At 69.8% G+C, this 55,585-nt stretch carries 54 protein-coding genes, 1 tRNA gene and 2 pseudogenes; 18 read left to right on the top strand and 39 right to left on the bottom strand.

From position 1 onward, the window contains the following. Positions 1 to 52: 52 nt before the first annotated feature. The 4 genes from Z052_RS07465 to Z052_RS07455 all read right to left on the bottom strand — a co-directional run bounded on the left by Z052_RS07465 (position 53) and on the right by Z052_RS07455 (position 2,670). Positions 53 to 646 carry a class I SAM-dependent methyltransferase gene (locus Z052_RS07465; RefSeq protein ID WP_094520551.1) on the bottom strand — a complete coding sequence of 198 codons (594 nt, stop codon included), beginning with the start codon at positions 644 to 646 and terminating at the stop codon, positions 53 to 55. Between the two features lie 2 nt (positions 647 to 648). Continuing rightward, positions 649 to 798: a hypothetical protein gene (locus Z052_RS20175; RefSeq protein ID WP_158093825.1), complete on the bottom strand. Its 150-nt coding sequence runs from the start codon at positions 796 to 798 to the stop codon at positions 649 to 651. A gap of 87 nt (positions 799 to 885) precedes the next feature. Further along, positions 886 to 2,169, bottom strand: coding sequence for a M20 family metallopeptidase (locus Z052_RS07460; RefSeq protein WP_089308653.1), 1,284 nt, complete (start codon positions 2,167 to 2,169; stop codon positions 886 to 888). Between the two features lie 84 nt (positions 2,170 to 2,253). After that, positions 2,254 to 2,670, bottom strand: a complete 417-nt coding sequence (locus Z052_RS07455) for a helix-turn-helix domain-containing protein (protein WP_049932308.1) — start codon at positions 2,668 to 2,670, stop codon at positions 2,254 to 2,256. A gap of 162 nt (positions 2,671 to 2,832) precedes the next feature. Here Z052_RS07455 and Z052_RS07450 point away from each other — a divergent pair, with 162 nt between their 5' ends. From Z052_RS07450 to prf1, 4 genes are all read left to right on the top strand, one after another. Then, positions 2,833 to 3,273 carry a DUF302 domain-containing protein gene (locus Z052_RS07450; protein ID WP_049932310.1) on the top strand — a complete coding sequence of 147 codons (441 nt, stop codon included), beginning with the start codon at positions 2,833 to 2,835 and terminating at the stop codon, positions 3,271 to 3,273. A gap of 217 nt (positions 3,274 to 3,490) precedes the next feature. Beyond that, positions 3,491 to 4,426 (top strand): NAD-dependent epimerase/dehydratase family protein, encoded by a 936-nt coding sequence (locus Z052_RS07445; RefSeq protein ID WP_094520550.1) that lies wholly within the window; start codon positions 3,491 to 3,493, stop codon positions 4,424 to 4,426. Between the two features lie 285 nt (positions 4,427 to 4,711). Further along, the gene (gene argS / locus Z052_RS07440; protein WP_094520549.1) at positions 4,712 to 6,520 is read left to right on the top strand and encodes an arginine--tRNA ligase; all 1,809 of its coding nucleotides are present in this window, start codon (positions 4,712 to 4,714) and stop codon (positions 6,518 to 6,520) included. Between the two features lie 135 nt (positions 6,521 to 6,655). Further along, positions 6,656 to 7,906: a peptide chain release factor aRF-1 gene (gene prf1 / locus Z052_RS07435; protein WP_094579932.1), complete on the top strand. Its 1,251-nt coding sequence runs from the start codon at positions 6,656 to 6,658 to the stop codon at positions 7,904 to 7,906. 29 nt (positions 7,907 to 7,935) lie between these two features. Here prf1 and Z052_RS07430 read toward each other — a convergent pair whose 3' ends face one another. From Z052_RS07430 to Z052_RS07405, 6 genes and pseudogenes are all read right to left on the bottom strand, one after another. Next, positions 7,936 to 8,379, bottom strand: a complete 444-nt coding sequence (locus tag Z052_RS07430) for a metal-dependent transcriptional regulator (RefSeq protein WP_049932320.1) — start codon at positions 8,377 to 8,379, stop codon at positions 7,936 to 7,938. Between the two features lie 43 nt (positions 8,380 to 8,422). Further along, on the bottom strand, positions 8,423 to 8,908 hold the full coding sequence (locus tag Z052_RS07425) for a rubrerythrin (RefSeq protein ID WP_049932324.1): 486 nt from the start codon (positions 8,906 to 8,908) through the stop codon (positions 8,423 to 8,425). A gap of 139 nt (positions 8,909 to 9,047) precedes the next feature. Continuing rightward, positions 9,048 to 10,262, bottom strand: coding sequence for a Fe-S cluster assembly protein SufD (gene sufD, locus Z052_RS07420; protein ID WP_094495581.1), 1,215 nt, complete (start codon positions 10,260 to 10,262; stop codon positions 9,048 to 9,050). A gap of 1 nt (position 10,263) precedes the next feature. Further along, positions 10,264 to 11,542 (bottom strand): annotated as a pseudogene (gene sufB / locus Z052_RS07415) (Fe-S cluster assembly protein SufB). A 52-nt stretch (positions 11,543 to 11,594) separates the two neighbouring features. Continuing rightward, positions 11,595 to 12,521 carry an ABC transporter ATP-binding protein gene (locus tag Z052_RS07410; protein ID WP_049931712.1) on the bottom strand — a complete coding sequence of 309 codons (927 nt, stop codon included), beginning with the start codon at positions 12,519 to 12,521 and terminating at the stop codon, positions 11,595 to 11,597. 146 nt (positions 12,522 to 12,667) lie between these two features. After that, entirely contained in the window at positions 12,668 to 15,466 is a 2,799-nt protein-coding gene (locus tag Z052_RS07405) for a DNA-directed DNA polymerase (RefSeq protein WP_094580723.1), read from the bottom strand. A 102-nt stretch (positions 15,467 to 15,568) separates the two neighbouring features. Here Z052_RS07405 and Z052_RS20460 point away from each other — a divergent pair, with 102 nt between their 5' ends. The 3 genes from Z052_RS20460 (at position 15,569) to Z052_RS07395 (ending at position 16,755) form a co-directional block, all read left to right on the top strand. Continuing rightward, on the top strand, positions 15,569 to 15,742 hold the full coding sequence (locus tag Z052_RS20460; protein WP_167373101.1) for a hypothetical protein: 174 nt from the start codon (positions 15,569 to 15,571) through the stop codon (positions 15,740 to 15,742). 97 nt (positions 15,743 to 15,839) lie between these two features. After that, positions 15,840 to 16,262 (top strand): hypothetical protein, encoded by a 423-nt coding sequence (locus tag Z052_RS07400; RefSeq protein ID WP_086216173.1) that lies wholly within the window; start codon positions 15,840 to 15,842, stop codon positions 16,260 to 16,262. 25 nt (positions 16,263 to 16,287) lie between these two features. Continuing rightward, positions 16,288 to 16,755: a hypothetical protein gene (locus Z052_RS07395; protein ID WP_086216174.1), complete on the top strand. Its 468-nt coding sequence runs from the start codon at positions 16,288 to 16,290 to the stop codon at positions 16,753 to 16,755. Between the two features lie 381 nt (positions 16,756 to 17,136). On the opposite strand, the gene rad50 is transcribed toward Z052_RS07395, so the two are convergent. The 4 genes from rad50 to Z052_RS07375 form a co-directional block, all read right to left on the bottom strand. Then, the gene (rad50, locus tag Z052_RS07390; protein WP_094580724.1) at positions 17,137 to 19,824 is read right to left on the bottom strand and encodes a DNA double-strand break repair ATPase Rad50; all 2,688 of its coding nucleotides are present in this window, start codon (positions 19,822 to 19,824) and stop codon (positions 17,137 to 17,139) included. Beyond that, entirely contained in the window at positions 19,821 to 21,140 is a 1,320-nt protein-coding gene (gene mre11 / locus Z052_RS07385; RefSeq protein WP_099288939.1) for a DNA double-strand break repair protein Mre11, read from the bottom strand. Before mre11 ends, rad50 begins: the two co-directional genes overlap by 4 nt. After that, positions 21,137 to 21,553 (bottom strand): hypothetical protein, encoded by a 417-nt coding sequence (locus tag Z052_RS07380; RefSeq protein ID WP_094580726.1) that lies wholly within the window; start codon positions 21,551 to 21,553, stop codon positions 21,137 to 21,139. Before Z052_RS07380 ends, mre11 begins: the two co-directional genes overlap by 4 nt. A gap of 86 nt (positions 21,554 to 21,639) precedes the next feature. Beyond that, on the bottom strand, positions 21,640 to 21,903 hold the full coding sequence (locus Z052_RS07375) for a helix-turn-helix domain-containing protein (protein ID WP_049931722.1): 264 nt from the start codon (positions 21,901 to 21,903) through the stop codon (positions 21,640 to 21,642). A 193-nt stretch (positions 21,904 to 22,096) separates the two neighbouring features. Between Z052_RS07375 and Z052_RS07370 the strand changes: the two genes are divergently transcribed. Then, the gene (locus Z052_RS07370) at positions 22,097 to 23,311 is read left to right on the top strand and encodes a proteasome-activating nucleotidase (RefSeq protein WP_094580727.1); all 1,215 of its coding nucleotides are present in this window, start codon (positions 22,097 to 22,099) and stop codon (positions 23,309 to 23,311) included. Positions 23,312 to 23,383: 72 nt separating this feature from the next. Here the strand turns inward: Z052_RS07370 and Z052_RS21220 are convergent, their stop codons facing one another. The 12 genes from Z052_RS21220 to Z052_RS07315 form a co-directional block, all read right to left on the bottom strand. Further along, a complete protein-coding gene (locus Z052_RS21220; protein WP_254921855.1) occupies positions 23,384 to 23,515 on the bottom strand; it encodes a hypothetical protein in 132 nt (43 codons plus the stop codon). A gap of 89 nt (positions 23,516 to 23,604) precedes the next feature. Next, positions 23,605 to 24,777: a bifunctional oligoribonuclease/PAP phosphatase NrnA gene (locus tag Z052_RS07365; RefSeq protein ID WP_049931724.1), complete on the bottom strand. Its 1,173-nt coding sequence runs from the start codon at positions 24,775 to 24,777 to the stop codon at positions 23,605 to 23,607. Positions 24,778 to 24,900: 123 nt separating this feature from the next. Next, on the bottom strand, positions 24,901 to 25,803 hold the full coding sequence (locus Z052_RS07360) for an NAD-dependent epimerase/dehydratase family protein (RefSeq protein WP_049931726.1): 903 nt from the start codon (positions 25,801 to 25,803) through the stop codon (positions 24,901 to 24,903). Then, a complete protein-coding gene (locus Z052_RS07355; RefSeq protein WP_086216871.1) occupies positions 25,800 to 26,252 on the bottom strand; it encodes a DUF5791 family protein in 453 nt (150 codons plus the stop codon). Before Z052_RS07355 ends, Z052_RS07360 begins: the two co-directional genes overlap by 4 nt. An 83-nt stretch (positions 26,253 to 26,335) precedes the next feature. Then, complete coding sequence (locus tag Z052_RS07350) at positions 26,336 to 29,557, bottom strand: hypothetical protein (protein WP_094580729.1); 3,222 nt, start codon at positions 29,555 to 29,557, stop codon at positions 26,336 to 26,338. Further along, positions 29,551 to 30,159 carry a hypothetical protein gene (locus Z052_RS07345; protein WP_049931731.1) on the bottom strand — a complete coding sequence of 203 codons (609 nt, stop codon included), beginning with the start codon at positions 30,157 to 30,159 and terminating at the stop codon, positions 29,551 to 29,553. The genes Z052_RS07350 and Z052_RS07345 overlap by 7 nt, the downstream gene beginning before the upstream one ends. After that, on the bottom strand, positions 30,150 to 30,614 hold the full coding sequence (locus tag Z052_RS07340; protein WP_049931732.1) for a hypothetical protein: 465 nt from the start codon (positions 30,612 to 30,614) through the stop codon (positions 30,150 to 30,152). The genes Z052_RS07345 and Z052_RS07340 overlap by 10 nt, the downstream gene beginning before the upstream one ends. A gap of 6 nt (positions 30,615 to 30,620) precedes the next feature. Beyond that, the gene (locus Z052_RS07335; protein ID WP_049931733.1) at positions 30,621 to 31,121 is read right to left on the bottom strand and encodes a hypothetical protein; all 501 of its coding nucleotides are present in this window, start codon (positions 31,119 to 31,121) and stop codon (positions 30,621 to 30,623) included. A gap of 85 nt (positions 31,122 to 31,206) precedes the next feature. Continuing rightward, on the bottom strand, positions 31,207 to 33,030 hold the full coding sequence (locus tag Z052_RS07330; protein WP_099288938.1) for a type II secretion system protein: 1,824 nt from the start codon (positions 33,028 to 33,030) through the stop codon (positions 31,207 to 31,209). After that, positions 33,027 to 35,045 carry an ATPase, T2SS/T4P/T4SS family gene (locus Z052_RS07325; protein ID WP_094580731.1) on the bottom strand — a complete coding sequence of 673 codons (2,019 nt, stop codon included), beginning with the start codon at positions 35,043 to 35,045 and terminating at the stop codon, positions 33,027 to 33,029. The genes Z052_RS07330 and Z052_RS07325 overlap by 4 nt, the downstream gene beginning before the upstream one ends. A 143-nt stretch (positions 35,046 to 35,188) precedes the next feature. Then, a complete protein-coding gene (locus Z052_RS07320) occupies positions 35,189 to 35,653 on the bottom strand; it encodes a hypothetical protein (RefSeq protein WP_086216921.1) in 465 nt (154 codons plus the stop codon). A 7-nt stretch (positions 35,654 to 35,660) separates the two neighbouring features. Next, positions 35,661 to 36,230: a hypothetical protein gene (locus tag Z052_RS07315; RefSeq protein ID WP_086216920.1), complete on the bottom strand. Its 570-nt coding sequence runs from the start codon at positions 36,228 to 36,230 to the stop codon at positions 35,661 to 35,663. Positions 36,231 to 36,304: 74 nt separating this feature from the next. Here Z052_RS07315 and Z052_RS07310 point away from each other — a divergent pair, with 74 nt between their 5' ends. Together Z052_RS07310 and Z052_RS07305 are read left to right on the top strand one after the other, a co-directional pair. Next, complete coding sequence (locus Z052_RS07310; protein ID WP_049931740.1) at positions 36,305 to 37,384, top strand: tubulin/FtsZ family protein; 1,080 nt, start codon at positions 36,305 to 36,307, stop codon at positions 37,382 to 37,384. A gap of 90 nt (positions 37,385 to 37,474) precedes the next feature. After that, complete coding sequence (locus Z052_RS07305) at positions 37,475 to 38,179, top strand: phosphoglycerol geranylgeranyltransferase (protein ID WP_049931741.1); 705 nt, start codon at positions 37,475 to 37,477, stop codon at positions 38,177 to 38,179. Positions 38,180 to 38,204: 25 nt separating this feature from the next. Here the strand turns inward: Z052_RS07305 and Z052_RS07300 are convergent, their stop codons facing one another. Further along, positions 38,205 to 38,828: a riboflavin synthase gene (locus tag Z052_RS07300; RefSeq protein WP_099288937.1), complete on the bottom strand. Its 624-nt coding sequence runs from the start codon at positions 38,826 to 38,828 to the stop codon at positions 38,205 to 38,207. 117 nt (positions 38,829 to 38,945) lie between these two features. On the opposite strand from Z052_RS07300, the gene Z052_RS07295 reads away from it, so the two are divergent. Beyond that, complete coding sequence (locus tag Z052_RS07295; protein ID WP_049931745.1) at positions 38,946 to 39,215, top strand: hypothetical protein; 270 nt, start codon at positions 38,946 to 38,948, stop codon at positions 39,213 to 39,215. 13 nt (positions 39,216 to 39,228) lie between these two features. Here the strand turns inward: Z052_RS07295 and Z052_RS07290 are convergent, their stop codons facing one another. The 6 genes from Z052_RS07290 to Z052_RS07270 all read right to left on the bottom strand — a co-directional run bounded on the left by Z052_RS07290 (position 39,229) and on the right by Z052_RS07270 (position 44,712). After that, entirely contained in the window at positions 39,229 to 40,137 is a 909-nt protein-coding gene (locus tag Z052_RS07290) for a BGTF surface domain-containing protein (RefSeq protein WP_241897916.1), read from the bottom strand. A gap of 158 nt (positions 40,138 to 40,295) precedes the next feature. Then, positions 40,296 to 41,651, bottom strand: coding sequence for a Xaa-Pro peptidase family protein (locus tag Z052_RS07285; RefSeq protein WP_099288935.1), 1,356 nt, complete (start codon positions 41,649 to 41,651; stop codon positions 40,296 to 40,298). Then, positions 41,648 to 43,492, bottom strand: coding sequence for a UvrD-helicase domain-containing protein (locus Z052_RS07280; protein WP_049931748.1), 1,845 nt, complete (start codon positions 43,490 to 43,492; stop codon positions 41,648 to 41,650). The genes Z052_RS07285 and Z052_RS07280 overlap by 4 nt, the downstream gene beginning before the upstream one ends. A 106-nt stretch (positions 43,493 to 43,598) precedes the next feature. Further along, positions 43,599 to 43,757, bottom strand: coding sequence for a hypothetical protein (locus tag Z052_RS20455; RefSeq protein WP_006111597.1), 159 nt, complete (start codon positions 43,755 to 43,757; stop codon positions 43,599 to 43,601). 78 nt (positions 43,758 to 43,835) lie between these two features. Further along, positions 43,836 to 44,018 (bottom strand): HVO_0416 family zinc finger protein, encoded by a 183-nt coding sequence (locus Z052_RS07275; RefSeq protein ID WP_049931749.1) that lies wholly within the window; start codon positions 44,016 to 44,018, stop codon positions 43,836 to 43,838. Between the two features lie 151 nt (positions 44,019 to 44,169). Further along, the gene (locus tag Z052_RS07270) at positions 44,170 to 44,712 is read right to left on the bottom strand and encodes a CDP-2,3-bis-(O-geranylgeranyl)-sn-glycerol synthase (RefSeq protein ID WP_049931752.1); all 543 of its coding nucleotides are present in this window, start codon (positions 44,710 to 44,712) and stop codon (positions 44,170 to 44,172) included. A gap of 132 nt (positions 44,713 to 44,844) precedes the next feature. Between Z052_RS07270 and Z052_RS07265 the strand changes: the two genes are divergently transcribed. Both Z052_RS07265 and Z052_RS07260 read left to right on the top strand, forming a co-directional pair. After that, on the top strand, positions 44,845 to 45,684 hold the full coding sequence (locus Z052_RS07265; protein WP_099288934.1) for a proline dehydrogenase family protein: 840 nt from the start codon (positions 44,845 to 44,847) through the stop codon (positions 45,682 to 45,684). Between the two features lie 84 nt (positions 45,685 to 45,768). After that, positions 45,769 to 46,482, top strand: a complete 714-nt coding sequence (locus tag Z052_RS07260; RefSeq protein ID WP_049931755.1) for a DUF502 domain-containing protein — start codon at positions 45,769 to 45,771, stop codon at positions 46,480 to 46,482. 87 nt (positions 46,483 to 46,569) lie between these two features. Here the strand turns inward: Z052_RS07260 and Z052_RS07255 are convergent, their stop codons facing one another. From Z052_RS07255 to Z052_RS07245, 3 genes are all read right to left on the bottom strand, one after another. Next, entirely contained in the window at positions 46,570 to 47,499 is a 930-nt protein-coding gene (locus tag Z052_RS07255; RefSeq protein ID WP_049931757.1) for a branched-chain amino acid transaminase, read from the bottom strand. A gap of 430 nt (positions 47,500 to 47,929) precedes the next feature. Beyond that, entirely contained in the window at positions 47,930 to 48,682 is a 753-nt protein-coding gene (gene ribB, locus Z052_RS07250; protein WP_099288933.1) for a 3,4-dihydroxy-2-butanone-4-phosphate synthase, read from the bottom strand. Next, the gene (locus Z052_RS07245; protein WP_049931759.1) at positions 48,682 to 49,440 is read right to left on the bottom strand and encodes a DUF120 domain-containing protein; all 759 of its coding nucleotides are present in this window, start codon (positions 49,438 to 49,440) and stop codon (positions 48,682 to 48,684) included. Before Z052_RS07245 ends, ribB begins: the two co-directional genes overlap by 1 nt. Before the next feature lie 258 nt (positions 49,441 to 49,698). Between Z052_RS07245 and Z052_RS07240 the strand changes: the two genes are divergently transcribed. From Z052_RS07240 to Z052_RS07235, 3 genes are all read left to right on the top strand, one after another. Next, positions 49,699 to 49,770 (top strand) — tRNA-Ala (locus Z052_RS07240). A 184-nt stretch (positions 49,771 to 49,954) separates the two neighbouring features. Next, the gene (locus Z052_RS21215) at positions 49,955 to 50,083 is read left to right on the top strand and encodes a hypothetical protein (protein WP_255375966.1); all 129 of its coding nucleotides are present in this window, start codon (positions 49,955 to 49,957) and stop codon (positions 50,081 to 50,083) included. A 185-nt stretch (positions 50,084 to 50,268) separates the two neighbouring features. Further along, on the top strand, positions 50,269 to 51,552 hold the full coding sequence (locus tag Z052_RS07235) for an MFS transporter (protein ID WP_099288932.1): 1,284 nt from the start codon (positions 50,269 to 50,271) through the stop codon (positions 51,550 to 51,552). A gap of 16 nt (positions 51,553 to 51,568) precedes the next feature. Here Z052_RS07235 and Z052_RS07230 read toward each other — a convergent pair whose 3' ends face one another. From Z052_RS07230 to Z052_RS07220, 3 genes are all read right to left on the bottom strand, one after another. Then, the gene (locus Z052_RS07230; RefSeq protein WP_094592901.1) at positions 51,569 to 52,126 is read right to left on the bottom strand and encodes a hypothetical protein; all 558 of its coding nucleotides are present in this window, start codon (positions 52,124 to 52,126) and stop codon (positions 51,569 to 51,571) included. 40 nt (positions 52,127 to 52,166) lie between these two features. Next, complete coding sequence (locus Z052_RS07225) at positions 52,167 to 53,468, bottom strand: ribonuclease R family protein (protein WP_094495453.1); 1,302 nt, start codon at positions 53,466 to 53,468, stop codon at positions 52,167 to 52,169. A 71-nt stretch (positions 53,469 to 53,539) separates the two neighbouring features. Beyond that, positions 53,540 to 53,911, bottom strand: coding sequence for a hypothetical protein (locus Z052_RS07220; RefSeq protein ID WP_099288931.1), 372 nt, complete (start codon positions 53,909 to 53,911; stop codon positions 53,540 to 53,542). Positions 53,912 to 53,962: 51 nt separating this feature from the next. Here Z052_RS07220 and Z052_RS07215 point away from each other — a divergent pair. Next, positions 53,963 to 54,220, top strand: a pseudogene (locus tag Z052_RS07215) (cation:proton antiporter); the annotation flags it as partial. A 258-nt stretch (positions 54,221 to 54,478) separates the two neighbouring features. Continuing rightward, complete coding sequence (locus Z052_RS07210) at positions 54,479 to 55,486, top strand: IS110 family transposase (protein WP_099288930.1); 1,008 nt, start codon at positions 54,479 to 54,481, stop codon at positions 55,484 to 55,486. Positions 55,487 to 55,585: the final 99 nt, after the last annotated feature.

Genomic DNA, 55,585 nt, shown 5'->3' with positions numbered 1-55,585 from the left:
GTCAGCGTCGGCGGCAGTCGGGGTGTCGCTGACGGTTGGGGCGTCGGCGGCGCTACCGGTCGAACACGACCGCGTAGTGGTACGGCGGCAGATCGACCCGCCGGTCGAGTTCGAACGGCGCCGCCCCCCGGACGGCCTCCGCCGTTTCCTCGGGGTCCATCCGGAGCCCCGTCGGCGGTCCCCGGGGCTCCCCCCCGACGGTCGTCGCTTCGCGCGGCCGGTCGTGCCAGTTGACGACGACCAGGCTGCCGCCGGGCGCGACCGCTCGGAACGTCTCCTCGACGAACTCGGTGCGGTCGTCGACGCCGTGGAAGGTGTTCGCCACGACGAGCACGTCGACCGGCTCCGGGAGGACACCGGTCAGGTCCCGGGCGTCGCCGTGGACCGGGACGACGTTCCCGATCGCCTGTTGCCCGGCGAGCGCGTCGAGCTCGTCGAGCAGCGCCTCGTCCAAGTCGACGGCGTACACGGGCGCGGGCTCGGTGATGCGGGCGGCCGGGAGCGCGAAGTAGCCGCTCCCGCAGCCGACCTCGGCCACCGACAGGCCGGGCTCGACCCCGAGCTGCCGGAGCGTCGCGCCCGGCGTCGGCCAGAGCTTCCCCCACCAGTCCCAGTCGGGCTGGCCGGTGTTCTGGAACCGCTCCATCGTCAGCGGGGGCCCGACGCGCCGGCTCCCGTTCCGTCCGCCGGAAGGCGGCGTCCGTCACTCCCGCCGCCCGCGAACCCGTGTCCGCCGCTCACGGACCCGTCGTCGGCCCCCCGAGGCGGCTCGCTCGTCGCATCGGTCTTGTCCTTCATACCCATATGTGAACCAGTCCGCTATCTAAGTCTTTCTCGACCGTCGCCGACCGGCGTGCCCGAGTCGCCCCGCTCGTCCGCGGGCAGCTAGTCGACCCGAGAGCGCCACGCGGCGGGGAGCCGGGCGTAGACCACCGCGTTGTCGACGAGCGCGTCGACCGGGACGTACTCGTCGGGGGCGTGGAGCGTGTCGGTCCCGAGGGCGAACTCGACGGTCGATATCCCGGCGTTCCGGAGCTTCTTGGCGTCGCCGCCGCCCGTGGCGCTCCGACGGAAGACGCGGTCCCCGGTGACCGCCGCCGCCGTCGACGCGACGGCGTCGACCAGCGGGCTGGCGGGGTCCTCTGTGGTGCCGACGCTCCAGGAAACGTCGGCGACCGTGATCCCCTCGCAGTCGGCGACGCAGTCGCGGATGGCCGCGAGCACGTCGGGCGTGTGGACGCCCGCCGTCAGCCGCACGTCGACCTCGGCGCGGGCGGACCCCGGGACGGCGTTCACCGCGTCGCCGCCCTCGAGGACGCCGAGGTTGATCGACGGGTACCGGAATAGGTCCCGAGCGGTCGCCTCGCCCATCGACGGGGCGTAGTACTCGACCGACTCCTCGACGATCGGCTCCATCTCGGCGTCGATCTCCAGCCGCTCGGCGCCGAACCGCTCGCGTATCGTCTCGACGGCGCCGTAGAGCCGGTCGACCGCGTTGACCCCGAGCATCGGTCGAGAGCCGTGCGCCGCCTCGCCGGCGGCTTCGAGCGTCAGCCAGATGCTCCCCCGGTCCGCGACCGTGACGGAGCGGCGACCCTCCTCGCAGGTCGGCTCGCCGATCACGCACGCGTTCGCGTCGAGCGCTCTGGCATCGAGCAGCGCCGGGAGCCCCGCGTCGCCGCCGACCTCCTCGTCGCTCACGAAGGCGAACAGGAGGTCGACGGGCGGCTCCGCGTCGGTCGCGACGACGGCCCGGAGCGCGAACAGCAGCGACGCCACGGCGCCCTTCATGTCGGTCGCGCCCCGGCCGTAGACGCGGCCGTCGGCGCGTTCGCCGAGCGGGTCGCGCGTCCACGCGTCGGCGTCGAACGGGACGGTGTCGAGGTGTCCGTTGTACAGCAGCGTTCGGTCGGACGCGCCGTCGACCCGGACGAGCAGGTTCGGCTTCGCCGGGTCGACGGCGAACCGCTCGACCTCGACCGGAAGCGGGTCGAGGAACCGCTCGATCGCCGCGACGATCTCGCGCGTGTCGCCGGGCGGGTTCGACGTGTCGACCGCGAGCAGATCGAGGGCCAGCGAGACCAGCTCCTCCCGGTGTGCTCGCACGTACTCGGCGGGAGCGTCGTCCGGGTCCGTCGGCGGCCGGGTCGCTCCCGTGTCTTCGGCCATGCCGTCCCCTTCGATCCCCAACGATTTATTTATTTTGTATATTTCGCACAATACTAATCGGTGAGCGTCGCGGTCGCCCGCGCGTCACGGTCCGGGCTGGAGCGACCGATCCCCGCGCTCGTCCGCCTCGCCGCCGTACCGGTCCTCGAACTCTTGGATGAGCTGACCGACGGTCGCGTACCAGCTGTTGAGCAGCTGCTGCATCTCGCGAGCGGCCTCCTCGGGCGTTCGCGGCCGGTAGACGTAGTAGTACCCGCCCTGATCGTAGTTCTCCTGTCGCTGGACGACGACGCCGGCGTCCACGAGCCGCGAGATCGACCGGTACGCCGTCGACCGCTCACACTCCAGCCGGTCCGCCACGTCGTCGACGGTGAGCCCTTCGTTCACTCCTTGGAGCGCCTGAAACACCGCCTGATCCCGCTCGTTGAGCCCGTGAATACACTCGAGGAGGTCGATACACCCCAAGTCCCGTTCGAGGTCGTCACGCACTGACGCGGTCATCGTATCGGACAATAGGGCGACAGAGTGGGTTAAAGTTGTTCCTAATTAGTACAATACTACTATAGTCGAGTCGGCGACAGTCCGGTTCAGTTCACGGCTGCTCCGCTCTCTCGGTAGGACATCCGAAGAGCCTTTGTTACGTAGGCCCAAGACGATACACGAATGACGCTTCCGATCGACCCGACGCAGATCGACCCGGACGACATCGGCGAAGAGCAGGCCACCCTTGAGATGGGCCACGAGGAGGCGATCGAACATGTCCGCGAGGTGTTCACCGACGCCGGATTCGGCGTCCCGGTCGAGTTCTCGCCGTCCGAGATGCTCAACGAGAAGGTCGACGCGGGTCGCGACCCCTACTACGTGCTCGGCGCGTGTAACCCGGCTGTCGCCGACCGGGCGCTCGACGCGACCGACAACAAGCTCGGCGCGCTCATGCCGTGTAACGTCGTCGTCTGGGAGGAAGCGCCCGGGACGCAGCGCGTCTATCACGTCTCTATCATGCGCCTCGCTCGCCTCGCGGGCATGGCGCCCGACGACGACGAGATGGCCGGCATCATCGCCGACACCGGCGAGATGGTCGACGAGGCGTTCGAGAACCTCTGACCACGCTCTGACACAGCCGCCCCTACGGCGTCGCCGGCGCTCTGCTCGGCGGCACTCGCCGTCGGCGACGATCGGATCGGCGCGGTCTGCGCTCGGATCGGTGCGGCCGGCGCTTCGACCGACACGGACGTGACCCGGTTCCGTTCGCCTCGCCTCCGTGTCGACCCCGCTCGTCGCGATTCCACACCTACTTATCCGCGACCGCCGACGGGCCGATATGGACCTCGCCGATTCGCGCGTCCTCGTCACCGGCGGCGCCGGTCTCGTCGGAAGCCACCTCGCGGCCGACCTGCTCGACCGCGGCGCGACCGTCCGCGTCGCCGACGACCTCTCGAAGGGGACCCGCGACCGCGTCCCCGAGGGCGCGGCGTTCGTCGAAGCGGACATGACCGACCCCGACGACGTGGCGCGCGTCGTCACCAACGACCTCGATGTCGTCTTCCACTTCGCGGCGTACACCGACACGAACTACGACGACGACCGCGCGCTGTTCGAGGAGAACACGGAGATGACGTACAACGTCTTGGAGCGCATGCGCGAGGTCGGCGTCGACCGCTTCGCGTTCACCTCCTCCTCGACGGTGTACGGCGAGGCGCCGCGACCGACCCCCGAGGACTACGCCCCCCTCGAACCGATCTCGATGTACGGCTCCGCGAAGCTCGCGGACGAGGCGCTGATATCGACGTTCGCGCACTCCTACGGCGTCCGGTCGTGGGTGTTCCGGTTCGCGAACATCGTCGGCCCGCGCCAGCGCGGCAACGTGATCCCCGACTTCATCGAGAAGTTAGCCGAGGATCCGACCGAACTGGAGATCCTCGGCGACGGCCGGCAGGAGAAGTCGTACATGCACGTCTCGGAGTGTGTCGACGCCATCCGGCACGTGGTCGAGAACGCAGACGCCGCGTACAACGTCTACAACCTCGGGACGCGGACGACGACCTCCGTCACCGACATCGCCGACATCGTGAGCGAGGAGCTCGGCGTCGACCCGGAGTACGCCTACACCGGCGGCGACCGCGGCTGGACCGGCGACGTACCGAAGATGCGGCTGTCGATCGAGAAGCTCGCCGCCCTCGGGTGGGAGCCGTCGGTCGAGAGCGACGCGGCGGTTCGGCGCAGTGCGCGCGAGCTGATCGACGAGATCGTGGAGTAGCGCGATCCCCTCCGACGAACTCCGCCGGTCGGGTGCGGACCGCGGAGGCGCTTCAGTCCCGCCGCAGGCGAACCGAAGGGGGTCCCGAACGCCGACCGGATCGCTCGACTGCCGAAGCTGTCCCGATAACCGACCGGAGGCGGCGGCGTCAACGGAGCGATACGGACGGCTGTTGCGCACAACCCGGTGGGTTTCCCGTGGCGGTGTCGCTCGCGGTTCGATCCGCGTCTCCGCCCGCCGCGCCGCTTCGGAAGGGCCTTTTAACCCGCCCGTCGAACGGACGGTATGTTCCGGCAGTTCCGGTCGGAAGTCGAGGCGGCGCTCGCGGACGCGCTCGACTCGCTCGACCTCCCGACCGACGACCTCGGCATCGAACGCCCGCCCGACGACATGGACGCGACGCTCGCCTCCAGCGTCGCCTTCCGACTCGCGGGCGAGGTCGGCGACGCGCCGCCGAACGTCGCGGCGACTGTCGCCGAGGCGGTGTCGGTCGGGAACGCGGACTACGTCGCGAGCGTCGACACCGCGGGGCCGTACGTCAACTTCCACGCGAACGAGCGCTACCTCGCCGACACGCTCGACGCGGCCGCGGTCGACGCCGACTACGGCGCGCTCCCCGACCGCGACACGAGCGTCGTGGTCGAACACACCAGCGCGAACCCGACCGGCCCCGTCCACGTCGGCCGCGCGCGCAACCCCATCGTCGGCGACGCGGTCGCGAACCTCCTCGCGTACGCCGGCTACGACGTGGACCGCCACTACTACGTCAACGACGCGGGCCGGCAGATGGCGGTGTTCACCTGGGCGTACGAGCGGTTCGACGAGCCGGACCTCGACGCGGAGCCCGCCCGCGACCGCGCCGAGTACGACCTCGTGCGCTACTACCGGAAGGGGAACGCCTTCTTAGAGGAGGCGGACGACGACGCGGTCGAGGCCGCGGAGGCGGAGATCCAGTCGATCCTCCAGGGGCTCGAGGCGGGCGACGAGGAGACGTACGAGCGCGTCGGCGAGGTCGTCGACGCCGTCCTCGGTGGAATGAAGGCGTGCCTCGGCCGCCTCCCCGCGGAGTTCGACGAGTTCGTCAAGGAGACGCGGTTCATGCGCGACGGATCCACCGACGACATCGCGGGCCGGCTGAAAGAGACCGACCACGCCGTCTACGAGGAGGACGCCTGGCAGCTGGAGCTCGACGAGTGGGGGATCGACAAGAACCTCGTCTTCCTCCGCTCGGACGACACGAGCCTCTACACAACCCGCGACCTGGCGCACCACGAGTGGAAGTTCGCGAACTACGACCGCGCCGTCACCGTCCTCGGCGAGGACCACAAGCTCCAGGCCGACCAGCTCGACGCGACCCTCGAACTGCTCGGCAACGACACCGACCGCCTCGGCCACGTCATCTACTCGTACGTCAACCTGCCCGAGGGGAAGATGTCGACCCGGCGGGGGACCGGCGTGATGCTCGACGACCTGCTGGACGAGGCGATCGACCGCGCTCGCGACGCCGTCGAGTCGCGCATGGACGACCGCATCCGCGACGACGACCTCACCGACGAGGATGTCGAGCGCATCGCCCACCAGGTCGGGATCGGCGCGGTCCGGTACGACATCGTCTCCAAACAGCCCGCGAAGGCGATCACCTTCGAGTGGGAGGACGCGCTCGACTTCGAGGCGCAGTCGGCGCCGTTCGTCCAGTACGTCCACGCGCGCTGCGCCGGCATCCTCGGCGAGGCGGCCGCCGCCGGGATCGACGTGCCGGGCGTGACGGCGGACGCCGACGGCGAGGTCGACCCCGACGCCTTGGACGTCGACGCGGGCGCGCTCGAAACCGACGCGGCCCGCGAGCTCCTCCGCGAGGTCGCGCGCTTCCCCGCCGCAATCGAGGCCGCCGCGGACGACTTGGAGCCGCACACGATCGCGACGTTCACCCGCGAGTTCGCGGACGCGTACAACGCCTTCTACCGCGAGTGCCCCGTCGTGACCGCCGAGACCGAGGCCCTGCGGGACGCCCGGCTCGCGCTCGTCGCGGCCGCGAAGCACACGATGGCGAACGCGCTCGACGTGCTGGGCGTCGAGGCGCCGGAGTCGATGTAAATCGAGGGTATCCCGCCCTCCGTCGCCCGGAGCGGGGCTCCGAGCGATCCACCGCCAAACGCGGCCGAGACGGACGCTTCCGCCCGTATCGACAGGTCAAAGATTACTTACACGCACGCGACCGTATTCGGAGTAATGAGTAGCGACGCACAGGAGGCGAACGCGGACCGCCGGAAGTACGAGTTCCGCAAGGTCATCGAGGAACTCAAGGAGTACGATGGCTCCGGCACCCAGCTCGTCACCATCTACATCCCCGAGGACAGGCAGATCTCCGACGTGGTGGCGCACGTCACCCAAGAGCACAGCGAGGCGTCCAACATCAAGTCCAAGCAGACGCGGACGGCCGTTCAGGACGCGTTGACGTCGATCAAGGACCGGCTGCGCTACTACGACACCTTCCCGCCGGACAACGGGATCGTGATATTCTCGGGCGCCATCGACAGCGGCGGCGGCCAGACCGACATGGTCACCCGGACGCTGGAGTCGCCCCCGCAGCCCGTCGAGTCGTTCCGCTACCACTGCGACTCGGAGTTCCTCACCGAGCCGCTCGAACACATGCTCGAGGACTCCGGGCTGTTCGGGCTCATCGTCTTGGACCGCCGCGAGGCGAACGTCGGCTGGCTGAAGGGGAAACGCGTCGAGGCGGTCAAGTCCGCCTCCTCGCTCGTCCCCGGCAAACAGCGGAAGGGGGGTCAGTCCGCACAGCGATTCGCCCGCCTGCGCCTCGAAGCGATCGACAACTTCTATCAGGAGGTCGCTGGGATGGCCAACGACCTGTTCGTCGACAAGCGCCACGAGCTCGACGGCATCCTCGTCGGCGGTCCCTCGCCGACCAAAGACGAGTTCCTCGACGGCGACTACCTCCACCACGAGCTTCAGGACAAGGTGCTCGGCAAGTTCGACGTGGCCTACACCGATGAGTCCGGCCTGAAAGACCTCGTCGACAACGCCAGCGAGGCGCTCGCCGACCAGGAGATCGTCGAGGACAAACGCAACATGGAAGAGTTCTTCGAGAAGCTCAACACCGGGCAGGAGGCGACCTACGGGTTCGAGCAGACCCGCCGCAACCTGATCATGGGATCGGTGGACCGCCTGCTCATCTCCGAGGACCTTCGCTCCGACGTCGTCGTCTACGAGTGCCCCGACGGCCACGAGGAGTACGAGGTTGTCGACGCCCGCCACTCGACGCCGGACCACGAATGTAGCGAGTGCGGCGAGGCGGCCGAGGTCGAGGAGCGAGAGGACATCATCGAACACCTGATGGCCATCGCCGAACAGCGCGGGACGGACACGAAGTTCATCTCCACGGACTTCGAGAAGGGCGAACAGCTGCTCGACGCGTTCGGCGGCATCGCCGGTATCCTGCGGTACTCGACCGGAGTCTAAGGACCTCTGAAGAAGTTTCTGCGGCCGTTTTACTGCTGTTCCGGCTCGACCGGCCCCGGCGCGATCTCCAAACACGCGCAGGCGTCGGACTCCGGGTCGAAGCAGTCCGGACACTCCGGCTGCCGGTCGATGATCGTGTCGAGCCGCTCGGCGACCGTGTCGTCGATGACGGCCTCGAGCTCCCGGGCCTCGGCCTGATAGTCCTCGACCGCGAGGACGTTCGCGAGGAACCGCTCGATGATACAGTAGGTCTGGAGGGCGTCCCTGGCCCGGACGATGCCGTCGTCGGTCAGCTTGACGCCCTTGTACTTCTCGTGTTCGGCGAGCCCGCGCTCTTCGAGCTTGCCGATCATCTCGTTGGCGCTGGCCGGGCTGACGCCGAGCGCATCGGCGATCGACCCGGTCGAGGCGGGTCCGTCTTCGCTGTCCTGTACGACGTATATCGTCTTGAGGTACTGATCTGCGGTGTTCACGGCTGTCCTCCGTCGGCGCTCGTCGGCGACTCGTCTGTCCGGTTCATCGGCGCTCCATGACCTCCGTGACCTCGCGTACGCCCTCGGCCTCCTCGTCGCGGATCGCCGCCAGGGTCGCGATCAGCTCCTCACGGTCGACCGAGAACGACCCGTCGGACCCCTCGATCGCCTCGATGAGGTCGTCGTAGAACTTGTACGCCGTCTCCTCGTTGCACAGCTGGTCGTACAGCACGTCGTCGAAGTCCTCCGGCCGCGTCCGCCCGTAGCGGGCGTCGACGAGCGACTCGATCTCGTCGAACGGGACGCTGTCGACACCGAGCCCGTCGATGAGCGACTCCAGCCGCTCGCGGTGGTCCGCCGACTCCTCGGCCGCGTCCGCGAGGAGCGTCTCCACCTCCGCGTCGAGTTCGGCGTCCAACTGCTGGTAGTGGCGATGCGCTCGCGCTTCGACGACCTCCTCCAGCACGATTCCGATCTGGAGCAGCCGCGCGAGTTGGTCGTCGGAGGCGACCCGCTGGCTCACGCTCACCGCGACCACCCGAGACGGCACGATACGCGGGTTCGCATACGAACAACTCGGGCGTCGTCGGTCTTAAGCGGTTCCCCTCGCTCGCCGGTCGCTCCGGGACTCCGGGCGGGGCTGAAAAAATCCGTTCGGCGCCGGCGGCTTACTGGAGCCGCTCGAAGACGAGCTCCTCGACGTCGTCGCGGAACTCGTCGACCGCGATTTCCTCTAGGACGGGCACGAAGAAGCCCTCGACGAGCATGTTCCGGGCCGTCCGCGAGTCGATCGAGCGGCTCTCGAGGTAGAACAGGTCCTCGGCGTCGACCTGTCCGACCGTCGCGGAGTGGGACGCCTCGGTGTCGTGGTTGTGGATGATCAGCTTCGGCGACGCGTCGGCCTCGGCGTCGTCCGACAGCATCAGCGTGTTTTCGCGCTGGTAGCTGGAGGTGTTCCACGCGTCCTCGCCGACGTCCTGAACGCCCTCGTAGACGGAGCGCGCCACGTCGTCGAGCACGCCGCGGGTGACGAGGTCGGCGGTCGTCTGCTCCGCCTGGTGCCACACGCGGGCGTTGATGTCGAAGTGCTGGTCGTCCGTGCCGAAGAACGTCCCGACGATCTGGCTCTCGGAGCCGTCGCCCTCGAGCTCGGTTTCGATGTCGGAGCGGGTGAGCTTCGAGCCGAAGTTGCTCTCGATCCAGTCGACCGTCGCGTACGTGTCGGTCACGCCGCGCTTCAGCGAGTAGGTGTAGGCGTCGTCGTCAAGGTTCTGGAGCGAGCCGAACTGGACGTTCGAGTTCTCGCCCGCGACGACCTCGACGAGGTTCGAGAAGTACCGGTCGCCGCTCACGTCGGCGTCGCCCGACGTGATCGACTCGAGGATCGTCACCGACGACGACTCCTCGGCGACGACGAGCGTCTGGCTGAACAGCGAACGGGAGTTCATCTCCGCGCGCACCGTCACGTCCTCGACGTCGACGCCCTCGGGGACGTAGACGAACGTACCGGTGGTGAACAGCGCGACCGAAAGCGCCGTGAGATAGTTGTGTTCGGGGTCGAGGACGGAGCCGAAGTTCGCCTCGATGACGTCGCCGTACTCGGCGAGCGCCTCGGTGAACGGCAGCACGACGACCTCGTCGTCGCCCGCGGTCCGCTCGGTCTCGTCCGCCTGGTTCAGCGGGTCGACGAGCGACTCGAAGTCCAGCGCCTCGAGGTCGGTCCAGCGGCGGCCCGGCGTCTGGATGACATCGGGCAGCTCCGCGGTCTCCAGCGCGGCCAGCGCGTTCAGACGGGTCTCCAAGAGCCACTCGGGCTCGTTGCGTTCGTCGGCGATGCGTCGTACCGTGTCCTCCGAGAGGCTCTCGATTGCTTGCGTGCTCATGTTATCCGAGCGAGCCCTCCATCTCGAGTTCGACGAGGCGGTTCAGCTCGACGGCGTACTCGATCGGCAGTTCCTCCGTGATCGGCTCGATGAACCCGGAGACGATCATCTGTTTGGCGTCGTCGTCGTCGAGCCCGCGCGACTGGAGGTAGAAGATGTCCTCGTCGCCGATCTTCCCGACGGTCGCCTCGTGGGCGACGTCGACCTTCGACTCGTTGATCTCCATGTACGGCATCGTATCCGACGTCGACTCGTTGTCGAACATCAGCGCGTCGCACTCGACGGCCGTCGAGGAGTTCTCCGCGCCGTCCGCGATGTGGACGAGCCCGCGGTAGTTGGTGCGGCCGCCGTCCTTCGCGATCGACTTCGACTCGACGGTCGACTTGGTCTCGGGCGCGTTGTGGTACACCTTCGCGCCGGTGTCGATGTCCTGGCCCTCGCCCGCGAAGGCGATGGTGATGTGGTTGTCGGAGGCACCGCGGCCCTTCAGNNTCGCCCACGAACACTTCGACGCCGCCCGAGTGGAGGTTGAACGCCGAGTACTTCGGCGCGGAACAGCCCTCGATGTAGTGGACCTCGGAGCCCTCCTCGGCGATGATGAGCGTGTGCTCGAACTGACCCATCCCCTCGGAGTTCATCCGGAAGTACGCCTGGACCGGCATCTCCACGGTGGTGTTTTCGGGGATGTAGACGAACGAGCCGCCCGACCAGATGGCGCCGTGAAGCGCCGCGAACTTGTTGTCGCTCGGGGGGACGCACTTCGTCATGAAGTGCTCGCGGACGAGTTCTTCGTGCTCCTGGACGGCCTTGTCCATGTCACAGAAGATGACGCCCTTCTCCTCCCACCGCTCCTGCATGTTCTGGTAGACGATCTCGGACTCGTACTGCGCGCCGACGCCCGAGAGCGCGTTCTTCTCCGCCTCCGGGATGCCCAGCTTGTCGAACGTGTCCTGGATCTCCTCGGGGAGGTCTTCCCAGCTCTCGGCGCCGCCGCGGGCCTCGATGTCCGGGCGGATGTACGGTACGATCTCGTCGATGTCGATCTCGGAGAGGTCCGGCTGGCCGGGCCAGTCGGTCGGCATCGGCATCTCTTGGAACTGCTCGAGCGCGCGCAGGCGTCGCTCCAGCATCCACTCCGGTTCGTCCTTGTCCTCCGAGATGACGCGGACCGTCTCCTCGGTGAGACCCTTCTCGGTCTGGAAGGCGGACTTCTCCTCCTTCTTGAACTCGAAGCGAGCCTCGGTGTCTGTCTCCTTGAGGTCGTCCTGTTGTGAACTCATAGTGTATTGTTACTGATTCCCGTGTTTACGTGTGTCGCGTGCCCACATTCGGTTACGCCGCCTCGTAGGCGTCTTCGCGGACCCAGTCGTACCCCTCGTCCTCGAGCTTCTCGGCGAGCTCCGCGCCGCCGCTCTTGACGACTTCCCCGTCGAGCATGACGTGGACGTGGTCGGGCTCGACGTAGTCGAGGATGCGCTGGTAGTGCGTGATCTGGAGGACGCCCGTGCCCTGCTCGTCGCGGAGCGCGTTGATCCCCTTCGAGACGTCTTTCAGGCGGTCGATGTCGAGCCCCGAGTCGATCTCGTCGAGCACGGCGACGCTCGGCTCCAGCATCGCGGCCTGGAGGACCTCGTTCTGCTTCTTCTCGCCGCCGGAGAACCCGGCGTTGAGGTAGCGCTGCATGAACTTCTCGTCCATGTCGAGGAGCTCCATCTTCTCGGAGAGAATCTCCTGGAACTCGGCGACGCCGATCTCGCCGTCGTCGGCGGGGCCCTCCATCGGGGAGGTCTCGTACCCCTCGTCGTCGTCCTCGGCCTCGGCCTCGGCGGCCTCCTCCTCCTCGTCTTCGAACAGCTCCTCGCGCTCGTCCGCCTTCGCGTTGAGCGCCTGTCGGAGGAAGTTCGTCATCGTGACGCCCTCGATCTCCGCGGGGTACTGGAAGCCGAGGAAGATGCCGAGCGCGGCGCGCTCGTTCGGCTCCAGCTCCAAGAGCTCCCAGTGATAGTCCTCGTCGTCGAGGTCGACGTCCACGTCGGCGACGTCGGCCTCGTCGAGGTGGAGCAGAATCTCACCGCCGGTGACCTCGTAGGCGGGGTGGCCGGCGATCACTTTCGCGAGCGTCGACTTCCCCGAGCCGTTCGGTCCCATCAGCGCGTGGATGTCGCCCGACTCGACGGTCAGATCGACGCCGAGAAGGATGCGTTCGCCGCCCTCTTCCGCCACTCGTGCGTGAAGATCGTTGATTTCGAGAGTAGCCATATGTATTCTCGTGCCTCGTACATCGATGGTGGGGGTTGAGGGGGTTAATGGTTACGCATCTCCCCGTCAAAAATCGCATATCGACCAAGAAATTTTCTAGCAATCGAAAAGTGCTTTCCAGAGAGCGCGTTCGCGCTCGTCGGCAGTCACATGAACGAGCCGAGTCCGGTCTGTTCTTGCCCCGTCTTCACCTCCTCCCACGACATCCCGAGCGCCTCGATCACGCGCTCTATCGGCCCCTTGAGCGTCTTGTCCAGCATCTTCTCCCAGTCGACCTCGAACTCCTCGGGCACCTGATCGGCGTACTCGAAGCAGATCACGTCCGGGTCGCGCTTGAACTCCCCGTACAGGGGGTCGCGCTGGGGGTCGAGCCCTTCCTCCTCCTCCATTCGCGTCCAGAAGTCCGGGTGGACCTTCTCGATGTACAGCCGCTTCGGCTTCGACCCGCTCCCGAAGTTCGTCCCGAGCATGCGGTTGGCGTACTTCGCGCCGCGGACCTGCGCGGTCGGCGTGTCGTAGGCGTCGAGCTGCTTGCCGATCCCGCCGGGGATCCCGATCTCGTCGAGGTCCACGTCGCCGTCGAGCACCCGCGCGATGACGCCTTCGAGGTACGACTTCACCTCCTCCATGTCCTCGTCGATGTCGTCGCCGGTGACGATCGTCTCGATGACGTTCTGTTGGACCTCCTTCGTGATCCCGGCGATGTCCGAGCGCTTGTACTCGAAGCCGGTGATGTCGATGTCGTCGACCTCTTTCCCCTCCTTCCAGACGATGTGGCCCGCGTACCGCTTCTTCTTCCCCGCCTGGAAGAAGCGCCGGTAGAGCTTCTCGAACTCGATCTCGAAGCGGTGCTCGTCGGCGTTGAGCTCGTCGCGCGCGAAGTCGTCGTAGCGCTCGTTGATGTGATCCTCTATCTCGAAGGAGGTCTCGATCGCCTCCCGCTCAGACATATCAGAAAGAGACAACATAACCGAGTCGGTGTCACCATAAGCTACCTGATAATTAAGCTCTTCTGCCGCCTCCTCCGTGAAGTCGATGACCTCGCGACCGGTCGCAGTAACGGCTGCCGCGCCCTCTTTGTCGTAGAGGCGGAACCGATCCCATCCCGTAACCCCATATAACGAGTTCATAATAACCTTGACAGCTCCCTGCTGCCGGTCGTACTGCTCGTACGGCTCGGTGCCCGGGTCGTGGTCGTTCCGGAGCGCCTTCTTCTCCTCGCGCTCGGAGAGCAGCTCGTCGACCATCTCGCGCATGATCCCGTCCGGCTCCTTCCGGAAGTGGGTCCCGTTGGGCGCGACGTACGTCTCGCCGCCGTACTCGTCGGGGTCGACCTTCGTCTCCGGGCCGGCGTTGATCGTCACCATACACATCGGGTAGAGGCTCTTCAGGTCCTGGACCGTCACCATCTCCTTGACGCCCGTGATCGGGTCGAAGACGGCCCCGCCCTCGAACTCCTCCGACTCCTGTTGGCCCTTCGTCGGGAGCGCGAACTTCCCGAACGCCTTGTGGAGGACGTACATGTCGACGGTGTCGCCCGGCGTCGGCGCGTCCTCGATCTTACAGCCGACGAAGGTGCGCACCTCGTCCCAGAACGCGATCACGTCCTGCTTGCGGTCGATCTCCACGCACAGCTCCACGTCGCGGATGCTGTACTCCAGTAAGCGCTCGGGGTCCTGCTCCCAGAGGTCGCCGATGTCGCCCGTGTAGCGCTCCTTACCGACGCCGAGCTCGCGCTCGCCGACCGCGTCGAGGCGGTACGACTCCAGCTCGGTGAACATCGTGCGTTTGTAGGCGTACAGCAGGTCGAAGACGACCCGCCCCTTCACGTCCGGGCCGCCCCAGCCGGAGCGCCACACCTCGCCAATCCGGGAGAGCCGGTCGACGTCGAGGTCGTACTCGCTCCCGTCGTCGAGCACCTCCAGCCGGTCGAGGACGTACGGCGCGTCGAAGTCCTCGAAGTTCCACCCGGTCAGGAGGTCCGGGTCGGTGTCGTCAATGTACTCGACGAACGCGTCGAGCATCGCGGCCTCCTCGTCGAACGTGCGGACCCTGAAGTCGACCTCTGCGCCGTCGCCGACGATCCCCTCGTACTCCGGGAGGTCTTCCGGCGGGGGAATCTCGGCCTCCGGCGCGTCGTACAGCCAGACGACGTACTCGTCCTCGTAGGAGTCGTGGCTGGTGAGACAGATGATCGGCTCCTCGCCGTCCTCGGGGAAGCCGCGGCGGTCGTCCACCTCGATATCGAAGGTGTTCACGCGCAGGTCGGCGTCGACCTCGGCCGGTTCGAGGTGCCCCTCGTGGACCTGAATCGTCTCTTCCCCGTCGTCGAGGCGCCGCTCCTCGACGCGGATGCCGCCGTTGATCCCGTTGTCGATCAGGAAGCGGTTCGGGAAGAGGATGTCCGCCTCGAAGCTGGTCGCGAAGTCGTCGCGGATGTTCCCCACGTCGCGCGGGGTCCGGGTGACGATCCGGGTGAGCGGCTCGCCGCGGATGCTCTCGTAGGGCTCGCCGTCGGGGCCCGCCTCGCGCGTCCCGATCACCACGTCGTACTCCTCGACGGGGTCGCGGTCGAGGTCGGCCGTCGGGACGTAGAAGTACGGCTCGACGCCCAGCACGCGGAGGTGTTCGACCACGTCGTGGTCGGCGTCCTCGACGTGTTCCGCCGGTCGCCGGCCGAACACGTGGACGACCGGGTACTCGTCGCTGCCGTACCCCTCGACGGCGTAGTCGATCTGGGTGATCATCAGTTCGACGGTCCCCGTCGACTCCGGGAACTTCGCCTCGTCCACGTCGACCACGTCGTTCACGTGGCCCCGTCCGCCCCCGGCGACGACGGCCGCCTCCTGCGCGGCCAGCTCCTCCCGTTCGGTGTCCGTGTCGCCGTCGGCCTCGCCGTCCGCGTCCCCGGCCGACGAGAAGTCCGACAGCCCCGACTGAGTCATATCCGTCCTTCGGCGTCACCCGGCTAAAAAACACGGCTTTCGGGTGCGGCGAGGTATCCCGCCACGGAAAGGCATATATTGTGTGACTTCTTACCACGACCCATGTCTTCGGACCCACGTTCCGGACCCCAGGCGGCTCGCCCGGCCGACTCCGACGCGGTCGACGCCGAGGTGGAGGTGTACGAGGACGACGGGAACGTGGTGCTTTTCGACGCGACGAACCCCCTCGCCTGGGTCGAAGCGAGCCGAACGGTGCGGCTCGCCGACGCGCTCTGACCGGCCCGCCGACCCCGCGCGCTCCGTCCGTCTCCTCCCGTAGCCGCGGCGTCGCCCGGACGGAACCTCTTTGCCCCGGCCCGGCGTAGGTGCGGGCGTGTTCAGCCTCGACGAGGACGACGAGGGCGAGATCTCCGTCGGCGAGAGCTCCGACGCCGAGCGGGAGATGACGCCCGACATCCCCAAAGCCCCGTCGGTGAAGACGTTCGACGACGGCGGTGACTTCGAGGGGGCGAGCGACGTCGACCAGGGGACCCTCCGCGCGTTCGTCGTCGCCGTCGTCTACGCCAACGCCGCCGTCCTCCTCGTCGCGCTCGGCCCCATGGTGTGGTTCTTCGAGGGGTGGTCGCGGGCCGGCCCGGCGCTGCTCGTCGCCGGTCTCCTCGCCGGGGTCCGAACGTACCAGACGTACCGGTCGTGGCGGCGCTCGCAGGGCGAGGCCGACGAGTCGGAGTCGGATCCCCCCGAAGAGGCCGACGACACTGATGCCGACTCCACCGCTGATCCCCCGGAAGCGTAATGTCCGACGGGGCGCTGGTTCGACCATGCAGACGGTCCGCGACGGCGACGGCGAGACGTACCTCCTCGTGAAGCGATCCGCCGAGTCGAGTCGCGTGCGCGACCCCGCGACCGGCGCGGAGCGGTACGTCGACAACGAGGAGCTCAGCGTCGTCGACGGCGAGTCGCCGCTCGCGACCGCCGCTTCGGGCGTGCCGGAGCCGGTCCGCCGGACGCTCGGGGCGGTCCGCGACGACCGCTCGCTCGGCCTGCTCGCCGTGGTCGCCGACGAGGGACCGATCGCCGCGATCGACCTCCTCGACGCGGCCGACATGTGCGAGTCCGACCTTCACGGGACGCTCACGGAGTTCCGTGCGGCGGGACTGGTCGACGAGGCCGAGGTCGCGGGGCGACGCGGCTACGAGGCGACCCCGGTCGCGGCCGAGGCGCTGGGGCTGTTGCGGGACGGGTCGGCGGACGAGGGCGACGAGGTTGGTGAGGGCGACGGCGACTGATATCTCACATATAACCGCGATCTGCGGCCGGCTGCGGCTGTTCGCTTATAAATTGTTGATCTAGATCGACGGCGAACAGCTCAAAGCCCCGGCCGCGAGGCTGCCCATTTGAGCCCCACCCGACCGCGACCGCACGGCACCTCACGCCTCCCCAGCCTCGTCGGGCGCGTCCTTCGGGCTCCCTTCGGTCGCCCTCGGAGCGCCCGACTCCCTCGCGCGTGCTCCTCGCGGCCGCCGGTGGCGGCCGCTCGCAGGCACGCGCCGACGTGGAGGTGCGAGCCGTCGCCGCCGTCCCTCTCAGCGGCGGCGTCGCCGCGGGCTTCTACCGTTCCTGCCGCCGTCTGATATTTATAAAAGGACCCGGTGAAGCGGCGGTGACGCTCAGTCGTCCGCGAGCGACGCGACGTCGAGCTCCGCCGCGTCCTCCCGGCGGACGGTCGAGCGGTTCGAGCGCGGGTCCTTCTCGACGGTGACCAGCTCGTCGGCCGCGCCCACCAGCTCGTCGTCGTGGCTCACGATGACGATCTGGCGCACGCCGAACCCGCGCATCTCCTCGACCAGCCGGACGAGCCGCGAGACGTGCCCGGAGTCGAGGAACACCGTCGGCTCGTCGAGGATGAGCGGCGGCGTCGGCGCCGCGCCCTCGATCCCCTCCGAGAGCAGCCGGTAGATCGCGCAGCGCAGCGAGAGGTTGAAGAGGGCGCGCTCCCCGCCGGAGAGCTGCTCGGGGTCGAGCGGCTCGCCGTCCTTCTGGTAGACGGTGAGGACGTACTCGCCGTCGAGCTCGATGTGCGAGTAGGCGTCGTTCCCGTAGACGAGCTCGAACGTCTCGTTGAGCGTGCGCTCCAGCTCGGTGACGTTGCGCTGGCGGAGCTCCGCCCGCAGGTCGCCGTACATCGTCTCCAGCTCGCTCGTCTCTTCGTGGAGCGTCTCGAGCGCGTCCACCCGATCGCCGAGCGCTTCGCGCTCCTCCCGGAGCCCCTCTAGCTCGCGGATGTCGCCTTTCACTCCGCCGATCGCGTTCTGAAGCTCCTCTCTCCGCTCGTCGAGTCGCTCGAGCTCGCCGGCGACCCTCTCGAGGTACTCCACCGCCTCTTCCTTCCGCTCTTTCGCCGTCTCGACGGCGGACTCGTCGACGGCGTCGGCGAGCTCGTCGCGCCGCTCGCGCTTGTCCGCCAGTCGGTCGCGCCGCTCGTCGTTCACCTCCGCCAGGTTCTCGCGCTTCTCGCGGCGCCGCTCGATCTCGTCTTCGGCGTCCGCGATCGCCGACAGGCGCTCCTCGACCGCCGTCACCGCCTCACGGGCGTCCGCGACCGCCTCCAGATCGGCTTCGAGTTCCTCGACGCGCGCCGCGGCGGCCTCCGCCTCCTCGCGCTTCTCCGCGGCGACCTCACGCGTGTCCTCGGCCTCAGCGCGGAGCTCGGCGGCGCGCTCGCGTTTCTCCGCGGCCTGCTCGCGCTTCCGCTCCGCCGCCGCGCGCTTCTCCTCGGCGCGCTCTTCGAGGGTCGCGATCCGCTCGTCGATCTCGTCGAGTCTGTCCGCCGCGCTCGCGAGCTCGTCCAACTCCGCGACCTGCTCGTCGAGGTCGCCCTCGCGCTCGCGGGCGGCCTCCAGCTCGGATTCGAGCTCCGCCACTCGCTCGCGATCCTCGTCGATCCCGCTCGCGTGCGGCGAGTCCTCGACCGACTGGCCGCACTCCGGGCACTTCCCGGCCGCGAGCAGCGCCTCCGCCTCCTCGACGCGCTCGCGGGCGTTCTTCAGCTCCGCCGACAGCTCGGCGATTCGCTCGCGGATTTCTCCCCGCTCGTCGCGCAGCGTCTCGCGCTCGTCGGCGACGCCGTCGCGGTCGACGTCGGCGGCCGCGAACCGTTCGCGGAGCTCCGCCGCCTCCTCGCGGAGCGTCCCGATCGACGACTCGCGCTCCGCCGCCTCCTCCGCCGCCGTCTCGGCCTCGTCGTCAAGGTCGTCGGCCTCGGACTCGATCTCCTCCGCGCGCTCGGTGCGGTCGTCGGCCTTCCCGGCGAGGTTCGTCGCTTGGTTCCGCAGCCCCTCGGCGTTCACCCGCGCGTCGTCGAGGTCCGTGCGGACCGATTCCTCACGGTCGTCGAGTTCCGCGCGCCGGTTCGCGACGGCCGCCTCGGTCGGCGCGTCGAGGCCGGCGTCGTCGAGTCGGTCGTCGATCGCGGCCTCGACCTCGGCGATCCGCTCGCGGGCCTCGCCGATCGCGTCGCGGTGGTCGTCGCGATCGCGCTCGGCCTCGCGGATCGCGGCCTCGATCTCGTCGATCTCGGCCTCGACCGACTCCAGCTCCTCCCGCTTTTCCGCGTGGGTCTCCAGCGTCTCCGCGGCCGCGTCGCGCGTCTCCTTCGCCTGCTCCCGCTGGGCCTCGTACCGGTCGATGTCGTCGGTGACGTCGCCGAGCTCGCCCTCAAGCTCGTTGAGCCGCGCGTGGAGGTCGCGGTCCTCCTTCGCGGCGATCTGCTCGTCGAGCTGGTCGAGCCGCCCGCGGCGGTTCTCCAGCACGTCCTCGACGCCGAGCCGGGCGTCACCGGCGCGCTCGCGGTACTCCTCCAGCTTCCCGAGCTGGAGGAGGTCGTCGATCGTGTCCTGCCGCTCCCGGGGCGTCGCGTTGATCAGCTTGTTCACCTCGCCCTGCCGGACGTACGCGCAGTTGACGAACGCCTCGGCGTCCATGCGCAGCAGTTCGGTGACGAACTCGCGGACGGCGCGCGCGCCGTCGCGGGCCACGTCGCTCCCGTCGGTCGACTCGAGCGTACACTTGTGGTCGATCCGACCGTCGTACGATTTGAGTCGCCGCTCGACCCGGTAGGAGACGCCGTCGTGGGTGAACCACAGTTCGACCTCCGTCTCCTCCTCGCCGTTCGTGATGACGTCTCCGAGGGTCCCGTCGAGCGCCTTCGACCCGTACAGCGCGAAGAAGCAGGCCTCAAGCAGCGACGACTTCCCGCTGCCGTTGAGCCCGTGGATCACGGTGACGCCCTCGGTCAGCCGCAGGTCGGCGTCGCCGTACGGCTTGAAGTTCGCGAGGCGGACGCGGTCGAACTTCACAGGTAGTCCTCCATGGAGACTTGGCCATCCGTCGACGCCGGGTCGGAGTCCTCGGGCTCCGCGGCCTCCGGCTCGGTGTTCGGCTCCGTCGGCTCCGACGCGTCGCCGTTCGCTTCGGCTCCGCCGCCGTCCGATTCGTCTCCGTCGGCGTCCGATTCGGCTCCGTCGCCGCCGGCCTCGACGGCGTCGAACGCGTCGAGATCACCGTCTCCGTCCAGCCGCTCCTCGACCCTGCGTTTCACCGTCTCGCGGACGTTCGCGTCGGAGACGGTGTCCTCGCGGACCGCGCGCTCCACGTCGCGCGCGGCGGTCGAGAGCGCCATCTCGTCGAGTCGGTCGCGGACCGCGTCCTCCGGGTCGGCGAAGCTCACGTCCACCTCGCCGTCGGCGTCGACCTCGCGCCGGTCGACGACGCGCGCGATGAGCGCGCCCTCGTCGGTCGCGAACTCCTCGACGGCAGCCGGCGTCACCGGGTCACCCTCCCCGGTGATCTCCACGTGGACGACCGCCTCCGCGAGGTCGAACTCGCGCACGCGCTCGCGGACCCGCGACTCGCCCTCGCCCTCGCGCAGTTCGACGGAGACGAAGACGAACGGGCGCGTGTCGAGCGCGCGGCGCCGGATCTCCACGCGGTCGTCGCCGCCCGCCGTGTCGGCGTCGAAGACGACGAGGTTGTAGCCGCGGCCCTCGCGTTCGCTCGCGCTCGCGCGCTCCGTCGACCCGGGGTACGTGACCCACGTGTCTGCGACCTCGGCGGTGTCCGGGGTGTGGTTGTCGCCGAGGAGCATCGCGTCGAAGGCGACGTCGCTCTCCGTCAGCACGGTCTCGGTGTCCCAGTCGGCGTAGCCGAACGGCTCGAAGAGACCGTGCGCGACCAAGGCGGCGTAGTCGGCGTCGTGGTCGGCGAAGGCGTAGTCGAGGTCGTCGCGCCGCGAGACGGGGACGTGGTCGAGGCCGTAGAAGGCGGTGTCGCCCACGACGACCGGCTCGTCGCCGAGCCGGGTGGCGAGCCCCAGCCGCTCGAAGAGGTCGAGCCACTGGCCGCCCCGCGTCGACTCGTGGTTACCGACGACTGCGAGGAAGGGGATTCCGGCGTCGTCGAGCCGACGGAGGACGGAAATCGTCCCCATCAGGTCTTGGAGGTCGGGCCGGCGGTCGTGGAAGAGGTCGCCCGCGTGGACGACCGCGTCGACGCCGCCGTCGACCGCGTCGTCGACCACGGCCTCGAAGGCGTCGAGGAAGTCCTGGCGTCTGACCGGCGAGTGGTACTGCGAGTACCCGATGTGGGTGTCGCCGGTGTGGATCACCCGTGTCATCTGTCCGCGTCTTGGCCGGTGTCCGGCTTAGGGATTCCGGGGCCGGAGCGGAAGTGATCGCGCTCGGCGCCGCCGTCTCGGTCGCCGATGCTGTCTTGGTCGGCGTCGCTCCCGGCGTTCGCCTCGCGGTCGTTTCCGGGGGCGTCGCCCGCCGCCGCCCGCCGGAACGACCGGTACGCGGCGAGCGCGCCGCGCCCCCGCTCGACGGCGGCGTCGTCGTCCGCGCGGTCCGCGGCGTCAATCGCTTCCGCCAGCCCGTCGAGCCCGATCGCGTCGACGAATCCGGCCGCGCGCCGGAGGTCGGATCGCGCGGCGTCCGCCTCGTCGATCACGGCGACGTACGGACGTCTCGCGGTGTCGGTTCGAGTCGCGAGCGCGGCCAGCGCGCGCTTGACGGCGGTAGTCGAGACCACGGGACGACTGCCGCGGTATCGCCGATAAATCGTCGCACGCGGGCGGTCCGGGCGTCAGCGTCGGCGGCGGATCGGGCGGTCCGCGCTCAGATACCCAGCGAGTACAGCCGCTTGCGGGCGTCAGTGAAGGAGAACCGCGAGTCGACGACGTCCTCCTCCTCGAGCCGCGACAGCGCGTACCGGACCGTCCGGGGCGGGAGCAGCGTCTCCTCGGCCAGTTCGCTCTGCGTCAGCGTGTCGTTGTAGTCTAACACCTTCGCGACCAGCTTGGCGCTCGGCGGCAGGTCGCGAACGGCCGCCCAGCGGTCCGCGGTCCCGTCGTCGGCGGTGACGGCGTCGGTCGTGCTCATTCGTATACCGATCCTTGGCATGCCGGATAATAATATTTACTATCCATTTTGATTACTACTGGGAATTATTTCCCGTCAAACCTGCGAATCAGCGTAGACCCGGACCGCCGTCGTTCGGTGGTTCGCCGGCGGTACGGCCGCCATCGTGCCCCCACCCGAAGCCTCTTATCCGCGAGACCCTTTAATAAACACAATGAGCGATACGGTCGACGACGTCGACATGCCTTACGAGGGCTCGGCGTCGAAACAAGAGAAGATCGACTCCTTACAGGAGCGGCTCGACGTCCTCGAGTCGCAAAACGAGGAGATGCGCGACAAGCTCCTCGACGCCAACGCGGAGAACAACAAGTACCAGCAGAAGCTCGAGCGGCTCACTCACGAGAACAAGAAGCTGAAGCAGTCCCCGCTGTTCGTGGCGACGGTCCAAGAGATAACGCCCGACGGCGCCGTGATCAAACAGCACGGGAACAACCAGGAGGCGCTCACCGAGATCACCGACGAGCTGCGCGAGCAGCTCGACCCCGACGACCGCGTCGCGGTCAACAACTCGCTTTCGGTGGTCAAGAAGCTGGAGAAGGAGACCGACGTCCGCGCCCGCGTGATGCAGGTCGAACACTCCCCGGATGTCACCTACGCCGACATCGGCGGGCTCGAAGACCAGATGACGGAGGTCCGCGAGACGGTCGAGATGCCCCTCGAACACCCCGACATGTTCGAGGATGTGGGCATCACGCCCCCGAGCGGCGTGCTGCTGTACGGCCCGCCGGGCACCGGAAAGACGATGCTCGCGAAGGCGGTCGCCAACGAGACGGACGCGACGTTCATCAAGATGGCCGGCTCCGAGCTGGTACACAAGTTCATCGGCGAGGGCGCGAAGCTGGTCCGGGACCTGTTCGAAGTCGCTCGCGAGAACCAGCCCGCCGTCCTCTTCATCGACGAAATCGACGCCATCGCCTCGAAGCGGACGGACTCGAAGACTTCGGGCGACGCTGAGGTCCAGCGCACGATGATGCAGCTACTCAGCGAGATGGACGGCTTCGACGAGCGCGGCGAGGTCCGCATCATCGCCGCCACCAACCGCTTCGACATGCTCGACCCCGCGATCCTCCGTCCCGGCCGCTTCGACCGGCTCATCGAGGTTCCCAAGCCGGAGACCGAGGGCCGCGAGATCATCTTCCAGATCCACACCCGCAACATGAACCTCGCCGACGGGGTCGACTTCGCGGAAATCGCCGAGCTGACACCGGACGCCTCCGGCGCCGACATCAAGGCGATCTGTACTGAGGCCGGGATGTTCGCTATCCGCGACGACCGCACGGAGGTCACGCTCGACGACTTCCTCGAGGCCCACGAGAAGCTCCGGCAGGACGAGGAGACGAACGCCGACGACTCGCTGGCGTTCGCCTGAGACCCGGACGACCACAGATCGAGACCCGCCGATCGCTGTTTTCACCTCTCGGTCGTTGACGAAAGCGCCCCGCTACAGCGCCGTGACGGCTAGGTACGGGACGACGAAGACCAGCAGGAACACCAGTCCGACCGCGATACCGTAGCCGGCGCCGACGCCGGCGAGCGCGAGCCACCCGTCGTCGAGCGCGTCAGCGATGTACATAGCGGAGGGATCGCCGCCCGGAACTTAAATCCGCACGCTCACGTCCGGCGTGGACGCCTCGCCCCGCCGGCCCGCCGCGTCGATCGCGGTCACACGTCCCCGGCCATCGCCCGGAACAGCCCGTCGGCGAGGGCGTCGCGGTCGACGGTCTTCGGCTCCTCCCCGGTGGGGTCGAGCTCCGGTTCGATCGTACCGCCGCCCATCCGGGAGTGCCCCCCACCGTTCCCGTTGTCGACGTCGTCCAGCACGGCCGCTATCGCGTTACCCATGTGGACCCGGTCGTCCCGCGAGCGTCCCGAGAGGTGGACGGTCTTGTCTCGCTCGCCGATCACCACGACCGCGCTGACTCCTTCCAGCTGGATGAGTTCGTCCGCGGCCTGCGGGATCGCGTCCACGTTGTTCACGCCGCCGACGTCCGCGACCGCGAACGACCCCTCGATGCGACGGCCGGCGATCGCCCGGGCCTTCACCTCCAGCACCTCCGCGTCGACCGCCGGGTTCGCGATCCGGTCGAGCCGGTCCTGATCGACGCCCGGATAGAGGTACGCGGCCGCCGCGAAGTCGGGCTCGCTGGCGCCGACGGTGAGGTGTTTCGTGTCGGCCAAGATACCGTACAACAGCCCGGTCGCCGTGTCCGTCGACAGCGTCAGGTCGCTCCCGGTCTCGCTCGCGTGTTTGTCCGGCGGGACGGGGACCGCGTCGTTGTCCTGAAAGTACTCGGCGACGACCGACGCGCTCGCGCCGTAGTCGGTCCGTACGTCGGTGAACGATCCACCGGCGCCGTCGCCGGGGTGGTGATCGACGACGGCCATCGGCAACACGCCGTCGGCGCCGGCAAACCCCCGCGGCTCGTTGTGGTCGACCAAGACGACCGATTCCGACGCGAGGTCGCTCACGTGTTCGATCGGCTCCAGTTCCAAGTCGAGGACCGTCCGGAACGCCCGGTTCTCCTGATGACGGATCTGACCGGGGTACTGGACGGTTGCGTCGACGTCCACCTGATCGGCGAGCGAGGCCACGCCGACCGCGGCCGACATCGCGTCGGGGTCCGGGTTCGGGTGCATCAACACCGTTATCTCGTCCTCGTCGGCCAGCAGCCGGCGGAACCTGACTCCAGGCGTCCGGCGGGCACGGAGCACGACGAGCCCCACGGCGACGACGATCAGGACGATGAGCGCCCCGGCGACGGCGATCTCCGGGTTCTCCCGGACCATTGCCTCCGCCTGCGAGAGTCGGTCGCCGACCGCGCTCATCGCTCGCATGCGTTGTGTCGAGTCGCTCCCGACACATGAAGGTTCGTTACCGTTCTGACGGAGTGAAACCGACGGAACCGACCGCGGTCGGACGACGACGGGCCGAACCGGCCGCCGTCCGTCCGAGACGCGCTACTCGGTCCGCGTCCGGTACGCTCGCACCGCGTCGCGGTAGCCGGACCGGAACGTGGGATGAGCGAACTCGTAGCCGAGCTCGCGGAGCAGCGCGTTCGAACAGCGCTTGCTGGTTCGGATCCGGCGCTCCGCGGCCGCCGAGAGGTTCCCCGCCGCGATCCGCTCGTCCTTCGACAGCTTCTCCGGGCGCCGGACGCCGCAGGCGTCCGCGAGCCAGTCGGCGAACACGTGCTTGCCGACCGGCTCGTCGTCAACGACGAGGACGACGCGGTCGCGTGCGCGGTCCGTCTCCAGCAGATGTCGAATCGATCCCGCGGCGTCGTCGCGGTGGACCATGTTCAGGTAACCGGCCGTCACCGGGCCATCCACGTACCGATCCAGCCGGTAGCGTTCCGGCCCGTACAGCCCCGCGAACCGGACGACGGTCCCGTCGATCCCGGCGTCGGCCGCGCGCTCCGTCGCGATCCGCTCGGCCTCGGCGAGGACGCGGGTCTTCTCCGTGGTCGGGTCGACCGGCGTCTCCTCGTCGACCCACCCGCCGTCGTGGTCACCGTACACGCCCGTCGAGGAGGTGTACACGAGCCGGTCCGGCGGCGCGGCCCGCGAGCCGTACTCGTCGACGACGTTCGCCAAGCCGTCGACGTACACTTCCCGGGCCGCGTCGGCACCGCGGCCGCCGGAGCTGGCCGCGAAGACGACCGCGTCCGCGTCCGGTAGCGCCGAGAGCGACTCGGGATCGGTCGCGTCCGCCCGGACGGCCTCGACCCCGGAGCCGACCGCGTCGACCGCGTCGAGGCCGGCGTTTGACCGGCGGACACCGACGACCTCGTGGCTGCGGGCGTCGAGCTGTTCCGCCAGCGCCAGCCCGACGTAGCCGCAGCCGACGACGACGACTCTCATGGCTTCCGACGCTCGATGACCGCGAGTATCTCCGCGAGCTGGCCAAGAGTTAATCTGGTCCGCCCCTCCAGCGCCTGTTGGACCTCCTGCCCGGTGAGGTCGGCGTCGATCCGCGCGGCGATCGCGTCGACGTCGAGGACGGCGGTCGCCATCCCCATCAGGAGGTGATCGCGCACCTCCGCGACCATCGCGTCGGCGTCGCGCCCCGGCTCCGCCGCCGCGAGGACGGCCGCCGCGTCCGCGAGCGAGAGCGCCGCGACGTCCCCGTCGCGGACGGCGCTCGCGTCCGCTTCCGTCAGGCCGACCTCGCCGACGAGCCGGTCGCCGTCGACGCCCGACGCGGCCTCCGTGACCAGCGTCTCGAAGGCCGCGAGTAACTCCGCCGCCGCCGGTTCGTCCGCGTCGACGTCGGGCCCGCTTCCGCGGTCGTCAACGACCTCGTGGAACATACTCCCTCTGGGTCGCGCCGTCGCAAAACGCCTGCGGTCGGTCGCGTCCCGGCGCTTCACCGCCCGCGTTCTCCCTCCCTCCCTCAATGCTCCGTACACTCGTCCCCCTCTCCGGGCGACGCGCTCAGCGATCCCGGACACGGCCAGCCGCCGGACGTCTCCTCGCGCGTCCCGTCGACGTCGCCGACGCCCGGCGGCCCGGCGGGGACCGCGACGACGACGACCGTCCGCGCCTCGAACGCGACCGGCTCCGTCGCGCCGAGCGCGACCGACTCGCCGTTCACATCGACGCTGACCTCGTCGGCTTCCCGGACGTACTCGAACGGGCGGTCGGGCGTCCCGACGTTCGCACGAAGCGCGAAGCGCGGGTACTCTCCGCGCACCTGAACGTTCCACGCGTTGACCGTCGCCACCCAGTACCCGGGGACCGGCGCGACGGGGAGTCCCGCGCCGACGCTCCGAACGGGCTTCGGCACCCGCTCGTCCGGCACCGACGCGACCGCCTTCCGGGCGCGGGACTCGATCTTCGACTCGACTCTGTCTCGACGAATCGTCCGGGACGCCGTCGTCGTCGCGTCGACGAAGCGAGCCGGGACGCGGACCGCGTCCCGTCCCGCCGCCTTCCGCGTCTCCACCCGGAGGTGCGCCGCGAGGCCGAGCCGTTCGGCCCTCGACAGCGACCCGACCCGGGCCGCCTCGCTCGCGACGCGGTTCGGGTACTCGCCGTCGCCGACCGCGACGGCCCTGTCGCCGAGCGAACCGTACTCGGACGCGACGCTCTCTACGACCGCGTTCCGCTGCTCGCGCGAGAGGTCGGTCCGTTTCGCGAGCCGGTCTTGTAACGCGTCGTCGACGCGTCCCAGCGAGGCGTCAACCCGTCCGGCGAGCGCGTTTCGGTCGGCCCGTAGGTCGTCGTCGTCGGCCGCCGCGAGGGCCTCGTCGGCCGCGAGGAGCGATCGCCCGGCGACGCCGAGACGGACCGTGTCGTCGGTGCCGAGAATCCGGTCGGCGATCCCGCCGGAGACGTCGCTGTACGGGAGCGTGGCGTAGTTCACGTTTCGAGCCGCGAGCGGCCTCGTGGTCGTGCCGTCGACGCCTTCCACGCGCTCGCCGTCGACCGCGGTCCGCGGGAGATACCCCGGCGACCCCTCCGGAGCGAACGTGACGGCGCCGGCGGGCCCCTCGTCGCCGACCGCGTAGGTCCCCGGGTCGCGTGCGGCCTCGCGGCTGGCGATCACCTCGCCCACGGGCGGTCCACCGAACGCGTCGTTCACGCGGTCGAGAACTCCGTTAGACGCCGCCTTCCTGTCGTCCGACGCCGATTCGAGCTCCCCGATCACGGCGTCGAGATACGCGACGCGGGCGGCGACGCGCCCCCGGTCGACCGCGCCGTCGTACCGCCTCGGGGCGTCGCGTAGCGCGTCGCGTCGATCGCGCACGGCCGCGGCGAGATCGCCGTACGGCGTCGACTCGCCGACCGCGGCGTCGGCCATCGACGCCTCGGTCTCCAGGTCGCGGACGCGCTCCGACAGCGTCGAGATGTCCGCCGCGATCCGGCCTAGGTCGGCGCCCGATCGGTCGCCGTACACGACCGTCGACCGCCTCTCGTCGCCCCGTTCGACGGCGTCGCGAGCCATCCGATCGACGTCGCCCGCCGTCTCGACGTTCAGCTCTGCCCTCGCGGCCGCCGGCGTGTCGGCGAGGTCGGGCCCGGCAACGTCCCGGTCGGCGGCGCCGAACGTCGCCGTCGGCCCGTCGGGGGCGTCGTCGCGCGGCGCGTACGTCCCGGTCACCGACACGCGGACGCGGTACCGGTCCGTCGCCTCGTCGCTCGTCACGGCGCGGTCGACGCTCACGTCCTGTACCGTTCCGTTCGGTCCCCGTTCGACGACCCGTCGCTCCCACGTCGCTGTCGCTGCGCGCTCGACGACGACCTCCCGAGTCGCGCCGCCGAAGGACACCGACTCGCCGGCCGACACCGTCTCGCCGTCGGTTCCCGTTCGGAGGTCGCTCCCGTCGGCGACGCGGACGCGCTCCGTCCGCGACGTGTCGACCCGCCGCCAGGGCTCTCCGAGCTGCGACCGGGGACGACCCGGGCTCACGGGACCGCCCTCGACGACCCGCGTCGCCTCCGTCTCTAGGGTCGCCTCGACTCGGTGGCTCGCCCGCACGATCGATTCGAGGTCGTCGTGGACGCGGGTCGCGGCGCGGTCGGCCGCGTGCCCGACCTCGACCGACGCCGTCTCGCTCGTCGGATCCGTGGCCGAGTCGAACGCCGCGTCCTCGCTCGTCGCCGCGTTCCCGTCCGAGGCCGTCCGCTCTCTCTCGGTCTCCGCCGTCGGCGTCGGCGCTCCGAGGACGGCGTCCGTCCAAGAGGCTTCGTCGACGCCGGTCGGCGACAGCAGGTCGGTCACACCGGTCCGGGCGGTCGCTCGCGCGACGCCGCCGCGGGCGTCGGGATCGCTCGTTCCGAACACGTCCCGCTGGACGCGGACGATCCCGGCGTTCGTCGACAGCTCCACGTGGCGGTTCGCGACCACGTTCTCGACCGGTGCGCCGGCGTACTGCCCGTACCCCCGGGCCCACGCCATCGCGTAGAGGCTGGCCGTGACCTGTCGCCCGAGTCCGGGCCCCTCGACCGGACCGCGGTTGAGTCGGCGCTCGAACCGCTCGGTCCGCTCGTGAGCGGCCAACGTCGGCACCGCGACGGTGACCGTTCGGGACCGCGTCCGGTTCACGACGGTTCGCCCGTTCCGGGTTGCGGTCGTCGCGACGCCCTCGAACGTCACTCGCGTCGCGGTCCCGTTGGCGACCCGCTCGACGCGGACCCGCTCGCGCGCGGCGACGAGGTCGCTCGGCGACTCGACGGCCGGTAGCGACGCGGTCGCCGTCACGGTGCCGATGTCGCTCTCGACGGCACCCAGCGCCTTCGATCCGGCGACCGCGAGTCGGATCCGGAACGCGTCCTCGAAGGCCGATCCCTCCCGGACGGCCTTGGCCGCCGCTCCCGGTCCACTCGGTGGCCGCGTCACCGGCTCCGCCGCCGCCTCGTGGGCGGCCTCCCGGGCCGCGCTCCTGAGCGCGGCGGTGGCGTCGGCGTCGACTCGCTCGACGGCGCGTTCGACGCGGCGGTCCTCGCCGACGAGCCCCTGCTCGGCGAGTCCGGCGGCGTACGCCGAACTCGTCACGAGCAGTAGCACGCCGACCAGCGCGAACGGGACTCGCGCCCGCTCGTCGACCGCGAACGTCCGGCTCCGTCGGCCGGAACCCGCCCGACCGGAGTCGCTGCCCTTCACGCTCACCACCTCCGAACGACGATCCGGACCGTAGCACCCGCTCCGCGTCGGTCCGATTCCCCACTGCCGTCGACTCCTGCCGGAAGCGGCTGTCTGACGACCGCGACCCCGACGGTGGCGTCTCGCGGCGGTTCCGGTCCGACGGCGACCACCCGTCGGGTCTCGTCCGCGGTCGATCCGGACGAGTCGGCCGCCGGTTCGGTCGTTCGAAACGCGCCAGGCGCCCGGTATCGCTCCGGCACCCCACCCACTCTCTCCGCCGTCCGCGTCGGCCCGTCGAGGGCAACGTCGACGCGCGTCCGCGGACCGATCCCGGTGTGAACCGCGTCGATCGCGCGGCGGTCGAACGCCGTTTTCGTGCCCCCGTCACCGACTCGTTCGGCGACCAGCGCGAGCAACTCCGCGCGCGTCGCGTGGATTCGTCGGGTGTCGTTCGGCGCGCCCTCGTCGGGATACGCCACGGTCTCGGTCTCGGTGACGAGCCGGTCGGCGGCGTCGGTCGCGGTCGGGCCGTCGGGGCCGCCGGCGTCGCTCGCGCCGAGCGCGACGACGCTCGCGGAGACGCAAAGCAGCAGCACGGTCACGTCGAGGACGGTGCTGGTCACCGCCACACCACCGCCCGGAGCGTTCCGCGGACGTTACGGCCCGGCGCCACGCGGACCGTCACCCGTCGCTCGGCGACCGCGACCGCTTCCGGGGTCCGGACTCCCGGCGGTCCCGGCGCGTCCGGCCCCGACGCGGCCAACCACCGCTCGCCGTCCGCCTCCAGTTCGATCGCGATCGCGGTCCCCGGCGCTTCGACCCGCCGCATCCGGTCCGGGTCGAGGACGCCGCCGACGGTGACCCTCCCCTCGACCCGGTCCAGCGCCGACTTCGCGGCCGACCGACGGTCGTCCGGCGCCGCGTCCGCGAAGGCGCCGGCGTATAGCCCCAACGCGAGTCCGACGACCACCACCGCGACGAGCGCGGCGATCGGCTCAACGGCGGCACGGTCGGCGGTCGGGAACGCCGCGCTCGGCCCGTTCCGAGTCGCCGACGCGCCGGATTCCGTGGAGTCACGCGACACGCGAGATCACCCGACCAGCGTGACCCGGACGTCACCGTAGTGTACGCGCCGGACCGTTATCCGCCTCGGTGCGGTCGTCCACCTCGCGTCCGCCGCTCGCGCACGCTCGGCGGCCGCCGCGAACGACGCCGGATCGTCGAACGCTGCGTCCGGAGGGGCGCCGTCGAGGACGCGCCGAAGCCGGGCGTCCGTCGCCGCGCCCGGCGTCACCCCCGCTGTCGGTCGGACGACCGGGGTGATCCGCGGGGCATCGAGCGTCGCCCGCGCCGTCCCTCGCTCGTCTCTAAGCGAGACGGATCCCTCCGCGAGCCGGAGTCTGTCCGCCGCGATACCGTGCTCCGCCGTCGCCGGGTACGACCCGTCCGCGACCGAATCGACGGTGCGCGCGACGCCGTCCGCGTCCGGCGGCGGCGACGCCGGGAACGCGGCGGCCACGCCGACGGCCGCGACGCTCACGACGGCCAAGCCGAGCCACGCGTACGTGGCGTCGAGGTGCGTCTCGAACATGGCGCGGCTGGCCGCGCTTTCATACATAAACGATCGGCCCCGAGCGTCGCGGTCGATCGAGGGCCGACTGCCCCACCGATCGGGCTCAGAACAGGAGTCCGGCGCCGGCGAACGCGACGAGGAACGTGGCCGTCGCCGTCGGCAGCGCGATCCCGACCCGATAGGCCACCAACGTCCGGTCGAATCCGCACTCCAGTCCGGTCGCCAGCCCGGTGAGGAGGGCGGCGAGCAACAGCACGTACGTCCCCACGATCCGTCCGAGCACCGGCACCGACAGGGCAGCCGTTCCGCCGGTCCTCGCGCCGTCGCTCGCCGCCCCGCTCCCGCCAGCGGCCACTCCGCTCTCCGCGCCCAGTCCGTCTCCGCCGAGCGCGTCGGCGCCCGCTGCCGCTCCGGCTCCCAGGCTCCCGACATCGGCGGCGTCGATCCCGGTCGCGAGCGCGACGGTCGCTCCACCCACGAGCGGCGCGAACACCGCCGCGGTGTTCGAGAGCGTCCCCGTCACGGTCGCGAGCTGGCGGCGCGCGTCACGTTCGAGTTCCCGTAGCGACTCCAGCTGGTCGGCGAGCTCCAACAGGACGTCGCCGGCGGGACGCCTCTCCCGCGCGGCGACGGAGAGCAGCGCGATCGCCCCGCGAACCCGGGACGACGGCACGTCCGCGGCCGGCCCGCCCTGTCCGAGAAACGCCTCGCGGACGCCGACGCGCAGCGTGTCGCTCCGCCGACCGGCGCGCTCGAACACCTCGCCGGTCGCGCCGTCGAGCCGCTCGCCGGCGTTCGCGACCGCGGTCTCGACCGCGACCCCCTCCGCCACGTCTCCGCCGATCACGGTCATCGCGTCCGGCAGCCCCCGCTCGACGCCTCGGACCTCGGACAGCACCGCGCGGCGGGGTCGCGCGAGGACGAACAGCGCGCTCCCGACTCCGACGCCGACCCCCGCGACCGGCCACGCCCACGGCGCGACGACTCGCGCGGCGACGGCGGCCGCGGCCGCACCGAGGGCGCAGCCGACGACCAACGCGTGGCCGCGTCGGTCCGGCACGTCGGGATGGTCTCCGCCGATCTGCGGCGGCGGAAACGCCACCGGGCGACGGGAGAGCAGCCACGCCGAGGCGGCCAACAGCCCGCCCGGAAGCGCGATCAGGTACAGGCCGGCGACGAGTCCGGAACCCACCGCGACGCCGGCGGCGGCGCCCGCGGGAAGGAGCGCGATGAGTGCCAGCGGGAGCAGCACGCCGAACGCGTACAGCGCCGAGACCGGCCCGCGGACGGAGCCGACGAACGACGCGAGCCGATCGGTCGTCCCCGAAAGCGTCGCGTCGAGGGCGCGGTCGAGGCACCGCCCGCGGCGCTCCGGCGGCGCGGTCGCCGCGGTCCGGACCAGCGCGGCGGCGCGGTCTATCGCCGGGAACCACGGAGTCCACTCGCGAGCGAACGCTCGAAGGCCGCTCGTCGGCCCGTCCGCACAGCCCCGTTCGTGGCGGGAGAGAGCCGCGGCCAACGGTCCCTCTCCCGTCCGGCCGGCGAACCGCACCGCACGCTCTGTCGAGGGATCGAGCCGCATCCGCAACACGAGCCGCCCGACGAGCCCCGGCGCCGCGCCCAGCGCCCGCGTCCGCCGGAGCGACGCGAGCCACACCGGCGCCCGGTGGACCGCGTGTACGCCGCCGACGGCGGCGGCTAGTCCGGCCGGCGCGGCGACGACCGCGCCGGCAGCGAGCGCCGCGGCCGCGGCGACAACCGCCCCGACGACGACGCCGGCCCGGTACCCGATCGCCACGACGCGCTCCGCGGAAACGCCCCAGCCGAGAAACGCGACGGCCCGCCGAAGTTCTTTCGAGGCGGTCGCGTCGTCTTCTCCGTCGACACGAGCCGATCGCTCGGTCGGTTTCGACCGGTCCTCGTTCATGCGCCGCCTCCGTGCTTCACTCCTCCCTCGCGTGGTCGATCGGCCGGGGCTCCCACGTCTCCGCTCGGATCGCCGGATACGTCTCCCCTGACGTACCGCGCCGGCGAAACGCGTCCCGCCCGAACCGCCTCGCGGATCCGGTCGCTCCGCCGATCGATGACCTCCCGAACCGCCGCGTACGATTCGTTCGTCCCCCCGAGCGCCTCGACGAGTCGACTCTCACCGCGGTCGATCCGACCCGTGCCGACGAGTCCCCGTTCGGTCCGCTCGAACAGCGGATCGAAGCTCACGCCGCCGTCGCGGTCGCCGACCTCGACGATCGACTCCACGCGGTGGTCGTCGAGCACGGCGATCAGATCGGTCGCGGCGAACGACGAGCGGGGGACGCCGAGGTCGGTGACGACGCGTTCCTCCACCCCGGCCGAGTCTTCGCCGTGAATCGTCCCCAGCACCGTCTCGCCGGCGGCACCGACACGCATCGCCTCGTACAGCGCCTGCGCCTCCTCGCCGCGCACCTCGCCGACGCTTATCGCGCCGCCGCCCATCCGGAGCGCCGTCCGAACGGCGTCCGCCGGGGCGAGTTCGGCCCCGTCACCGACGCAGAGTCGCTGCGCGTCTCGCCCGGCGTCCGCGAGAGCGTCTACCGGGAGTTCCGGCGTGTCCTCGATTGCGATCGCCCTCGTTTCCGCGGGCAATTCCCACAGCAGTGAGCCGAGCGCGGTCGTCTTCCCGGCTGCCCGGCCGCCCGCGATAAGCCCCGCTACCCCGCGTTCGACGGCCACCGACAACAGCCCGGCCGCCGCGGGCGTGAGGGTGTCGACGGACACCAGTCGCGCGAGCGTCCACGCCTCCGGATCCCCGCGTCGGAACGTGAACGAGAGCCCGTCGCTGGCTGGGGCCGTGACCGCGGCGACCCTGACCCGACCGGTTTCGGACTCGATCGTCGCGTCGAGCGTCGGCGTGGCCCGCGAGAACGCCCGACCGCTCGACCGGCGGAGCCGCGACGCGAGCGTGGCGGCCCCTTCCGGGGGGAGCCGCACGTTCGTCCGGCACCGCTCCCCGTCGAGCACGACGCGGAGCGGGTTCTCCGCGACCGGCGCCGTCACCGTCGCGTCGCTCACCCTCTCGTCGGCGAAGACGTGTTCGAACACGCCGTAGCCGTGCGTGTGTCGGCGCAGGATCTCCGTCAGATCGGCGACCGGGTCGCCGTCTTCCGCCGCCGCCCGCACCGCTCGTCCGGGGGCCCTGTCGCCGCCGCGGGGGTCGTCGAGCAGCCGGTCTCGCGCCGCGGCCAGCGTCGCTACGGCGTCGGCGTCCAGATCGACCGTCGGCGGCGTGAGGTGGTACGTCCTGAGGGAGTCGTCGCCGTCGTAGAGCCGGACCGTTGCCCCGGTCGGCACCGTCCAGCGATCGACCAGCGTCGCACCCGGCGGCGGCGAGGCCGCGACTCGTGCGGTCGCGGCCGTCGGACCGACGTGGGCCCGCAGGCGATCGCTCAGAACGCCGTCGCTCTCGGGCCAGTTCTCGCCGCCGCCGAGATCCTCCGCGGCCGACAGCAGCCCCGTTTCGGCCGCGATGCGCTTCGTAGGGCCCGCCCGCCCGGCGGCCTCTACCGCGGCGCCGAGCGGGTCGCGGAGGACTCGTTCGGCGAGCCGCTCCTCACGGAACCCGACCCGCTCGCGGAACCGTCCGGCGGCGGTCAGGAGGTCGGCCGCGTGGTCGGCGTACGACCGCTCGCGGCCGCGGTGTCGTGTCCTGATCACGTCGGCGTCGCGGTCGCCGAGCGCCTCCACGACGGTCGCGAGACAGTCGGCGCTCGCGGCGAGGTCGCCGCGTCCGGGACACGCGCCGGCGTCGACGTCGAGTATAACCCTGTCCTCGACGCCAGTTCCCACGGGCTCGCGAAACGCCGGCTCGCACCGACACTCGTCGCGGTCCTCGTCGACCCACGGGAGCGCTCGGAGCGGCGTCTCGCCGGCCCCGTCGGCGAGTTGATCGGTGATACCGAGGTTCATGACGGGCGTGCCCGCGGTTTGATATATAAGTCGTCGGCCGTCCCGCCGTTCCGTTCCGCCGCGTCTCGAAACGATCCGCGTCGTCCCGGTCTGCCCTGTCGTAATCTATTCTGCCCCGCGCCGTCGCGTCCCTCCGCCCCGGTCTACCCCGCTCGGTTGATCCGGACCGTCGGCCCCTCGTCGTCGACGTACCGGAGCCGAATGCGGTTCGTCCCGCCCGGGCGAAGTTCGATCGGTCCGCCGCCGAGATCGACAGTCACCTCCACCGGTCCCGTTCCGACGCGGACCGTGCGCTTCGGCCGGTCCTCGACGCGGTACGCGAGCACGACGCCGCCCGGCCTGTCCGGCGGCTCGACGAGCGCGACGCGGTCGACCTCCGCCGCGGCGAACCCAGTCGGGACCCGGAAACGCACCGTCGCCTGCGCCGCCAGGGCGGGGTCGTCTACGGGCGACGATCCGGCGACTACGCCGCCGATCGCCCGCTCCAGACGGTCCGCCTCGGCGCCGATCCGGTCCGCCGTCGTCGCGGTCCGGGCCGTCTCGATCGCGGGCATCGACGCCGTCAGCAGCGCGACTGCCACGAGGACGGTGAGGGCCACGCGGATCACGGCTCGCTCACAGCGACTCCCGGAGGCGGTCGAGCGCGTCCGTCGCCCACGCCCCGCCGTCGCCGTCCCCGGCGGCCTCGTCGGTTCCGCTGCCGCCGGTACGCGGTCCGGACCGCGAGCGATCGTCCGGCAGGGCGGCGTCGAGGGCGCCCTCCGACGGAACGGTGTCGTCGGCCCGCTGCCCGTCGCTCGCACTGCTCTCGCGGCCGACACTGCCGCCGCTCCGCTCGTTCTCCCGCCCGGCCTCGGTCGCTCTCGCGAGCGCGAGGTCGGCCCGGCGCTCGACCTCGCGGTTGACGGCCCGGATCGCTCCGGCGTAGCCGCGGACCGCCTGCGTCGCCGCCTCCAACTCCGCGACGCGCTCCTCGAGGTCGTCGAGCCGCGACTCGAGTCGCTCGCGCTCGGCCGTCGCCTCTGCGTCCGCGGCGGCGTCGACCGGCCGCGCCTCGCTCCCGGTCACCGCGCGCTCGACGGCGCGGAGCCGAGACTCGATCCGGTCGTCCGGTCCGTCCGCTCCCGTCGGCGTCGCGTCCGTTTCCGCGTCCGTCGGCTCCGCGCCCCGCGCGTGGTCGGTCATGCGGCCTGTTGCCCACGGTCTCACTCTTAAACGTCGGGGAAAGGATATTATCGGGGGAACCGGTACGTCTGGGCATGAAAGCAGTCCTCCTCGGCGTCGGACAGGCGGGCGGCAAGCTCACGACCGCCCTCGCGGAGTTCGACGCCGACGCCGGCTACGGCGCGGTCCTCGACGCGATCGCTGTCAACACCGCCGCGGCCGACCTCGACCCCCTCCCGCTCGAAACGGTCCTCGTCGGGCAGTCGCGTGTCAACGGTCACGGCGTCGGCGGCGACAACGAACTCGGCGCCGAAGTGATGGACGAAGACGCGGTCGAGGTGTTGGACGCGCTCGCCCCGAAGGTCACCGCGGAGGCCGAGGCGGTATTCGTCGTGGCCGGCCTCGGCGGCGGGACGGGCTCCGGCGGCGCGCCGGTCCTCGTCCGCGAGCTGAACCGGGTGTACGACGTACCGGTGTACGCCATCGGCGTCCTCCCCGGTCGCGACGAGGGGACGATGTATCAGGTGAACGCCGGCCGGTCGCTCAAGACGCTGGTCCGCGAGTCAGACGCGACGATCCTGCTCGACAACGACGCGTGGCGCTCGGCGGGCGAGTCCGTCGAGGGCGGCTACGAGGCGATCAACGCCTCGATGGCGAAGCGGATCGGGCTCGTCCTCGCCGCCGGCGAGGCGGTCGAGGGCGTCGCCGAGTCCGTCGTCGACACGAGCGAGGTGATCAACACGCTCCGGGCGGGCGGGATGGCCGCGGTCGGGTTCGCGTCGGCGCCCGCCGCCGAGGACCCGCAAGAGAACGTCAACACCGTGACGAGCGCGGTCCGGAGTTCGGTGATGACCGGGCTGTCGCTGCCGAGCGCCACCGACGCCGACGCCGCCCTCGTCGCGGTCGCCGGCGACCCGGACCGGATCTCCCGGAAGGGCGCGGAGAAGGCGCGGAAGTGGCTTCAGGAGGAGACGGGGTCGATGCAGGTCCGGGGCGGCGACTTCCCGCTCGACTCCGACCGGATCGCCGCCTTGGTCCTCCTCGCGGGGGTCGAGCGCTCGCAGCGCGTCGAGGCGTTCTTGGAGCGCGCTCGGCAGGCGGTCCGCGACGAGCGCGAGGAGAAGCCCGACCCGGCGGCCGCGTTCGAGAACGACGAGATCGACGACCTGCTGTGAGGCCCCCGCCCTCCCGCGCGGCGCGGCTCGGGGCTCCGGGGCGGGATAGCTTCCGCACCTTTTTGTTCTCGCCCGGTGGAGTCTCGGCCGATGACTAACCCGTGGGACGACTGGGACCACGTGCTGAAGGTCGACCCCGACAAGGACCTCCGGGCGGGCGAGACCTTCGAGGACGTCTGCCGGACCGGGACGGACGCGATCGAGATCGGTGGGACCCTCGACGTCACCGCGGAGAAGATGACCCGCGTGGTCGACGCCGCCGCGGAGTACGACGTGCCGCTGTACCAGGAGCCGTCGAATCCGGGAGTCGTGATCGACTCGCCGGCGCTCGACGGCTACCTGATCCCGACCGTCTTCAACGCTGGCGGCCCCTTCTGGATAACCGGCGCCCACAAGGAGTGGGTCCGGATCGACGACCTCGACTGGACCCGGACCCACACCGAGGCGTACATCGTGTTGAACCCGGAGGCGTCGGTCGCCCAGCTGACGGAGGCCGACTGCGACCTCAGTGCCGACGACGTGGCGGCCTACGCGAAGGTCGCGGAGCGCATGTTCGGCCAGGAGATCGTCTACGTCGAGTACTCGGGCACGTTCGGCGACACGGAGAAGGTCGCGGCCGCTCACGACGCCTTAGACGACGCCACGCTCTTTTACGGCGGCGGCATCCACGACTACGAGTCGGCCAACGAGATGGCCGCTCACAGCGACGTGATCGTCGTCGGCGACCTGCTCCACGACGAGGGCGTCGACGCCGTCCGCGAGACGGTGAAGGGCGCGAAGGACGCAGGGGACTGAGGGGGACGGGTCGGTCCGTCGCCAGTTAGTCGGCCGCGTACCCGTCCAGCATGTTCTCGACGTACTTCGCGATCACGTCCACCTCCAGGTGCACCGGGTCGCCGACCGACTTCTCCGAGAGCGTCGTCAGGTCGTAGGTCGTCGGGATGACCGCCACGTCGAACTCGCCCGCGCGCTTCTCGGCGACCGTCAGCGAGATGCCGTCGAGCGTCACGGACCCCTTGTCGACGAGGTAGTCGTCGTGTCCCTCCGGAGTCGCGAACGTGAACCGCCAGTCTTCTCCGACGCGCTCGATTCCCGTCACCTCGGCGATGGTGTCGACGTGTCCCTGGACCACGTGGCCGTCGAACCGCCCGTCGGCGGGCATCGCGCGCTCGACGTTGACGGCGTCCCCCGCCTCGATCCCGCCGAGGTACGTCTTCGCGACCGTCTCGCTCGCGAGGAACACCGAGAACCAGTCGCCGCCGTCGGTCGTGCCGCCGTCGTCGCTCCCGTGCTCCTCGACGGTCAGACAGACGCCGCTCACGCTTATCGACTGGCCGTGGTGGAGGTCGTCGAATCCGTCGACGCCGATCCGAAGCCGGAGGCCGTCGTCGGTCTCGGTCCGCTCGCGGACCGTACCGGTGCCCTCGACGATGCCGGTGAACATACCGGAACTGGGGGCGGGCGACGGATATCGGTTCTGGGTCCGGCCGGGATCTGGGAGTTCGACCGCCCGTCGTCGCGGCCGGGCCCCTTTTGCCCCCCGGGGATCAACGGAGGGTCGATGCGACTCGGAGTGCTGGACATGATCGGGCTGGCGGCGTCGCTCGTCTTCGCGCTCCCGCTCGCGAACTACGCCGTCGTCCGCCTGTTCGCCGGCGAGGTCGCGCTCGGCGCCGGCCTGCTCGTCGTCGCCGCCGCGATGGTCGTCCTCCCGCAGTACTTCCTCGACCCCGCCACCATACTCCGACGGCTGCTCTCGGGACTGTTACCGCGACAGCTTCGTGGAGACGACGACGCCGCCGGCTCCGAGGGCGATTCGGTCGAAAAGTGACTCGGCCCGGCTCTCACTCCCGCCGCCGGGCAACGATCGCGACGACGAGCACAGCGAGCCCGCCGGCGACGACCCCGAACCCGGGCGCTTCGAGGCCGAGGACGCCGTCGCGTTCCTCGAATCCGATCTCCTCGTCGACGACGAGCACCTCGCGCGCGCCCGACCCGTTGACCGCCTCGTTCCCGCCGACGGTCAGCGTCGCGCGGTCTCCGTGGGTCGTCCGACGCAGATCGAAGGCCGCGCTAGCCGTCCCGTTCTCGACCGTCGCCGCTTCGGTCATGAGGAAGCTCGGGCTCGCGTCGCCGTCAGAGCGGATCCGGAGGGTCACGGTCTCGCCGTCCTCGGCGGTCACCGGAACGCTCAGCTCGGTCTCCGCCGGGGCGACGACGAGATCGGCCGCCTCGATGTCCGCCTCGGTGACCGTGACGGCCTCGGCCGACTCGCCGTCGGTCGCGCCGTCCCCGCTGCTTCCGTCGCCCCCGCTTTCGTCGCCCGTTCGGTCTTCGACGACGAGCGTGGCGACGTCCGCGGGGTCGCCGCCGACGAACAGTTCCGCGTCGTAGCTTCCGGGAGCGATCGCCTCGCTCAGGGTCGTCTCGTAGTCGATCTCCACCGCGCCGCCGTCGGCGGCGGTCAGCGGGGCGCCGCTCCCGCCGGTTTCGGCGTGGGTGAAGACGAGCGTCGTGACGCCGTCGCCGTCCGGCGTCACCGTGGCGCGGAGTTCGTATCCGACCTCCTCCTCGTTGCCGACGACGACCTCGAACGCGTCGACGCCGTCGGTCTCGACGGTGAACTCGGCGCTCCCGTCCTCGCTTACGGTGACGACGCCCGCGCCGAGTTCGGCGGTTCCGTCGGCGGCCGCGACGCCGCTCCCGGCGACGACGACCCCGACGAGCGCCGTCGCGGCCACGAGAACCGCCACCGCCGTCGAACATCTACGCCTCGCGATACGCCAGACCGATTCGGACCCGGCGGTGGCGCCGGATCCGACGGAGGGCTCGGATCGCATGCGTATCGGGCTTCGGCGGGAGTCTCAAAAGCGCGCCGATAGCGCAAAGACCGGTCGTAGCTACCCGCCGCTCACTCCCGCTCGCGCGGCGCGATGCCGAACGGATGCTCCGCCAGTATCTCGTATCCGTCTTCAGTGACGAGGACTAGGTCTTCCAGCCTGACGCCGCCGATATCTGGATCGTAGACGCCGGGCTCGACGGTGACGACGTGTCCCGGACGCAGTTCGCCCGCGCCCGACAGCGACGGCCTCTCGTGGAGGCTCACGCCCACGCCGTGGCCGGTGCCGTGGGTGAAGCCGGCCTCGCCCTCCCCGGCGTTCGGGTCGAAGCCGTAGGCGGCGAGCTCCGCCGCCGCCTCGCCGTGAACGGTCTTCGCCGGGACGCCCGGCTCGACCTCGTCGAGCGCGGCCTCGCGCGCGGCCTCGACCGCGACGTACGCCCGCCGCGCCCAGCCGCCGTCGCCGTCGACGACGAACGTCCGGGTCGCGTCGCCGTAGTACCCGTCGGGACCGCGGGGCGAGACGTCGAGCAGTACGGTCTCGCCCGGCCGGACCGGGTCGTCGCCGACGTAGTGGAGGTCGGCCGCCGAGGGACCGGCGCCGATCACGGTGTTGCCCGCGTCGCGGACGCCGCGCGCGGCGAGGGCCGCGTTCACCTCGCGGCGGAGTCGCTCCGTCGTCAGCGGATCCCCGTCCCACCGGAGCGGGGGTCGGCGGTCGTCGTCGGCCCGCCCGGCCGCCGTCTCCTCGCTCCCCTCGTCGACGGCCTCGCAGTCGGTGAGGACGGCCTCGGCGCGGGCGATCCCGGCCACCGTCGCGCGCTGGACGCGCCGGATGCGGTCCCGCTCCGCCGGCGTCTTTCGCGCCCTAGCGGTCGCGACCGCCTCCGTCGACGCCGGCTCGAACCCCGCCCGTTCGAGGTACACCGCGGCGTCGTGCGGAATCGACGCGGGCGTCAGGACTCCTTCCCCGTCGCCGCTCGCTCCGCCCGCGAGATCCGCGGCGGCCGCGGCCGCGCGCTCGCCGGCGTGGTCGCCGACGCGCTCCGTCCGGACCTCGCGGGCGACCCCGTCGTGGAAGCCGACCTCGTCGTCGGTCGGCCCACCGCTCCCCGATTCGTGGGACACCCGCGCGCTCGCGACGAACTCGCGTTCGGCCTGCTCGCCGAACAGGGCGGGCGCACAGAGGACGGCGCGGCCGACGGTGTCGGCGGTCGCTTCGCCCGTCGGGACGACGACCAGCGCGGAGGGCCTGTCCGGGCCGGCGAAGCGGGAGAGGTAGCGCAGGTCGCCGTCGAAGCGGTCGCCGACGGCGACGAACGCGGCCGCGTCGGCGTCGCGGACCGCCTCGACGATTGGTCGGAGGTCGGTCCGGAGCGGGCGGGGATTTTTTTCGCGGTCGATGGCGGCCGCGTCGTCCTCGCTCACGGCTCGGGCTCTGGCACCGCCAGCTCCGCCTGGACCTCCTCGACGAGTTCCTGGGCCGGCTCCTCCCGGAGCTCGTTGAACAACAGGACGCTGATCGGCAGCGTCGGCGCACCGCTGATGAGGCTCTCCATGATCACGAGCCGCTCGCGGGCGCGGGACATCCCGACGTAGAAGACGCGGCGCTCGTTGTCGGTGAGGACGGGCACGGGACTCGTCGACTTCGTGAACTCCTCGACGCCGTCGACGTCGGTCGGGTCGTCGATGGAGGCCGCCATCTGCTCGACGACCTTCTCCGTGAGGTCGGTAGCGACGAACACGTGGTCGGCCTCGCGGCCCTTCGCCGAGTGGATCGTGCCGACGCGGACGCGGGTCGGGTCAGTGCCCTGGTACTCGCCCTCGAAGTACGCGCCCATCGACTTGCGCTGGAAGCTCGTTACCTTCCGGACCATGTCGTCGGCGCTGGCGGTGTCGGGCATGAACGGGATGTACTCGTCGAGCGTGTCGGCCGCAATGTCGATGTCGGCGACATCGTCGGAGTCGGCCGCCTCCTCGCGGTCGTCGAGGAAGTCGTAGAACTCCTCGCGGTCGTGGGTCCCGAACGCCGACTCCTGGAGCATGTCCGCCAGCCGCCGCGCCTCCAGCCCGGTGACCGGGTCGCCGGCCTCGGCCTTCTCGATCGCGCTGACGTAGTCCTGGACGCGGTCGGTCCACATCCGCCCGTCGGTGAGCATCGTGAACGGGATGCCGTGGTCGATGAACTCGTCGATGAAGTCGAACATCTGGTACCGGGCGCGGAACAGGCACATCACGTCGCCCTCGTCGTCCTCGACGGTGTACCGGACGTTCCGGACGAGCTCGATCATCGACGGCGACTCGATCGCCTCGACGGAACCGCCCTCCGTGCGCGGGTGGAGGTCCTTCTCCTGCCGCTTGTCGATGTGGCGGATCTCGGCGTTGACGACGTTGAGGATCTCCGAGGGGAGCCGGTAGGAGTTCGGGAGGACCACGTCCTCGTCGACGTCGGTGTCGAGGAGGAGGTCGGGGTCGGCCCCCTGCCACGCGTAAACGACCTGGTCGTCGTCGCCGGCGATGAGCACCTTCTCCATGTGCGGGCGCCACTCCTCGAAGACGTTGTACTGGAGCGTCGTGATGTCTTGGAACTCGTCGATGATCAGGTAGTCGACGCTGGGGACGAGCGAGCGCTGCGCGACCCGTTCGAGCATGTCCGCGAAGCCGACGAGGTCGTTTTCCCCCTTGTACGTCCGCCACGCCCGGATCGTCTCGGGGATGTCGATCCGGTCGTCGTCGGAGGGCCACGTCGGCGTGTACTTGTTCCCCTGCTGGGCGTTGGGGTCCTCCTCGGGCGGGAGCCGGACCTCCTCGACATTCCACTGGAAGGGCACGTCGTACCAGTCGGCCACGTCGCGCTCGGTGCGCTGGAGCCACTGCGAGGTGGCGATGATCTTGTTGCCGATGGTCGTCGACCGCGCGGTCCGGCGACCGGCGCCGCCGTGCTGGTCCTCGAACTCGATGCCGTACTCCTCGCAGAACGCCTCCTTGTCGTCCTCGCCCACCACGTCGCCTCGCGAGAGGTCGAGCAGCTCGTACGCCTTCGCGTGCATCGTGCTCACGTTCCCTTGGAGGCTGCGCGGGGAGATGTCGAGCCGCTCGGCGAGCCGTTCGCGGATCTCGGCGGCGGCCGCGCGCGTGTACGAGACGACGAGCACGTCGCGCACGTCGGCGCCCTCCTCGTCGAGGATCTCCTCGACGCGGTCGAGGAGCGCGGTCGTCTTCCCGCTCCCGGGCCCCCCGAACAGCCGCGTCACCGTGGTATCAGTCATTATTACCTCCAGATTCCGGTTCTCCTTAAACGCCGTGGCTCGGTTGCCCTCGATGCGCGCGCCGGACCGCGGCGGCAGAGCGTCGCGTCATCGTCCGGTCGGTCCGTCAGCCGCTCCGCGTCGCGCGCGCTTCCCGCACGTCGGCGCCGTCGCGGACCAGGTCCTCGCAGGCCGGACAGACGCGGGGCCGATCGACCTCGTTCGGGGTGAAAACCCGAACGTAATCTGTCGTGACGAAGGAACCGCAGTTCTGACAGGTCGGCATGATAGTCACTATCGAGTAATTCCACATAATACTACCGGGGGGTATGACGGAAAGAAAATTCGCGGAACGCGGCGCGCGTCAGTTCGGCCGCCAGTCGCAGACCGAACACGTCGCGGTTCCTTCCTCGTGGAGCGCACCGCACTCGGGACACTGGAGCTTGTTATAGGATCGCTCCCAGCCTACGATCTCCGTCTCGTGGCCGCGGTCGGAGAGGAACTCGTCGAACACGTCGTCGTCCGAGCTGGGTGCACTACTAGACATGCGTGTCATCGTATGCCACACCAATATATATGTCTTTCTGCCGTTCTCGTCGCTGCGAATTACGCGGACAATCGATCAACAAGAGATACAAAAAGAGTCGAAACCAAACATCAGGGCAGACCGAACGCCGCGGGCGGAAGCGTAGCGTCGCTCACCACGGCTCGTTTTTGACTCCGAGCGCGTACGCGCCGACGTTCGTGACGACGTGGAGGACCGGAGTCATCACGAGGACGACGGCGAGGACGCCCGGTGTGAACGCAGCGAGCGCCCAGTCGGTGTCGACGAGGAAGACGAGCCCCAGCGCGCCGACGACGAAGTCCAGCTGGTCCAGACCGGGGAACGCGGCGCCGCGCTCGCGGCCCGAGCGACGCTTGAGGAACGAGGCGCCGATGTCGCCGCACATCGCGCCGAAGGCGAGCGCGAACGCCGCCGGGAGCGCGAACGTCGGCAGGTCGCTCCCGAGCGCCGCGCTCGCTGGGGCGGCGAGCGCGTTGAGCGCGAGCGCGAGCAGGACGCCGACGAGAGTGCCGACCGCGGTGCCGCGCCATGTCTTCCCGTCGCCGAGCAGCCGCGCCCCGCGCCACTCGCGGCCGCCGTCGATGGGGCGTCCGCCGCCGGCCAACACCGCGGCGTTGTTCGGGACGTACGCCGGGAGCATCGCCCAGAACGCGGTCGCGACGAGCGTACCGATCATGTCCCCACGGGCGGCGCGCGGCGTGTTATAAACCCCGGATCCGTCGCCGCCGGTCGCCGCACCGCACACGCGATTGCGGTCGTCGCCGCCGACTCGACAAAGGTAAAGTTCGCGCCAGCCGGAACGCTCAGTATGATCCCCCCAGTCGCTAGCCGGTTCGTCGCCGGCGAGAGCGTCCCGGCGGCCCTCGACCACGTCCGCGCCGCGAACGAGGACGGCGTCGCGGTCATTCTGAACCTGCTCGGCGAACACTACGACGACCCCGCGGACGCCCGCGCGGACACCGACGCCTACCTCGGGCTGCTCGACGATATCGCCGACAGCGGCCTCGACGCCTGCGTCTCGGTGAAGCCCTCGCAGATCGGGATGGACGTCTCGACCGACCTGTTTGAGGAGCACTACCGAGAGATCGTCGCTCGTGCCCACGAGGTCGACGCGTTCGTCTGGTGCGACATGGAGGACGCAGACACCACCGACGCCACCCTCGACGCCTTCAAGTCGATCGCCGCCGACTACCCGTGGAGCGTCGGGCAGTGCGTCCAGTCGAACCTCAGGCGCACCGCGGACGACCTCGACCGCCTGATCGACGTTCCGGGGAAGCTCCGGCTCGTGAAGGGGGCCTACGACGAGCCGTCCTCGATCGCGTACACCGACAAGGCCCGCGTCGACGAGGCGTACCGCGACGACCTGACGACGCTGTTCGAGCGGCGCGACCGGGGGATCGCGGTCGGCAGTCACGACCCCGAGATGATCTCGCTCGCCGACCGGCTCGCCCGCGACCGCGGCGCCGACTACGAGGTCCAGATGCTCATGGGGGTCCGCGAGGACGCCCAGCGCGACCTCGCCGCGCAGGGGGTCGACGTCCACCGGTACGCGCCCTACGGCGACAAGTGGCTCTCGTACTTCTACCGCCGCGTCCGCGAGCGCAAGGAGAACCTGACGTTCGCGGCGCGGGCGGTGCTGGGGCAGTAGTCGACGCGACGCCTCGCGACCTCGCCCGCGCCGCCGGCGCGTGGAAGCCCTCTTAAGGATTGCCGACACATACCGATCCGATAGATGTCCACGTGGAAACGCGACTTCGCCAGCGGGCTCATCGTGCTGGCGCCGCTCCTCGTCCTCCTGTTAGTCCTCCGCTGGATCTACCAGTACATCGCCTCGATCCCGCTCATCGAGGGGCTCCAGCCCGAGGTCATCCCGGCGCCGCTAGAGCCCGTCTCCCGCGTCGTCATCGCGTTCGCGGTGTTCGCGACCGTGGTGCTCGCGGTGGGGTACTTCATGCGGACGACGCTGGGTCGGCTGGCGGAGTCGGCGGTGGACGACGCGATCAACCGGATCCCAGCACTCCGAGTCGTGTACAACGCCTCGAAGCTCGCGATCGAGACGGCGATCTCCGGCACCGACGAGCTACAGAGCCCGGTGTACATCGAGACGTGGCCCGGGATCCGGATGACCGCGTTCCGGACGGGGAAAAAGACCCGAGACGGAAAGATCGTCCTGTTCATGCCGACCGCCCCGAACATCACCACCGGCTTCGTTATCGAGGTCGAACCGGACCGGGTCGAGGAGACCGGCGAGACGGTCGAGGAGGGGATGACGCGGGTCCTCTCCGCCGGATTCGCCGAGTCCGCTCATCAGGTCCCCGTCCACGAGGAGGCGCCCACGGAGGGCGACGGCGACGGGACCCCGGGCGGCTTCGGACGCGTCCGGACGGACGGGACCCCGAGCGACGGCGAGGGGTCGGCGACCGACGGGAGCGGTTCGAGCGAGTAGCGGTTCGAGCGGCCGGCAGTTCGAGTGACTAGCGGCTCTTCGCGCGCGGCGATTCAAAAAAGATCGAGAGAAAGCAGGCGAGGCGAGCTACAGGTAGGTGAACCACTCGTCGTGGTCGTCGGTCCGCCGCTCGACCAGGTCGAAGAACGCGTCCTGAAGCTCCTCGGTCACCGGGCCGCGGCTTCCCGAGCCGATCTCCGTGTCGTCGACCGAGCGGATCGGGGTGACCTCGGCCGCGGAGCCGGTGAAGAACAGCTCGTCGGCGGTGTACAGCTGTCCGCGGGAGATGACCGCCTCGTCGTGGACCTCGTAGCCGCGCTCCTCGGCGAGGGCGATCACGGTGTCGCGGGTGATCCCCTCGAGGATCGACTGCGCGGGGCCGGTGGTGTATATCTCGCCGTCGTTGACCATGAAGATGTTCTCGCCCGGTCCCTCCGCGACGTTCCCCTCCTTATTCAGGACGATGGCCTCGACGTAGCCGTTCCGGCGCGCCTCCTCGCCCGCCAGCATGGAGTTGACGTAGAGCCCGGTCGTCTTCACGTTCGTCGGCACCTGCGAGGAGGCGTGCTTCCGCCACGAGGAGACCATCACGTCGACCCCCTCCTCGAGGGCCTCCTCGCCGAGGTACGCCCCCCACGGCCACGCGGCGAGGACGAGGTCGGTCGGGCAGCCCTTCGGCGAGACGCCGAGCGAATCGTACCCGTAGTAGGCGATCGGCCGGACGTACGCGGAGTCGAGGTCCTGCCGATCGAGGAGTTCGAGGGTCGCCTCGGTGATCTCCTCGCGCGAGTGCTCGATGTCCATGTCGTACATCTTCGCCGAGTCGAACAGCCGGTCGAGGTGTTCCTCCCACCGGAAGATCGCCGGCCCCTGCTCGGTGTCGTAACAGCGGACGCCCTCGAACACGCCGCTCCCGTAGTGGAGCGCGTGGGTCAGAACGTGGGTCGTCGCGTCCTCCCAGTCGAGGAACTCCCCGTTCTTCCAGATCGTGTCGACGTCCATCTCGTCGAATCCCATACTCGGTAGTTGCGGCCGGCGGGCTTAAAACTGTGACAACCGGTCGGGGTTGTCGGGACGGACCGAGTTTCGATTCCTCTGACGGGACAACGACAACCACTTACAAAGCCCCAGCCGCTCGGCGAAACAGAGACGATCCCGACACGAACACCGCCAGAGCCCCAGCCGTGAGGGCGACGTACGCTCGCTGCGCGCTTCACTCGGCCGCTCACTGCGTTTATTCCTTCGTTCCAGTGCTTGCGTCGCCTACGTCGCTCTCACGGCTGCCCCTTTGAGTCCTACCCCGCACCGCTCCGCACAGCACCTCTCACCTCCCCAGCCCCGTCAGTCGCCTCCGCTTCGCTCCGGCGACTGACTCCCTCGCACGCGCTGACTTGCGGTCGCCGAGGGCGACCGCTCGCAGGCGCGCGCCGACAGCAGCGGCGGTCGATTATTTCAGCGCCTCGACGAGGGCCGCGCCCTCGACGTACGGGATGTCGCGGCGGGCCGCGTAGGCGGCGGCGTCCGCGGGCGAGAGCGCGTCGCCCGTCTCGTCGTCGAGCATCTCGCAGACCACGGCGGCGGGCGCGGCGCCCACCGCCTCGGCCATCGCGAGGCCGAGTTCGGTGTGACCGGTGCGCCCCGAGAGCCCGTCGCGGTCGCCGCGCAGGACGTGAACGTGACCCGGCGCGCGGAACTCCGCGGCGAAGTCCTCCGGGCCGTACCCGCCCGGGTCGCCGCGGACGCGGCCGGCCGCGTTCGCCACCTCGGCGATGGTCTTCGCGCGGTCCGCGTCGGTGATCCCGGTGAACGTCTCGCGGTGGTTCACGGGCAGCGAGAACGAGGAGCGGTCGTCGTAGTCCGGGTCGTCGTCGACCGCGGGGTGGTCGAGCGCGTCAGCGAGGAACGGCAGGTCGAACGCGTCGCCCACCGCGTCGCTCACGGCCACGCAGATCAGGCCGCCCGCGTCGTTGCGCATGTGCGTGACCGCGGCCTCGTCGACCGCGCCCGCGGGGTAGACGATGTCTGTCTCCCCCTCACGGTCCGCGAAGTCGTGGACGCAGACGGGGTCGCCGGCGCGGAAGGCGTCAAGCGCGCGCTCGACCGCGTCGGCGTCGTCCGCGGGCTCGGTCCCCTCGGTGGCGTCGGCCGATTCCGCTCCGCCCGCGCTCGCCTCCGGGTCGGCGTCGACGTCGGCGCGCATCAGGCGACCTCCGTCTCGGCCGCGACCGATCCGGGCTCGTCGGCCCGGCTCGTCGGCTCGACGCGGACCTCCACCGCGTCGCCGTCGGCGAGGTCGAGCGCGTCGCGCAGCCGGTCCGGCGCGATCAGTTCGAGCTGGTCGTCGTCGTGGTGGGTCCGATCGGGGACGATGGCGTGGACCTCCTCGTAGCGCTCGTCGCCCGCGACGAGGGTGACCCCGTAGCAGGTGGCCGCGCCGTAGGTGCGCTCCTCGCTCTCCCACGCGTCGATGGGCACGGCGTCGATACCGGCCATCTCGCCGCGTCGGCGGACGCTCTCCTCGGTGAGGTCGACGTTGAGCGTGCCCGGGAACGGGTCGTAGCCGAGGCGCTCGCGGAACTGCTCGGCGTAGCCCGAGAGCGTGATGTAGTGGCGCCCCTCGCCCATCCCGCCGGTGACCGACCCACGGAGCGAGAGTCCGACGTCCGACTCGAACAGCCGGCGGTAGTCGGCGTACTCCGCGCGGAGCGCGGCTTCGCCCGCGTCCGTCACGCGGACCCACTGCCCGTCACTGACCACGTCGCGCTCGACGTAACCCGCGGATTCGAGGGTCTGGAGGCGCCGAGAGGCGGTCTGCGTTGAGGCGTCGAGCCGGTCACCGAGCGCCGCACACGACACCTTCGTCTCGGAGAGCCCGCCGACCAGCCCGACGTGTTTGAGGGCCGCGAGCGCGGCCGAGTCCACGTCGGTGTCCGCGTCGGTCGCCGTCGCGTCTGACATACCTTACAGTCGGTCGTCCGCGGGCAAAAGAGTAACGAATGTGGTACGCATCTCAAAAACGTTATGTAGTCGTAGAGCCGACCAAGAACCGCAGGATCAAACAGTTCGCCCGCTGGACATGTAACCCCGTCGGTGCCGGCCGGCTTCGCGATGTTTCGGTTCCTCGACCGAACCGATTCGGCCGCCGGATGCGAGCGACTCCCGCACGGGTCGTCGAAAGGTAAGGTACAAATACGAACGGCGATTGATTCGTCATGAGGGCTCGTAGATCAGTGGCAGATCGCTTCCTTCGCAAGGAAGAGGCCCGGGGTTCAAATCCCCGCGAGTCCATGTTTTCCGCCGCGAGCAAGGTCGCGAGCGGCGCAACCCGCGCAGCTCGCTCGGTCCCGTTCGTTGATCCTCACGAGACCCCTGTGAGCCCACTCGACTCCCGTTTCGGTCGTTCCGACCCGGTTCGCACGCTGGATCTCTCCCGTTGGAAGCGATTAAATACCCTCGGCGAATCCGTCGGCGTATGAGCGTCTCTGAGATACTCGAGGGAACCAACCTCACGCACCGTCAGATGGGGGTAATCATGGTCGGGTGGATCTTGTTGGTCTCGGTGATCGCCGTCGGTCTGCTCCTGTACACGTCGACGCTATAACCGGCTTCCCGACCGGTCCGGCGGGCGCGGCCCGAGTGCGAGGCGCTTTCTGCGTCACGTCAGACCTCTCGGAACAGCGTTCGTCGTCGTCGTCCGCCTCGGGACGCCGCCGACGCCCCGCACTCTCGGCAACCGCGGCGGGTACCCCCGAGGTTATGAACGGACCCGCCGAACCCGCGACTCACATGGACGCCGCCGAGCGACGGATAGTCGGATTCACCGCGGGATCGCACGGGCTCGTCCACACATACGAGCTGTCGATCCCAATCCTGTTGACGGTGTGGGTGGGTGAGTTCTCGACGACGGCGGCCGCGCTCGGCGTCATCGTCACGCTCGGCTACGGGCTGTTCGGGGTCGGTGCGCTGCCGGGCGGTATCCTGGTCGACCGTTTCGGGTCGAAGCCGCTCATCCTCGCCTGCCTCGCCGGGATGGCGGGCTCGTTCCTCGCCGTGAGCCTCGCGCCGACGCTCCCCGTCCTCGCCGTGGCCGTCGCGATATGGGGACTCACTGCGAGCGTCTATCACCCCGCGGGGCTGTCGCTGCTCTCGACCTCGGTCGACCAGCGCGGGACCGCGCTCGGCTACCACGGGATCGGCGGGAACCTCGGGATCGCGCTCGGTCCGCTGGCGACCGCGCTGCTGCTCTTGGCGTTCGACTGGCGGCTCGTCACGGCCGCGCTCGCGCTCCCCGCGGTCGCCGTCGCCGCGTACGGCGTCACCGTCGACGTGGACGCGGCGCTCTCGTCCGCGGACCCCGAGCCGGGAGCGTCGGCCGCCGACGGGGGTCCGAACGGGGACTCGACCGGCGGAGCGAGCGGCGATGTCTCGCTGTCGTCGGTCGCGACGGACACTCGGATCCTGATCGCCGGGGGGTTCCTGCTCGTGTTCGCGTTCGTCACGTTCAGCGGGCTCTACTACCGGACGTTCCTCACGTTTCTGCCGGACCTCCTCGGCGACGTGCTCGGCGGGCTCGTCGACCTCCAGTTGGTCGACCCGGAGAGCCCGTACGCCGATCAGTTCGACGCGGGACGGTACCTCTACGTGGCGGTCCTCACGGTCGGCGTGTTCGGCCAGTTCCTCGGCGGTCGGATCGCCGACCGCGTGCCGCCGGAGCGCGGGCTGATGGCGCTGATGGGTATTCTGTCCGCGCTCGCGCTGCTCTTCATCCCCGCGACGGGGACGATCGCCACGTTCGTCGCGGTGTCGCTCGCGCTCGGCGTCGCGCTGTTCACCGTCCAGCCGCTCTCGCAGGCGACGGTAGCGGCATACTCGCCCAGCGAGGCGCGCGGCCTCTCGTTCGGCTACACGTACGTCGGGATCTTCGGGATCGGCGCGCTCGGGTCGACGCTGGCCGGAACGATACTCACCCGGGCCGGCCCGTCGGAGCTGTTCGTCGTGCTGGCGATCATCGCGGCGCTCGGCGCGGTGTCAGCGACGGCGGTGTCACGCTTTGCGACGCGACGGGACTGATCCGGGGCGCCGCCGGTCAGTCCGCGCCCCCGTCGCGGTCGCCTTCGTCCTCGGCTGAGTCGTCGTCGCGCGCTCGTTCGCCGGAATCGTCGTGATCGTCCGCCCCGTGGCCGTTCGCTTCCCCTCTTCCGTCGTCCGCCTCGCCCTCCCCGTGGTCGCCCGCTCCTGCCGCTTCGTCGTCCGCCTCGTACTCCTCGTGATCGCCTCTTTCCCCTCCGTCGTCCGCATCTCCGTCGTGCTCTCCCTCCGACTGGACGTCGATCGTGACGGGCCCGCTGTCGGTCTCGGTCGCGTCCGGATCGGCCTCCGTCGTCTCGCGTCCGGCTTCGTCGTGCTCGAACGGCTCGTCCTCCGCCGACTCCATCTCGCTCAGTGCGTAGCCGACGGCGTAGCCCGTCGACCCGCCCAGCAGCGCGCCGATGCCGGCGCCGACGGGGCCGCCCCGAGCGCCGAGGACCGCCCCGGTGAAGCCGCCGACCGTCGCCGCGCGCTCCGCGTCGCGCTCGGGATCGCCGGTCGGTTCGAGCGGGTCCCCTTCGTGCCGGTCCGCGCTGTCGTGGTCGTGTGCGTCCATACCACGATTTGCGGCCGCACAGGTCTATATCTCTCGCCGCTCAGGCGGTGTGTTTCGCTTCCTCTGAATCCTCGACGATCTCGACGCCGCGGTTGTTGACCGCGTAGGGGTCGAGCCCCTGTTCTTGGAGGAACTGCTTGTACAGCCGCTCTGCGGTCTCGCCGTCCTTTTGCTTGTCGCTGGCGTGGTCGCAGAGTTCGACGAGGGTCTCGGGCACGTCGTTCTCGTGGACGATCCAGTGGTTGATCGTGTCCGACAGGCGGCGGATCGGCGAGGTGAAGTGGCCGTAGATGTCGAAGTTGAGCGCGTGGTGGCCACCGAACGGGTCGTTCATGTACTTCGCGCGCGGCATCACCTTCAGCACGGCGCGCTGGATCTTGTTGAGCTGGCGCTCGGGCGACTCCTCCAAGGCGGCGTTGACCGCCTTCCGGGGGTCGTCGCCCCACGCCTCGCCCGGGATGGAGACGCCGTCGAGCTCCTGGATCTCTTTGAGCGCCTCGTTCCACTGGTCGGGGGTCGGCTGCGGGTGGACGCGGTACATCGCCTCGACGCCGCGGTCCCACATCAGCGTGTGCGTCACCGCCTTGTTCGCCTTCAGCATCGACTCCTCGATGATGGTGTGCGCGCGGTCGCGCCGGGGATTTAACACGAGCGAGCCGTCTGCCTTGCGCTGCTCGTGCATGCGGTCGGCGAGCTCGAAGGCGAGCGCGTTCTCCTCGCCGAGGGGGAGCGAGGGGTCCTCCAGCCGGTTCTCGCACTCCTTGTAGGTGAGTCGCTCGTCGGAGTTGATGACGGACTTGTAGATGTCGATGTCCTCGAAGGATAGCGTCTCGTCGTCGATCTCCATCTCGACGGTGTGCGCGAGTCGGTCCTCGTTCGGGACGAGCGAGCAGACCGTCTCGGCCAGCACCGGCGGAAGCATGTGGATCGTGTAGTCGGGCAGGTAGACGGTGTTGGCGCGCTCGACCGCCTCCTCCCACATCGCGGTGTCCGGGGTGACGTAGTGGGTGACGTCGGCGATGTGGACCCACAGCCGGTAGGCGCCCTCCTCGCGTTTAATCGAAATCGCGTCGTCGAAGTCCTGCGCGTCGACCGGGTCCGTGGTCCACGTGGTGAGGTCACGGAGGTCCTCGCGCTTGTCGATCTCGGCCTCGATTTCCTCGTAGACGCCCTCGGTCCGCGCCTCCGCCTCGCGGAGGACCTCGCTCGGGAACTCGTCGCGGATCTCGAACTCCTCGAACAGCTCCTCGCGCTTCTCCGCGAGTCGGTCCGCGAGCTCCGGCGTGATCGTCACGGGGCCCTGGTCCTCGGCGGACCCGGGCTTCGGCTCGTCGTCTGACATACCTCCACCAACGCGGGTCCGTTAGAAAGGCCTGTCGGGCGGGCTGACGGGGACTCGATCCGGCGACGGGGCTACCGGTCTCGGTCGCGGTCGCGGTCGGAGCGCTGCCTATCCGACTGGCCGCGGTCCGAGCGCGCACCCGATCTGTCCTCGTCGGTGCGGTCACCGTCGCCGCTCGTCACCGCCTCGACGTAGCGGTCGAGGAACTCCTCGTCGGTGAGCCCGTCCGCCTCGATGGAGCGCAGTAGCGATTCGAGCCCGTCGCGGGGCTGGTGACAGATCCCGTCGTCGCAGTCGGCACAGAGGTACTCGAACTCCTTGTCGCGCCGGCTCCAGCGGTCGCCCTCCTTGTCGTACTCGCGGGCGTCCTCCCGCAGCACCGAGTCCCCGCACGCGATACAGACGACCGTTCGCCGGTCCCGACTTCCCCGGGAGCCCCACATACCGCGCATCTCGTTCCCGCCCCACTTAGCGTTTGGTGCGCGGCCGACGCGCGTTCGACGCGGGTGGGACTCGAGATGACCACCCGCGGCGAGTTCTCGCTGATCATCGCGACTGTCGCGGTCACCGGCGCGAACGCGGGGACGTTCGACCCGGCGCTCGCGGGGACGATCAACGCGTTCGCGGTCGGCTACGTCCTCGTGATGGCGGTGCTGGGCACGACGCTGATGAGCTACTCCGCGCCGTTCGAGTCGATCGCGACCGCGTGGCTGGACCGCGACGGAGCGGACGGCAGTGGGGCGAGTGGATAGGATTTCGGCGCAGCGGGCGTTTATTTATAAACAGTCGGCTCTGATGGGATGAAAGCCTGCTAAGTCCCCAGCGTGCGTGAAGAGGTACTGGGGTGGTCAAAGGCCGATGATTCAACAGCGTCATAGAACGCGTGGCTCTGATTGGCCTACCTGCCAAGGACGCACTATCATGGGAGGCCGCCCGGATGCCGTCGGCATCCGGGCGGCGAGCCCGAATAGGTGTGGCTCCCTTCACGCACAAACCGCCTCACAGGAACCATGTACTACCTCGGAATCGACCTTCATAAAGATGAGTCGCACGTCGCTGTTTTGGACGACGATGCCGAGGTCGTCGAAGAGATTCGCGTCAAAAACGCGAATCTCGACGACGTTGCCGAAGAATACGCTGGAGCCAAAGCGGCGCTCGAAGCAACCAGCAACTACTACACGGTCTACGACACCCTCGACGAACACCTCGACGTGGTTGTCGCAGATCCTACCCAAACCAAGGCGATCGGCTATGCTGAGGTAAAAAACGACCGGCTCGACGCGAAGTTGCTCGCGCAACTTCGCCGAGCCGACATGATCGCTGAGAGTTACGTTCCGTCCGAAGAGCTCCGGGAGCGCCGCGCACTTGTGCGCGGCCGGAAGAGACTCGTCGAAAAGCGTACGGACTTCAAAAACGAAGTCCACGCCCTACTCGACAAACACGGGATCACCTACGACTGGGATCCGTTCAGTGTGAACGGGCGAGACATCCTCGCCGGCGAGGATGTCTCGCTCGGTGTGGTCGGCGATCAGTTGATGGAGTCGTTCCTCTCGATCATCGACGAGTTAACCGCTCAAATAGAAGAACTCGAATCGTTGATCGAGGAAACCGCTGCGTCTCTCGAGGAGACGCAGCTGTTGATGACGATTCCGGGCGTGAGTTTCTACTCGTCGCTGCTAATCACCTCGGAGATCGGTGAGATCGACCGGTTCGACGGGGCAAAGCAGGTGGTGAGTTACGCGGGATTGGATCCGGTCGTCCGCGAGTCAGGCGACTCGCGGACGGAAGGATCGATCTCGAAACGCGGAAGTGGAGACTTACGCTGGATCCTCGTTCAGTGTGTTCAAACAGCGGTTCACCGGTGCAACGATCCGTATCTTGGACGGTTCTACGCTCGATTGAAACAGCGGAAGAACCACCAGATAGCGATTGTCGCAACGGCGCGAAAACTGCTCGTGTCGATCTTCCATATGCTTGATCGCACGGAGGTGTACGATCCACCAGAGGTGAGTGCCTGAGGGCCGCCGAGCCGGCGGCCCTCATCGGCCGGTCGCAGCGGGTGTGAGCCACAGCTAACGCGTTCACGTTCTGACCGCCTGCCGGCTGGTTCCTGAGCC

Source organism: Halorubrum sp. C191, from assembly GCF_002727095.1.
In the GTDB taxonomy this organism is placed as follows: domain Archaea; phylum Halobacteriota; class Halobacteria; order Halobacteriales; family Haloferacaceae; genus Halorubrum; species Halorubrum ezzemoulense.
The sequence above is the reverse complement of the archived record's forward strand: the minus strand, read 5'-3'. Positions and strand labels throughout refer to the sequence as shown.

Bases quoted from the DNA above. Each gene is read 5' to 3' on its own strand.
- Z052_RS07300 (WP_099288937.1), bottom strand. From the start codon at position 38,828: ATGTTCACCGGCATCGTCGAGGGCACCGGTACGGTCCGCGAGCGGACC.
- Z052_RS07235 (WP_099288932.1), top strand. From the start codon at position 50,269: ATGGACGCCGCCGAGCGACGGATAGTCGGATTCACCGCGGGATCGCAC.
- Z052_RS07315 (WP_086216920.1), bottom strand. From the start codon at position 36,230: ATGACCGACCACGCGCGGGGCGCGGAGCCGACGGACGCGGAAACGGAC.
- Z052_RS07370 (WP_094580727.1), top strand. From the start codon at position 22,097: ATGAGCGATACGGTCGACGACGTCGACATGCCTTACGAGGGCTCGGCG.
- Z052_RS07230 (WP_094592901.1), bottom strand. From the start codon at position 52,126: ATGGACGCACACGACCACGACAGCGCGGACCGGCACGAAGGGGACCCG.
- Z052_RS21215 (WP_255375966.1), top strand. From the start codon at position 49,955: ATGAGCGTCTCTGAGATACTCGAGGGAACCAACCTCACGCACCGTCAG.
- Z052_RS07325 (WP_094580731.1), bottom strand. From the start codon at position 35,045: ATGAACCTCGGTATCACCGATCAACTCGCCGACGGGGCCGGCGAGACG.
- Z052_RS07305 (WP_049931741.1), top strand. From the start codon at position 37,475: ATGACTAACCCGTGGGACGACTGGGACCACGTGCTGAAGGTCGACCCC.
- ribB (WP_099288933.1), bottom strand. From the start codon at position 48,682: ATGCGCGCCGACGTCGACGCCGACCCGGAGGCGAGCGCGGGCGGAGCG.
- Z052_RS07335 (WP_049931733.1), bottom strand. From the start codon at position 31,121: ATGTTCGAGACGCACCTCGACGCCACGTACGCGTGGCTCGGCTTGGCC.
- Z052_RS07295 (WP_049931745.1), top strand. From the start codon at position 38,946: ATGCGACTCGGAGTGCTGGACATGATCGGGCTGGCGGCGTCGCTCGTC.
- Z052_RS07365 (WP_049931724.1), bottom strand. From the start codon at position 24,777: ATGCGAGCGATGAGCGCGGTCGGCGACCGACTCTCGCAGGCGGAGGCA.
- Z052_RS07410 (WP_049931712.1), bottom strand. From the start codon at position 12,521: ATGGCTACTCTCGAAATCAACGATCTTCACGCACGAGTGGCGGAAGAG.
- Z052_RS07225 (WP_094495453.1), bottom strand. From the start codon at position 53,468: ATGTCAGACGACGAGCCGAAGCCCGGGTCCGCCGAGGACCAGGGCCCC.
- sufD (WP_094495581.1), bottom strand. From the start codon at position 10,262: ATGAGCACGCAAGCAATCGAGAGCCTCTCGGAGGACACGGTACGACGC.
- Z052_RS07355 (WP_086216871.1), bottom strand. From the start codon at position 26,252: ATGTTCCACGAGGTCGTTGACGACCGCGGAAGCGGGCCCGACGTCGAC.
- Z052_RS07265 (WP_099288934.1), top strand. From the start codon at position 44,845: ATGATCCCCCCAGTCGCTAGCCGGTTCGTCGCCGGCGAGAGCGTCCCG.
- Z052_RS07450 (WP_049932310.1), top strand. From the start codon at position 2,833: ATGACGCTTCCGATCGACCCGACGCAGATCGACCCGGACGACATCGGC.
- Z052_RS07445 (WP_094520550.1), top strand. From the start codon at position 3,491: ATGGACCTCGCCGATTCGCGCGTCCTCGTCACCGGCGGCGCCGGTCTC.
- Z052_RS07270 (WP_049931752.1), bottom strand. From the start codon at position 44,712: ATGATCGGTACGCTCGTCGCGACCGCGTTCTGGGCGATGCTCCCGGCG.
- Z052_RS07360 (WP_049931726.1), bottom strand. From the start codon at position 25,803: ATGAGAGTCGTCGTCGTCGGCTGCGGCTACGTCGGGCTGGCGCTGGCG.
- Z052_RS07260 (WP_049931755.1), top strand. From the start codon at position 45,769: ATGTCCACGTGGAAACGCGACTTCGCCAGCGGGCTCATCGTGCTGGCG.
- Z052_RS07310 (WP_049931740.1), top strand. From the start codon at position 36,305: ATGAAAGCAGTCCTCCTCGGCGTCGGACAGGCGGGCGGCAAGCTCACG.
- Z052_RS07255 (WP_049931757.1), bottom strand. From the start codon at position 47,499: ATGGGATTCGACGAGATGGACGTCGACACGATCTGGAAGAACGGGGAG.
- Z052_RS07465 (WP_094520551.1), bottom strand. From the start codon at position 646: ATGGAGCGGTTCCAGAACACCGGCCAGCCCGACTGGGACTGGTGGGGG.
- prf1 (WP_094579932.1), top strand. From the start codon at position 6,656: ATGAGTAGCGACGCACAGGAGGCGAACGCGGACCGCCGGAAGTACGAG.
- Z052_RS07220 (WP_099288931.1), bottom strand. From the start codon at position 53,911: ATGTGGGGCTCCCGGGGAAGTCGGGACCGGCGAACGGTCGTCTGTATC.
- Z052_RS07330 (WP_099288938.1), bottom strand. From the start codon at position 33,030: ATGAACGAGGACCGGTCGAAACCGACCGAGCGATCGGCTCGTGTCGAC.
- Z052_RS07245 (WP_049931759.1), bottom strand. From the start codon at position 49,440: ATGTCAGACGCGACGGCGACCGACGCGGACACCGACGTGGACTCGGCC.
- Z052_RS07455 (WP_049932308.1), bottom strand. From the start codon at position 2,670: ATGACCGCGTCAGTGCGTGACGACCTCGAACGGGACTTGGGGTGTATC.
- Z052_RS07275 (WP_049931749.1), bottom strand. From the start codon at position 44,018: ATGTCTAGTAGTGCACCCAGCTCGGACGACGACGTGTTCGACGAGTTC.
- Z052_RS07210 (WP_099288930.1), top strand. From the start codon at position 54,479: ATGTACTACCTCGGAATCGACCTTCATAAAGATGAGTCGCACGTCGCT.
- Z052_RS21220 (WP_254921855.1), bottom strand. From the start codon at position 23,515: ATGTACATCGCTGACGCGCTCGACGACGGGTGGCTCGCGCTCGCCGGC.
- Z052_RS07280 (WP_049931748.1), bottom strand. From the start codon at position 43,492: ATGACTGATACCACGGTGACGCGGCTGTTCGGGGGGCCCGGGAGCGGG.
- argS (WP_094520549.1), top strand. From the start codon at position 4,712: ATGTTCCGGCAGTTCCGGTCGGAAGTCGAGGCGGCGCTCGCGGACGCG.
- Z052_RS07375 (WP_049931722.1), bottom strand. From the start codon at position 21,903: ATGAGCACGACCGACGCCGTCACCGCCGACGACGGGACCGCGGACCGC.
- mre11 (WP_099288939.1), bottom strand. From the start codon at position 21,140: ATGACACGGGTGATCCACACCGGCGACACCCACATCGGGTACTCGCAG.
- Z052_RS07405 (WP_094580723.1), bottom strand. From the start codon at position 15,466: ATGACTCAGTCGGGGCTGTCGGACTTCTCGTCGGCCGGGGACGCGGAC.
- Z052_RS20175 (WP_158093825.1), bottom strand. From the start codon at position 798: ATGAAGGACAAGACCGATGCGACGAGCGAGCCGCCTCGGGGGGCCGAC.
- Z052_RS20460 (WP_167373101.1), top strand. From the start codon at position 15,569: ATGTCTTCGGACCCACGTTCCGGACCCCAGGCGGCTCGCCCGGCCGAC.
- Z052_RS07395 (WP_086216174.1), top strand. From the start codon at position 16,288: ATGCAGACGGTCCGCGACGGCGACGGCGAGACGTACCTCCTCGTGAAG.
- Z052_RS07460 (WP_089308653.1), bottom strand. From the start codon at position 2,169: ATGGCCGAAGACACGGGAGCGACCCGGCCGCCGACGGACCCGGACGAC.
- Z052_RS20455 (WP_006111597.1), bottom strand. From the start codon at position 43,757: ATGCCGACCTGTCAGAACTGCGGTTCCTTCGTCACGACAGATTACGTT.